Below are 57,671 nucleotides of genomic sequence, written 5' to 3'. Positions count from 1 at the left end.
AATCGCCCGTTGAGCGCCAGGTGAGATAATCAGCGAGGTCGAAGAAGTGGCGCGCCTGTTGATAGATTTTTGGACGGTTCTCCTTCAGCCACAAAATTTTCGGCGTTTCCATCTCCGGCGAGATTTTACCACCGACGTATTGCAGCACCGCGTGGCCCGTAGCGTTAATTTTTTCTGCTTGCCCGGTGGCGCGGTGATCCATCCAGACAATAATATTGCGGTCAGGATCTTCCGAAGGGCCAACCGCCAGCGGTGCGTTATTTTCACCAATCACCACTAGCGAGCAGGTGGCATCGAAGCCGATACCGGCAATCGACGACGGTGCTACACCGGCGCTGGTTACCGCTGTTTTAATGCAGTAGCACACCGCCTGCCAGATCTCGCGGCTTGACTGTTCAACCACGCTTCCGGCGCTGCGGAACAGGGTGATTTCTCGGGTGGCGTGGGCGAGAAGTTCGCCCTGCAGATTGAATACGCCCGCGCGAACGCTGCCCGAACCGACATCCACGCCAATAATGTTTTGAGTATTGCTTTGCATAAAATCCTCTTCAGCAGTCTGGTTGACGGTTAGAGATCCACGCTGTTAGGCAGGATAACAATGTCGCGAACGGTAACGTTTTTCGAGCGGGTCACCATAAACAGCACCGACTCGGCCACTTCGATCGGCTGCATCAGGCTGCCGTTGGCCAGCGCTTCGTCCATTTTGGCTTTTGGCCAGTCGTCCAGCAGTGCGGTTACCACCGGTCCTGGCAGCACGGCACCCACGCGGACGCCGTACTGGGAAACCTGGCGACGGGTGGTGTGGACAAACGCCTGGACGGCAAATTTCGACGCGGTATAGATAGGTTCCCAGATAACCGGCACCACGCCAGCAATAGAGCTGGTGAAAATAATATCCCCGGATTTTTGCGCAATCAGATGCGGGAGGACGCTACGCACGCAGCGGAAAGCGGCATTGGTGTTGAGGTGCAGTACGCGATCCCACACGTCCGGGTCGCCTTCCGCAACCGGCCCGCCGATGTAGGCTCCGGCGTTAGCATGGAAAATATCGAGACGCCCGGTCAGCTTTAAAATACCTTGCAGGATATTATCGACCTGGTCCGCTTGCATCAGATCAACCTGTAGGGCGAAGGCGTTTTCGCCCAGCTCGGCGATAATTTTATTGAGCTTTTCACCTTCACGGTCGATAAGCACGACCTTTGCGCCAGCCCCCAGCAGGGTTTTAGCGCATTCGAGGCCGATACCTGATGCCGCGCCGGTGATGGCGGCAACTTTACCGTTGAGGGAAGTATTCATAGAGGAGACAGAGTGGTTCATTTTATAATCCTCGACAGAGTCTGGTTGGAACTATCGGACGCGAGGGCATCGCGTTCGATGCTTTGAATTAAATATTTTAAGTTATTGAATATAAGCACCATTTTTTCATATTTGCTGGAATATTAACGCTGAATGCGCTAATACTTCGTGGAGTGAAATGGAAGCTCAATCGATGAAGCTCATGTTGCGCTAGCTTCATCGATTGAGCAAGTGGGGAAATTAACGGCGAAATGAATTTGTGACGCAAGTTGGGAAAATGAAGAAAATCACGATTTACGACCTGGCGGAGCTATCCGGCGTGTCGGCGAGCGCGGTAAGCGCCATCCTTAACGGTAACTGGAAAAAGCGCCGCATCAGCGCAAAGCTTGCCGAAAAGGTAACGCGGATTGCCGAAGAGCAGGGCTATGCAATTAACCGCCAGGCCAGCATGCTGCGCAGTAAAAAATCGCACGTCATCGGCATGATTATCCCCAAATACGATAACCGCTATTTCGGGTCGGTCGCCGAGCTTTTTGAAGAGATGGCCCGCGAGCGCGGCCTGCTGCCGATTATTACCTGCACCCGTCGTAGCCCGGAACTGGAAATTGAAGCGGTAAAAGCGATGCTCTCCTGGCAGGTGGATTGGGTGGTAGCGACCGGGGCGACCAACCCGGACAAAATTACCGCTTTATGTCAGCAGGCGGGGGTGCCAACCGTCAACCTTGACCTGCCTGGGTCTATCGCGCCCTCGGTGATTTCGGATAACTACGGTGGCGCGAAAGCGCTGACCCACAAGATCCTGGCTAACAGCGCCCGCCGGCGGGGGGAGCTGGCGCCGCTGACCTTTATCGGTGGGCGTAGTAGCGACCATAACACCAGCGAGCGTTTACGCGGTTTTCACGATGCGCACCGCGAGCTGGGGCTGAACGTGCCGCAGGCGAATATTCTGGCCCCCGGTTATTCAAAGGGAAAAGTCGAGGCCTGCCTGCAAGAGCGGTTTGGCTCGACTGATATTCCTTTGCAGGGGCTGTTCGTCAATTCGACTATTTCGCTGGAAGGGGTGGTGCGATGGCTGTCGCAGGCGGGACTTACCGGTAGCGGTCAGCCGCCAATGGGCTGCTTTGACTGGGACCCGTTTGTTTATCTGCTGGGACACGATATTGATATGGTGCAGCAGGACGTACCGGCGATGCTGGAGGCGGTATTTAGCATTATCGATTCTGGCGATACCAACCAGCAGCGGATTGAGATCCCGCCGCTGTTGATGAGCAGTTGCTGATTCGGCTGTTAACGTTAGCGCGTCAGCAGCCAGCGGGCGGTGTGTTCATCGGTCACCAGGCCGTTGATCCAGCCGCCCTTAAGCGCCGCCAGGATAGCCGGGCGTTTGTATTCGCCACACGCCACCGCGATACGTGGACACTGGTTCTGGCGGATATCGTAGCTGGTGATCATTCTGTTGATTTCGCTGTCGACCACACCGCCTTCGGCATCGATAAAGCGCCCCATGATCTCGCCGATCCCGCCTTGCGCGGTCACCTCATCCATCTGCGCCTGATTGATAAAGCCATCTTTAAATATCGGGCTTTGCGTACCTAATGGTCCAATCCCCACAAAAATAACGTCCGCCTGGCGGGCGACGTCACAAACGCTGCGGAACAGTCGGCTGGTGCACCACATATCGTACTCCTCCTGGGTCTGCGCATAGCGCGGCGCGGGCCACTGATAGTACTTCGCCTTAATTTTGCTGGTCAGCAGCAGAGGGACGTCATCGTAATAGTTACATTGACCATCGGCGTCCATGGCGCTGATGAGCGCGACGCAGCGGGTATTTAAGCTATCGAAGTCGATGCGCTGTAGCGTTTTTTTCAGGGTCAGGCCGGAACCCAGGCCAATGATTTTCTCTTTATCATCCTGTAAATAGCGAGCCATCAGCTGGTAGCAGCCAAATGACACGCTATCCAGCGTACTTTCTTCGCTAAAGGCGGGCACGATATTGCATTCGATAAGTTGGTACTTTTCCTGCAGTAATTGCGCGTAATCGAGGCAGTTTGCTACCGGATGGTGCAAACTAATCGATACGATCCCTTCTTCTTTCGCCGCCGCAATCAGCCGTTGCACCACTGGCCTTGAAGTACCAAGCTGACTGGCGATTTCGCTCTGGTTTTGTCCGGCGATGTAGTACATCCATGCGGCGCGGACCTTCTGATCCAGCCGGATATCATCTTCTTTACTCATGGTTTCCTGCCCTAAGTTTCTGGCCACAGCGAAAAATTCGCCTGGCGAATAACCGCATTCTGGCTGCGGTCGGGATAACTGGCAAGCTTTTGCTCTTTTTTGGTCATTTGTAGTTTTATTGGGTAATTGCTCTTTTGTGATCTATAGCTCTTATTTGGGTCAAATGATCAATTACAGTGACCCCATCAACTCAAGGAGAGCAGAACATGAACAATCAATTCACATGGCTTCACATTGGTCTGGGTTCTTTTCATCGCGCACATCAGGCGTGGTATCTGCATCGTCTGATTGCCTCCGGGGATAAGCGCTGGCACATCGCGGCGGGGAATATTCGCAACGATGCTGAGCAGGTCGTTCAGGCGCTGACGGCGCAGGGTGGGCGCTACGTGCTGGAAACCGTGAGCCCGGAAGGGGAGCGCGAATATGAAGAAATCACCTCCATTCAAAAACTGTTGCCGTGGCAGGCCGGGTTGCAGCCGCTGATTAACGAAGGGGCAAATCCGCAGACTAAAGTTATCGCCTTCACCGTGACGGAAGGGGGGTATTACCTGAACACCAGCCATAAACTGGAAACCAACAACCCCGATTTAATCGCCGACCTTAAGGGCGATTGCAAAACCATTTACGGCACCATCGCGCGGATTCTGGAAAAACGCATGGCGGACAACGCCGGACCTCTCACTCTGCTGAACTGCGATAATGTGCGCCACAACGGCGAGCGTTTCCACGATGGTATGGTTGAGTTTCTGCAGCTCACCGGCAAACAGGCGGTGATCGACTGGATGGCCGCTAATACTACCTGCCCGAACACCATGGTGGACCGCATCACTCCGCGTCCGGCGGCGGATCTGCCTGCGCGCATCAAAGCGCAGACCGGCATTGATGATAAAGCGCCGGTAATGGGTGAGACCTTTATCCAGTGGGTGGTGGAAAACAACTTCCGCGATGAACGCCCGAACCTGGAAGCGGTTGACGTGGAGATGGTTGAGTCGGTTATCCCTTACGAAGAGGCGAAAATCCGCATTCTTAACTCTTCACATAGCTGCATTGCGTGGGCAGGAACGTTAATCGGCCAGCAGTATATTCATGAAAGCACGCTGACCGATTTTATCTATGCCATTGCTGATCGCTACGTCACGGAAGATGTGATCCCATGTCTCGGCGATAACGGCATTGATTTACCGACCTATCGCGATGTGGTGCTCAAGCGCTTTACCAACCCGTACATCCAGGACACTAACCAGCGCGTCGCTGCCGATGGCTTCTCGAAAATTCCGGCAATGATCGCACCAACTCTGCAGGAGTGCTACCAGCGCGGCGTCCGCCCGGAAGCGACCGCCATGCTGCCCGCTCTGTTCTTCGTCTTTATGGAGCAGTGGCACAAGGGAACCCTGCCGTATCAGTACCAGGACGGCATCCTCGACGCTCAGGCGGTGCATGAAATGTTTGAAGCGAGCGATCCGGTAGCGCTTTACGCCCGCGATAAAGCCCTGTTTGGCGCACTGGCCGATAACGCTGACTTCCTGGCGCTGATGCGTGAGAAGGTCGCCGCAGTTTACTCGCTGATTAAATAAGAGGTGGCTATGTATCTGGGTATCGATCTCGGCACATCGGAAGTCAAAGCGCTGGTCATTGATGAAAACAATGAGGTTATCGCCAGCCATAGCGCGCCGCTGAGTATTCAGCGGCCCCATCCGCACTGGTCAGAACAATCGCCGCAATCCTGGTGGGAAGTGACGGAGTACCTGATGACCACGCTGCGGGAAAAATGCGCCCAGCACTGGCCGGCAATCAAAGCCATTGGCCTTTCCGGGCAGATGCACGGCGCAGTGCTGCTGGATGCGGCAGGGGAGGTGATTCGCCCGGCAATTCTGTGGAACGACACCCGCTGCGCTGAGGAGTGCGCAGAGCTGGAAGAGATGGCGCCGGAGCTGCATCAGGTGGCGGGGAATCTGGCAATGCCGGGCTTCACCGCGCCGAAGCTGCTGTGGGTACGCCGTCACGAACCGCAAAACTTTAAACGGACCGCCACGGTGCTGCTGCCGAAAGATTATCTGCGCTACCAGATGACCGGGAAGAAAGTCTCCGATATGTCGGATGCCGCCGGGACGCTGTGGCTGGACGTGGCGAAACGCGACTGGTCCGACTCGTTGCTGGATAAATGCGGGTTGTCGCGCAGCCATATGCCGTCGTTGGTTGAAGGCTGCGAGGTTTCCGCCACGCTCGATCCGCAGGTAGCCGAACGCTGGGGGCTGAACGCTTCGGTGGTGGTTGCCGGTGGCGGCGGTGATAACGCGGTGAGCGCCATTGGCGTCGGTGCGGTCTCGCCGGGGGATGCGTTTATTTCGCTCGGCACATCCGGAGTACTGTTTGTGGTGACCGACGCCTATCGTCCGGCCCCGCAGTCGGCGGTGCACGCGTTCTGCCACGTTCTGCCGAATCTGTGGCATCAGATGAGCGTGATGCTCAGCGCTGCCAGCTGTTTGCAGTGGTTCTGTCGCCTGACCGGCACCACGGAAGTGGCGTTGCTGGAGGAGATTGCCGAATTAAGTGCCGAAGAGAAAGCCAATGCGCCGTTCTTCTTGCCTTATCTCTCCGGAGAACGCACGCCGCATAACGACCCTGAAGCACGCGGTATGTTCTGGGGAATGACCCATTCCAGCCTGCGCGCCCAGCTTGGCTACGCGGTGCTCGAAGGGGTGAGTTTTGGCATTAACGATGGCCTGCGGGTGCTGAAAGAGAGCGGCACGCAGATCGATCAATGTTCGCTGGTTGGCGGTGGCGCCCGCAGCCCGTTCTGGGCGCAACTGCTGGCCGATATTCTCGACATGCCGGTGGTGACCCACAAAGGCGGAGAGACCGGCGGCGCACTGGGCGCGGCACGACTGGCCTGCCTGGCGGCAGGGAAGCCCATCGCCGCCGTGTGTGAAAAACCAGAAGTCTGGCAGACCTGGCAGGCGGACCCGGTTCGTCATCAAACTCTGATGCAACGTTACGTGCAGTTTAACGCTCTGTATTTAAACGACCTGAACTTCCGTCAGCACTAATTTTAAAAACATACCCTAAAAATGGCCCTCCGGTGAACTCCCCGGAGAGGCCTCCTGTACCCTGAAAACGAGGTCATTATGTCCGTAAATAATAAACAGTGGCTCGGTTTACCCCTGAACCTGTTCTGGGGATACATCGCCATCGCCGTGTTTATGACCGGTGACGGTTTCGAACTGGCATTCCTGTCGCATTACATTACAGAGTTAGGATTCTCTCCGGCTCAGGCCTCATTTGCCTTTACCCTTTATGGATTGGCCGCAGCGCTATCAGCGTGGATTTCCGGCGTCGTAGCGGAAATTATCACCCCGCTAAAAACCATGATGATTGGCTTCGTACTGTGGTGCGTATTCCACGTACTGTTCCTGGTTTTCGGCCTTGGACACGCCAACTACCCGCTGATTCTGCTGTTTTACGGCATTCGTGGCTTCGCGTATCCGCTGTTCCTCTACTCGTTTATCGTCGCCATTATCCATAACGTCAAAAGCGACAGCGCCAGTTCGGCCATCGGTTGGTTCTGGGCAGTTTACTCTGTCGGTATCGGCGTTTTCGGCAGCTATATTCCGAGTTTTACCATCCCGCATATCGGCGAGCTGGGGACATTGTGGCTGGCGCTGGCTTTCTGCGTCACCGGTGGGATTATTGCGCTGGTCTCTTTGCGCAATATTCAAACTCCACACCATATGCAAAATTTGACCACTCGTGAGAAGTTTTCCGAGCTGGGACGCGCGGCGACGCTGCTCTATACCAACCGCAATATTATGTTGTCCAGCATGGTGCGTATCATCAATACGCTGTCATTGTTTGGCTTTGCGGTAATCATGCCGATGATGTTTGTCGATGAGCTGGGTTTCACCACTTCTGAATGGTTGCAGGTGTGGGCCGTCTTCTTCTTCACCACCATTTTCTCCAACGTACTGTGGGGGATTTTGGGCGAAAAACTGGGCTGGATGAAAGTGGTTCGCTGGTTCGGCTGCGTCGGTATGGCGCTCTCCAGCTTGGCGTTTTATTACATTCCGCAGCACTTCGGGCATAACTTTGCTATGGCGATGATTCCGGCTATCGCCCTGGGGATCTTTGTCGCCGCTTTCGTTCCGCTGGCTGCCGTATTCCCGGCGCTGGAGCCCAAGCACAAAGGTGCGGCGATTTCGGTGTATAACCTGTCTGCGGGGATGTCGAACTTTCTCGCACCGGCGATTGCGGTGATACTGCTGCCGTTCTTCAGCACTATCGGGGTGGTCATCGCCTATACCACGCTGTACGTGGTGGCCTTTTTCCTTTGTGCGTTTATTCGCGTCGAGCAACCGGGATTTTCCCACAAGGAAGCGCCCGCCAGCGAGCAGGTTGAGTTCTCTTAAGGTGATGTGGCTGGGCTGGTATGTATGATTCATGCCAGCCTTAATGAGGTGGATAATGAGTATTAAAGCAGTTATTTTTGACATGGATGGCGTGATTATTGATTCCGAAACCCTGTGGCAACAGGCGCAAATTGAAGCGCTGGCGCAGTGGGGGGCAACGGTAAGTATCGATGAGTGTGAAACGCTGACCAAAGGTAAACGCCTTGATGACATTGCGCGCACCTGGTGCCGACATTGTCGGCTTGACGTTGCGCCAAAGCAGCTCGAAGCAGCCATATTGCAGCGAATTACCGACCTGATTGCCGCCGAAGGTGAGCCGATGAACGGTGTGCATGAAACGTTGAGCTATTTTCGCCAGCTTGGCTATCACATTGCGCTCGCCACCTCATCATCCCATCAGGTTATTTCCGCAGTACTGCACAAACTCTCCCTTTGGCACTATTTTGACGTGGTTTCCAGCGCGGATGATGAGGAATGCGGCAAACCTCATCCGGCGGTTTACTTGTCAACGCTGCGCAAGCTCAACCTCAACGCCAGTCAATGCCTGGTGATTGAAGATAGCTTTAACGGTTTTAGCGCCGCTCAGGCAGCAAATATCCCCACTATCGTTATCGCCGAAGATTGCCTGCATGGTCGTTTTCAGGCCGCCGCCGGTCGCTATCGGGCGTTACCTGAACTGCTGGAAGCTCTTTCTGTAGAACCAGAGGCGGCGGTATAAGTCAGTAATTTGTGAGCGCAGAAAGTATCAGGATGTACCCGGTCGGTTAATCTTTTTTCTGCGCTCACGCTCCTCTCTTCATCATGCCGATCGGCCTCACATTTCGCTCTTCTTTTGTGAAAACAATCACGTCCTGTCGTGCCAATGCCCAAATTTAATCTCTTGCTTAGCGGTGATTGTCCGAGGCACTGCTGCGTATTTGTGCTTAGATTATATATTGAAACGTTTTTTCAATAATGTGAAACCACTTTGCCGATTTTCGTCTATACCCTAAATAATTCGAGTTGCAGGAAGGCGGCGACGCAGTGAGTCCCCGGGAGCTTACTCCAGTAAGTGACTGGGGTGAGCGAGGAAAGCCAACGCACAAGCAACTTGAAGTATGACGGGTATATAGATCGGGTTTGGCTGCGATAAGGACTGAGAATGAAAATTGAATCTGTAAATGTCACCGTTTTCCAGTATCCCACTCGTCGGGTTTCCGACAGCGCCGGGCACTCCCATCCGGGAGCCGAAAGCATGGCAAAAATGGCGATGCTGACCATTACTGCCGATGATGGCACCCAGGGTTTTTCTTTTGCGCCGCCGGAAGTAGTGCGCCCGTTTGTGGTGAATACCTTCTTTCGTAAGGTGATGGTGGGGCAGGACCCGTTCAACCGTGAACGCATCTGGCAGGATCTTAACCACTGGCAGCGCGGTAGCGCCCATCAGTTGACCGAACGCGCGCTGTCGTTTGTCGAGCAGGCGCTGTGGGATCTAATTGGTCGCAAGCTCAATATGCCGGTTTACAAGCTGCTCGGTGGCTATCGCGACACGGTTCCGGCCTATGGCAGCACCATGTGCGGCGACGATCTGCCTGGCGGACTGTCGACCCCGGATGAGTATGCGTCATTTGCTGAAACGCTGGTGGCCCGTGGCTACAAGGCCATCAAGCTGCATACCTGGATGCCGCCAGTCTCTTTCGCGCCAAATCCGAAGATGGATATCAAAGCCTGTGCGGCGGTGCGTGAAGCGGTGGGGCCGGATATCGACCTGATGATTGACGGCTATCACTGGTACAGCCGGACAGAAGCGCTGTGGATCGGTAAAGAGCTGGAAAAACTGAATTTCGCCTGGTTTGAAGAGCCGATGGAAGAGGATTCGATGTCCTCTTACGCATGGCTGGCGGAAAACCTGTCGATTCCCATCGTCGGGCCGGAGAGCTTTGGCGGCAAGCATCATATGCGCGCCGAATGGGTGAAAGCCGGAGCCTGCGACATCCTGCGCGCCGGATCTAACGGCGTTGGCGGCATTACGCCGACCATGAAGGTTGCTGCGTTGGCGGAGTCGTTCGGTATGGATTGTGAAGTCCACGGCAACGGCGCGGCGAGCCTCGCGGTGGTAGGGGCTATCCGCAACTGCCGCTGGTACGAGCGCGGCCTGCTGCACCCGTTCCTCAATTACGATGAGCCAGCCGCGTATCTCAACAGCATTGTCGACCCGATGGATGACCAGGGATTAGTGCATTTGTCACAACGACCAGGTCTCGGCGAAGACATTAATTTTGCGTATATCGAAGCCAATACCGTTAGCCACGACTGATTAATAAAAACTCCAAAGGCTTAAGGCTTATTGGGTTTGGGCGAACGGATAAAAAATATAAACCAGGCCCTAAATCAGTCGTGTTGCAGCAAGGCGGCAAATCAACGAATCTCCGGGAGCTTACATCAGGTAAGTGACCGGGGTGAGGAGATGAAGCCAACGTAGTTGCGGCGCGAATGATGACGGGCGTGTACCCTACAGGCGATAGATATGAAAAAAACCTCTTTACTGGGAGCGTGCTTACTCGCGCTCGCCGTGTCGATGGGGAGCGGGGCGGCAATAGCGAAAACGCCGCCCGACCAACTGATCATCGGCATGAATATGAACAACCTTCTGACCCTTGACCCGGCAGCGATGACCGGTAACGAAGTGGTCGGGATTGTGGTCAATCTCTATGACTCGCTGGTGGAGCTTGATCCTAAACAGCTAACCAACGTCAGGCCCGCGCTGGCGAAATCCTGGGATATCAGCCCGGATGGTAAAACCCTGACTTTCCATTTGCGCGACGACGTGAAATTTCACTCTGGCAATCCGCTGACCGCCGCCGATGTGGTGTGGTCAATGCGGCGTATTTTGCATCTCAACCTCGCCCAGGCATCGGTGTGGAAATCCTACGGCTTCAGTAAGAAAAATATTGATAACCAGGTGAGCGCCCCGGACGACGTGACGGTACAAATCGTGTTACCGAAAGATAACGACCCGCAGCTGGTGATTTACTCGCTGGCGGCGCTGGGCAACCTCGGCGTGCTTGACAGTAAAACGGTGCAGAGCCACGAGCAGGATAAGGACTGGGGCAATCGCTGGCTCACCACTCATGAAGCCGGTTCCGGGCCGTTTACCCTCGAAACCTGGCAGGCGAAAGATGTCCTGCGCATGAAGCGCAATCCTGACTACTGGCGCGGTGAGGCGAAGATGAGCCGCGTGGTGCTGCGCCACTTCCAGGAGTCGCAAACTCTGCGTCTGATGGTAGCGAAAGGCGATCTCGATATTGCTAACAACATGGCGGTCTCCGATATCAACGCCTTGCGCAGCGACCCTCAACTGACCGTCGATGCAGTGCAGCGTGGGACCATGTACTACGTCGCTATGAGCATGAATGAAGATCATTTTGCCAATCCGAAAGTGCGCGAAGCGGTACGCTATTTGATTGATTACCAGGGTATCAATAAAGCGCTGATGCCGGGCTACGGCGTGCTGCATCAGCGGCCGATCAAAGCCGGCATGCCGTCCACACTGCCTGACCCGGGCTACACGCTCGACGTGGCGCGGGCGAAAAAGCTGCTGGCGGAAGCAGGCTATCCCAACGGATTTGATACCACGCTGCGGGTGCTCTCCGATCAGCCGTTCCTCAATATTGCCATTGCCGTGCAGTCGACGCTGATGCAAGCGGGCATTAACGCCAAAATCATCACCGGCACCGGCAATCAGATCTACGGCGCGATGCGCGAACGTAAATTTGACCTGCTAGTCGGGCGCGGGGGGAGCGGAATGGAACCTCACCCGCACTCCAGCCTGCGTGCGCTGGTCTATAACCCGGATAATAGCGCTGAGGCTCGCCTGACCAACTTCCAGGGCTGGCGTACCGGTTTTTACGACCCGCAGCTGAACTCCATGATTGACCACGCTCTGCTGGAGCGTAACCCGCAGCAACAGGTAGCGAGCTATCAGGCGATTCAGCAACGCTATGACCAGCTGATCCCGGCGTTAATTCCGCTGTCGCAAATGGTCGATTCCGTCGTGGTACGCAACGAGGTGCAGGATTATCAGCCGCACCCCTCCGCCACCACTTTTCTACGTGAAGTCTATAAAACCCGCGAAGGAGAGAAAGGATGAGTACGGCAATCCTTGCGCCTGGCTCCCGCACCCGGCGCTTATCAAAACGACTGCTGCAGGTGGCGATTACGCTGTTCGGCCTGCTGCTGCTGACCTTCACCATTGGGCGCGTGATGCCCATCGACCCGGTACTGGCCATTGTTGGGCCGGATGCCGACCAGAGCACTTACCAGCAGGTTTATCAGCAACTGGGGTTTGACCAGTCGTTGGTCACCCAGTTTGGCATCTATTTTGTCAACTTGTTGCATGGCGATTTGGGCAATGCATTGCTGACCGGGAAACCGGTGGTAGACGACATTATTCGCGTCTTCCCGGCCACCATGGAGCTGGCGACGATGGCGATTATCGTCGGCGCAGGCCTTGGTATTCCGCTGGGCGTGCTGGCGGCGGCGCGGCGTAACAGCCTCTCCGATTATGTGGTGCGTATTATCAGCCTTGCCGGCTATTCAACGCCGATTTTCTGGGTTGGGATGATGGGGCTGCTGGTGTTTTACGCCTGGCTTGGTTGGGTTGGCGGTGCTGGACGGGTAGACCTTGGTCTGGACGGTATTGTGCCACGTCGCACCGGCCTGATGACCATCGATGCGCTGCTGGCAGGTAACAGCCAGGTGTTCTGGAATGCCATAAACCACCTGATTTTACCGGCCTCGCTGCTAGGCTTTCACTCGCTGGCTTATATCAGCCGTATGACCCGCAGTTTTATGCTGGCCCAGCTGTCGCAGGAGTTCATTATTACCGCGCGGGTGAAGGGGCTGACCGAACGTCAGGTTATCTGGAACCATGCGTTTCGTAACATCCTGGTACAACTGCTGACTGTAGTAGCGTTGGCCTACGGCGCGCTGCTGGAAGGCGCAGTACTGATTGAAACGGTCTTCTCCTGGCCGGGCTTTGGCTCCTATCTGACCGGCAGCCTGCTGCTGGGCGATATGAATGCGGTAATGGGCTGCGTGCTGCTGGTGGGGGTTATCTTCGTGATGCTTAACCTGCTCTCCGACATGCTGTATCAATTCTTTGACCCGAGGACAAAATCATGACCGTTTCTCTGGATACGTCGCTTTCGGGCGGGGCGGGCGAAGGCCGCCAGCGGCTGCAACGTGCGGCGACACGAGCTGCCGGATTTATCGGCAAAATGGCGCGCAACCCGCTAACGGCTATCGGCGGCGGGATTATCTTCCTGTTGATCGTCGTGGCAGTGTTTGCGCCGCTGATCGCGCCTTATAACCCGCTGGTACAGGACCTGAACAGCGCATTGGTGGCACCGAACGCCCAGCACTGGTTTGGTACCGATGAGTTTGGCCGCGATATTTTTAGCCGCCTGGTGTACGGCTCGCGTATCACGCTGTATATCGTGCTGCTGGTGTCGGTCACCGTCGGCCCGCTTGGGCTGCTGCTCGGCGTCAGCGCCGGATATTTTGGCGGCAAGGTGGATATGGTGCTGATGCGCGTCACCGATATCTTCATTTCCTTCCCAAGTCTGGTGCTGGCACTGGCGTTCGTCGCCGCCTTAGGCCCGGGGCTGGAGCACGTAGTTATCGCCATTACGCTGACCGCCTGGCCACCGATTGCTCGTCTGGCACGCGCTGAAACGCTGTCACTGCGTCAGGCTGATTTTATCTCCGCCGTGCGTTTGCAAGGCGCGTCTCCGGCTCGCGTACTGTGGCGGCATATTGTCCCGTTGTGCCTGCCTTCGGTCATTATCCGTATCACCATGAATATGGCGGGGATCATTCTGACCGCCGCCGGTCTGGGCTTTCTTGGCCTTGGCGCGCAGCCGCCGGAGCCGGAGTGGGGGGCGATGATCTCCAGCGGGCGCACCTACATGATGGAGTGCTGGTGGGTAGTAACGATTCCGGGGCTGGCGATTCTGATCAACAGCTTAGCGTTCAACTTCTTAGGAGATGGCTTACGTGACATCCTCGATCCTCGCAGCGAATAATGCTCCTCTGCTCGACGTGCGCGACCTGTGCGTCGACTTTGTTAACGGTAGCGCGGTGACCCATGCCGTGCGCGGCGTCTCCTTCCAGTTGGGGCAGGAAAAACTGGCGATTGTTGGCGAGTCCGGCTCGGGTAAATCCACCGTCGGGCGCGCGCTGTTGCAGCTGCATCCGAAAAAGGCCCGCGTCACCGCCAGTCGGATGCAGTTTGGTGACCTTGATTTACTGCATCTCAGCGAGGCGCAAATGCGCGGCGTACGCGGCAAACGCATCTCAATGATTATGCAGGACCCGAAATACTCGCTGAACCCGGTGGTTTGCGTCGGTAATCAGATAGCTGAGGCCTGGCTCACGCACCATCCGGGGCGTAAAGATGAGGCTAAAGAAAAGGCGCTGGAGATGCTGGAGGTGGTGCGAATTCGCCAGCCGGAGCGCGTTTATCAGCTCTATCCGCATGAGATTTCCGGTGGTCAGGGGCAGCGTATCATGATTGCGATGATGCTGATCACCGACCCGGAGCTGGTGATTGCCGATGAGCCGACCTCGGCGCTGGACGTGTCGGTACGCCTGCAGGTGCTGGGCCTGCTGGATGACCTGGTTCAGTCGCGCGGTCTGGGGCTGATTTTCATCAGCCATGATATCAATCTGGTGCGTAGCTTCTGCGACCGGGTGCTGGTGATGTACGCCGGGCGGGTGGTGGAGTCCATTGCCGCTAAAGATCTCGATAACGCCCGTCATCCCTATACCCAAGGCTTGATTAACTCGCTGCCGGATATGCAGCATCGCCGTCCGGTTTTACCGGTATTACAGCGCCAGGCCAGCTGGCTGACGGAATAAGGAGCGCAGAATGATTGAAGTACAAAACCTCAACCTCGCGTTTGGCGAAGGGGAGAAGCGCAATCAGGTACTTTACGACGTCAATTTCCACGTGAAGCCTGGTGAGATCTACGGTCTGGTAGGGGAGTCTGGTTCCGGCAAAACCACGGTACTGAAGTGTCTTGCTGGGCTATTTACCCATTGGCAGGGAGAGCTGACCATTGACGGGAAACGGCTCGAGCATGAGATTAGCCGCGAACGCTGTCGTCAGGTGCAGATGGTGTTTCAGGACCCCTACGGCTCTCTGCACCCGCGGCATACCATCAGCGATATTCTGGAAGAACCGCTGCAGATCCATAACATTAACGATCGCGACCGGCGGATTAATACGCTACTGGACAAGGTCGGCCTGAACCGCGCCTTTCGCGAACGTTATCCGCACCAGCTCTCCGGTGGTCAGCGCCAGCGGGTGGCGATTGCCAGAGCGCTAATTCTTGAACCTCAGGTGCTGCTGCTGGATGAGCCAACCTCAGCGTTGGATGTGTCAGTGCAGGCGGAGATCCTCAATCTTCTGGCGGAATTGCAGAAAGAAGCTAAGCTGACTTACCTGATGGTGACCCACGATCTGGGCGTCATCGCCCACTTATGCCAGAAGGTCGCGGTGATGCAGTACGGTAAGATCCTCGAAACTTTGACCGTGGATGCGCTGGTGAATGGCGAGGCGCAAACGGCCTATACGCAGATGTTGGTCAATGCCAGCCAACAATATACGCGTGAAATGGCACGAGAAGTGGCAGCGTACTAGTCTATACGGCGCATTCTCTCGTGAGGTGCGCTATTTTTTATATAAAGCAGTGAAGGAAAATGTATTTATAGCTATAAATGTTGTATTTTAGTGTAAAGATGGTGCTTAGATCTAAAACAGAAATATATACTGCATCTAGCCAATTCATATGAAATTATAATTCATATGAATGATTAAAGATAAAATAAATCACTGTTTACTGCCGTGTTTTCCAGATATCAAACAATGTAAACTCAGTTAATCCTTCTATATAGTAAGGAAAAACTGTGTGTTGCATCTCCAGATCTTCTCCGTAATAGAGTAAACTCGCTGGCGAATAATCCTAAGATGTCGTCTACGTAAGGCGAGTTATCACAATTACAGCTTGGTTTTCATGCCGCTCTCATCCAAATGGTTACAATACTCAGGGAACAGGATGGAAAAAATATATACCATCAACGGAAAAATTAATTTTATTCCTCAGCGTAGCGTTTTGTCACTTATTGCTGATGATACGAAGAATGTATCATTAAATATTCCCGTTAGCCGTTGCCTGATGCTCCTTATTCAGCAGCATGGCGCAACGGTTGCCCGTGAAACCTTTTTTCAGGAAGTATGGATAAAGCATGGCTCACAAGTGACCAGCAATGGTTTTTATCAAAATATTTCTTTATTACGTCGAGCCTTTAAGGAACTGGGTGTTGACGAAGAAATTATTGTGACGGTGCCCAGAGTCGGCGTCAGGCTGGAAGCAACATTATCCGTTATTGAATCCCAACCGGCTGAGTCCGATGCCGCGCCGATTACAGAATCCATCGTAGAGCCCGTGGCAGAGGAGGTCGCTGCTGCGAAGTTTGCAGAAAAAAAGCAGTTACGGCTACGGCGTCCCGCCTTATGGGGCATCGCAGCATTACTGAGCTGTCTGGTCGTTGGGATTGTTACCTGGCAAGCTGAATTCAAATCTTATTTGCAAAACTATTTGCCCATTAATGTAAAATATTCGCAACAATGTCACTTCTTTGCCAATAACGATGTGGTTGAGCACAAGCGACATGAACAATTCATTAACCGAAAGGAATTTGAATGTGAAAAATACCCTTGGGTCTATTTGACACTCTATCCCGGACAGGCCCGCGTCTCGGTGATAAGCTGCCGTCAGCAATTTAGTCAATGGCGTGATAATCAATGCCTCACCAATTATTATATTAAGGAGATGCTGAATGCACCGGGGTGAAATTAAATGGTTAATAGTAATCATTTTTATCTGTGTACTAACGGCATTAGCAATAAAATCCTGGCAATATTGGCAACGAGATCATTTCCAGTGTAGCGGTGAGCTGAGTTTATTTAACTCGGGTTTTCAGGGAGATATTTCTGTACGCTACATATTTGATGATGAGCGCGGTCTGGCGATCGTCCGTGGTGAAATTACGCCGCCGCAGGGTAAGCCGTTCACTATCAATCAGAATATCTGGTTTAGCTTTACCCGAGATGGTCAGCACTACTTCCTGCGTTCCGAAACGGTCTCCGCCAGTATCGGTAAGCTTGAGGAAGAAGAGCAGATCAAATCCATTCTGCCGACCTTCTTCATCCAGCCGCAGGTGCCGTTTTATCTGAATATCCAGCGCTTGAACGAACGTACCCGGCTGCTGTATACCAGCCGGGCACCCTCTTTGCTATGCGAGTCTTGAATTAACGTAACAGCACGCAATCGGGCGGCAGTCGGCAGCGTAGCGCTGCCGGCAAAATTTCCATGCGGAAGGTTTTGCCGCTCAGCGGCTCGCCATCAAGGTTAAATGTCATCTCGTGGGGGGCGGTTATCTCAAACCATGAGGAGACGCCATCGATGATATTCGGCGAGGTTTCCGGGTTTGCCAGGGTACTGAACAGCGCCGGGATCAGCTCTTCGCCGGTAAAAATGCGCAGATGCAGCAGGCCGTCGTTGATTAACGCCTCCGGGCAAAGTTGCTGGCCGCCACCGGCCTGACGTCCGTTACCGATACCTATCACCAGCGCGTCACCCTGCCAGTGAAAATTCTCACCGCGGATTTCACAGCGGTCTGGCTTAAGGGTATCCATGCGCATCAGGCCGTGGATCAGATAGGAGACGCCACCGAGGGCGGCTTTCAGTTTCTCCGGCGTTTCAGTGGTAATACGAGTGCCGAAACCGCCGGTAGCCATATTAATAAATCCGCTCTGGTCGTTGACTCGCGCAATATCGATAGCCACATCGCGCCCGACAATCGCCAGTTTCAGGGCGCTGGCCAGATCCTGAGGAATGCCGACGCTGGTGGCAAAGTCGTTCGCCGTACCCAACGGTAAAATCCCTAACGCCATCTTGCCATCGCGCTCGACCAATGCCGTGGCGACCTCGTTGATGGTGCCATCGCCACCGCCAGCAATGACCGTCTCTATGCCCAGCTCGAGGGCTTCATCGACAAAGCGCACGGCATCACCTTTTTCCCAGGTGACACGGACGTGAATGTCGATACCTTCGTCGCGCAACAGTTTAACCGCTTCGCGCAGCTGCGGTTCATTGGCACCTTTGCCATTCAGGATCAGTAAGCTGGCTGGAAATGTTGACATCATCAAGGGGACCTTTATTGCACAGTAATGCATAAAGTGTACCGCATGCAGGAAGCGAAGGCCGGGGAGATAAATAAAAAATAAGCCCGCGTAAGGGAGATTACGCAGGCTAAGGAGGTGGTTCCTGGTACAGCTAGCATTTATGGGTTATGTTTTTCAGCGAAATGGATGATATCTGCTTTGAACGAAACGGTATGTGATCCGTTTCTAATATCTTTACATCGCGAAAAAATAACCCAATTTATACCCTAAATAATTCGAGTTGCAGGAAGGCGGCAAGTGACCGGGGCGAACGAATGCGGCCAACGCACATGCAACTTGAAGTATGACGGGTATAACTAGTTACTGTGCGGACTTCTGGTCGTCTGGCCAGCAAAATTGCGCATCAGCAGTGCATACTGCAGGACCATATCTTCCGGAACAGGCAACCATACTGTGTGACCATCGCCCGGCGCGACCGGCATGATTTCGCCCTTGCCGTTTTCCATATGCTCAAGCGTAAAGTTGACGTTGCCCTGCGGGGTCATCAGCTCAAGGCTGTCGCCGACGGAGAATTTATTCTTCACCGCCACTGCGGCGAGCTGGCCGTTGCGCTCGCCGGTAAATTCACCGACAAACTGCTGGCGCTCGGAGATGGAGTAGCCATATTCGTAATTCTGGTAATCTTCATGAGTATGGCGACGCAGGAAGCCTTCGGTGTAGCCACGGTGAGCGAGGTTTTCCAGGGTTTCCAGCAGATTGGTATCGAACGGTTTGCCCGCCGCCGCATCGTCAATGGCTTTGCGGTAAACCTGGGCGGTACGCGCACAGTAGTAATGCGATTTGGTGCGTCCTTCGATTTTCAGCGAGTGGACGCCCATTTGGGTCAGACGCTCAACGTGGGCAACCGCGCGCAGATCTTTTGAGTTCATGATGTAGGTGCCGTGCTCGTCTTCAAAGGCGGTCATGTACTCGCCCGGACGTTTAGCTTCTTCAATCATAAAGACCTGGTTGGTCGGTGCGCCAATACCCAGCGTCGGTTCGACGTTCTGCACCGGGATCGGCTCATGCTTATGCACGATATTGCCAACGTCGTCTTCTTTGCCTTCCTGAACGTTATATTCCCAACGGCAGGCATTGGTGCAGGTGCCCTGGTTAGGGTCACGTTTGTTGATATAGCCGGAGAGCAGGCAGCGGCCGGAGTAGGCCATACACAGCGCACCGTGAACGAAAATTTCGATTTCCATTTCCGGCACCTGGCTGCGAATTTCGGCGATTTCATCTAGCGACAGTTCGCGGGAGAGGATCACGCGGGTGAGCCCCATTTGCTGCCAGAATTTGACCGTCGCCCAGTTAACGGCGTTAGCCTGTACTGACAGGTGAATTGCCATCTCGGGGAAGTTTTCCCGCACCAGCATGATTAAACCCGGGTCTGACATAATCAGCGCATCCGGACCCATTTCCACTACCGGCTTCAGATCGCGAATAAACGTTTTCAGCTTGGCGTTATGCGGTGCAATGTTGACGACCACATAGAATTTTTTGCCCAGCGCATGGGCTTCGTTGATGCCGAGCTGCAGGTTTTCGTGATTGAATTCGTTATTGCGTACGCGCAAGGAGTAACGCGGTTGGCCCGCATAAACTGCATCTGCGCCGTAAGCGAAAGCGTAACGCATATTTTTCAGCGTTCCCGCCGGGGAAAGGAGTTCCGGTTTAAACATGATTTTCTCGTTCTGATGACAGGTCAGATTCGCCGCACCCGGTGCGGCGAGTTGGGGAGTGCCCCCACATTAAGGGCGGGCATTGTAGCGCTGTGGGGGAGGGGAGTAAACCGTCCGGCTTAATCAACGCGCAGATAGTGCCCATCAGCGTTGACGTTCATACCAAAACCGCAGTTCATGGGAGTATCGGTGCTGGCGTCGATGGCTTCGGAAGAAAACGTCAGCGCAATATCACAACGGATATAGTCTCCTTCCCGAAGCGCCACGACTCCTTTGCCATTTTCAAGCAATATCGATTCGGAAAATTCGCCAATATTGGGGCCAACGTAGACCCCCATCATACCGAAATAATAACCCTGAAAATCAACTTGAAAGCGCGATGGCTGGGGCAACGTTTTTATGGTCAGTACGCTCCAGGAGGCGCGCCCGGAATAGTTCCAATATTCACCCGCAGCGGAAGCTGGAGGCGGCAGAGCCGCCAGCCTATCTTTAATAAGCCCCAGATTGTAAATCGACTTGCTATCGTCCGGTCTTATCATCAGCCAGGCGCGGGCTTTACGCCATTGACCTTCGCGCATCCAGGTCAACGCCACGTTGTTGTAAGCCGTGGCGATGGCGCTGTCGTCAAGGGTGCAGCTTTCGCTCCACGCGGCCTGCTGTTCAAAAGCGTTGCGGGCTTTGGCGTAGTTTTTCGCTTTGTAGAACTGCTCGCCCTGATTGGCCCAAGCCGGGATTTTTGCACAATCAGCCTCGATCTGCTGCTCGGTGATTTCTGCTCTGGCGGCGGCGCAGAGCAGAAGCAGAGCGCAAAAAGGTAAATATTTTCTTTTTATTATCATTCCATTACACCATCGAGTTCACTTGACCCGGCAGCTCTGAATCCGGGATGCGGACGGTATACCAGGCGAAACGAAAGCGTTTCCAGAAGCTGGAAAAATGGAGGTGGTCCAGACAGTCCATGACTATTTCATTATCCGGGTATAGCGTGAAAGCGAAATGCGCCCAGCGTGCGCTTAGCTTCATGTTAAACAGCACTGGATCGTGTTTATTACCGTGCAGGCGCGATAGCGTCACCATTGCTTGCAATGTACCGTTATTGGCCTCTTGGCGCACCAGCTCCAGATGTTCATGCGCCAGCGTAATATCCTTCACTTCGAAAATGTTCAGCAGGAATAGTCCCCATGCCTGTTCATGACCGAACTGATGCGCCAGATAGAGATTGCCGAGCAGTTCTTTTTCATAAGCGGAACGTTTTTCGGCATCGGATTCTTGTTTGCTCAGGCGCTGGTTGCAGATACCGATACTGAAATGAATATTCTGTAGGTCGTTTTCATATTCGGTATATCCTCCATTGATGATGAGTGGATACGGTTCGCTGTCCCGTTGTTTTATTTTTTCATGCAGGATCGCCGCAGCGTGCTGAAAATAGTCTAGCGCGATGGCAGGATCGTAAGGCAGCAGGCCGTTGTTCTCTTTATTGTTGTGTTCGAGGCCGAGTAGGTTTAGCGCAGCGGGAATATTTCTCTGCGCGCCCAGTTCTGCCAGTGGTACGAAATGTTCCGGGAGCTGGAACCAGCGAAAATTATTAATTGCCGCTCGCCAGTTATAGTTGTATCGAATATCAGCTACGCTATTGAGCCAGGCGATGCCTTGCGCCTCGTCTTTTTCAAAACCAAATAATCCAGCGTACTGGAAGTAGCCGCGACGGATTTTGGGTACGGTGAATTCTGTCTGCAGTGCATTCTGGCAGAGAAAGTTATAAATCCACCAGGTATCAGGAAAATCGTGCAGAGCGAACTTTATCGCTTCATCGGTGAAGTAATTGCTGAGCTTAATTTTTTCCATGATCGAACGTTGAAGTGTTCGCCAGAGCGCATCGTTATCGTCCAGATCGCTATAACAAGTCAGCAACCACGACAGTGCGTTGTGGCGAGATTCCTTGATATGCGCCCGTTGCGCGATCTCTACAGCTTTGGCGATAATACGTTCCTGTTCTGCCGGGGAGTCAACCTCTTTGATGCGCAGATCGCGGTGGTCGTCCCACCAGATTAATAGCTCCAGATGCTCACGCTCCGCGGCAGAAAGATGATCGCATACGCTTGATTCCAGAAATTCGCGGATCTCCTCATGCGATCCTCCCCAGCGCGGCATACGAAACGGAATATATTCATCCAGCGTGTAGAATGCCGTCGGGAAGATAGCCAGGCAGGCGGTGAGCCAATATGTTTGCCCCGCATCGTCGTCGCACTCCGGCAGTACGGCCGGGCGCGGTAGAATTGGGCATATCGCGTCGGCAAACGACAGCCCGGAATGGGCCATCAACGCTTCCACTTCCTGTGGTGAATGGCGATGGTATTCGGCAAGATCTTCCATCAGCGGCTGTCCGCCGACTTCCGCTCCCAGAAGGAACTCAACCAGCCAGTCGGGCTGGCCGAAGACCTTTGAGTTGGTGCTGGTCAAGGAAGCCGCCATCCACTGGCGCGGGTCGCAGCCGATAGCATTCAGCGCGGCAATGACCATTCGCTCGTTGCAGGCGGCGGCGCAGATCCACATCGCGCGGGTGGTTTCTTTTGCCCAGCCGTAGCTGCGGTAGAGCCACGCACGGTGATTCCAGTATTGCGCTTCGGCGAGCCAGGCGTGAGTGGCGCGGGGGCGGGCGCGCTGCCAGTTTTTGATCAGCGCCAGGCCCTCCGGCCCGGCTTCAACCAGCGCATCCATATCGTAAAAATGGTTGTCCATTTGATTCCAGGCTAAGAAATAGCGCTTTTCCGCTTCGCGGCTGGTAAAGCTCTCCGTCAGCGCCTGGTTGTAAAGCGTATCCAGTTCGTCATAGCGCGCTTCGCGTAGCAGGCCGGGGATATCGGCGATATACCACTCGCGTTGACCATCATTGAGGGAATCTTTGTGGTTACACATCTCAAACATGGCGTTGAGGAGTTGGTCATCCTGTTCCATAAGTAGTCCTTTTAAATTGGCTCGAAAATTTTGAATTTATTCCACGGCAGCTGTCGCCAGCGGCTGAAGGGGTCTTTCAGATAATGAGTAACTTCCTGTAAATCACGTCCTGAGATTGACGCGGGAGTATCATGTAGTGTTAACCAGACCTGACGAGCGCGAACGTAGGCGGTGGCGTAATCTTCCCATGAGTCAAAACAGTCCTGTGCGCGCTGGGCATTAAGCAACAACACCAACCAGGCCTGATTTTCGTCGCACCAGCCGAGTCCGGCGATACAGCGGGTCAGAAAGGCGGTGCGCATACAGTCGAAGGCCAGCGCGTCGCGGACCTGACCCTGGACCGCCAGGTGGTGGTAAAACGTGCGCGGTGAGTTGCCGATGCCAGCCAGCCAGCGGCGCAAGATATCTTCGACCTTTTGCCGCAACGCCTCCTCATTAATGTTTTCTTTCAGGCCCAGCTCTTTTTTCAGCTGTTGCGCCAGATGCTGGCGTTTGTCATCGTCAAGTTTAAAGACCAGATCAACGCCTTTGGTCGGCAGCCCGTTGCGCCGGGCAAGGATGTCGGCTAATGCCAGTGCCCACTGCCGCCGTCGGGTATCGCGACGCAGGTCCTTCAGGCGATCCTTTTCTTTCTCCTCGGCAATGCGGGCGGCAACCAGCGGTTTGTTCTTTTTGTAGTTGCGCCAGCTAAAGAATATTGTGGCAACAATGAGAGCGATCCAGAACATTAGCGAGCCTCCCCAGTAACAGGAAGGTAGCGCGTGGTTTGCAGCGTCAGGCTCTCTATCTCGAAAGGTTCACTACTGGTATTTTTCCCGGCTAGCGTCGGGTGCCATTCATACTGTGGGAAGAGCATTTCCGCCGCGGTCGCGACTGTGGGGTCGATAACCTGAAGATAGCGCAGCGCTTTTGGGGCGCTGTGCAGCAGCAGCCACTGTAAAGCAACCGGAGGCGTGGGGAAGTGTTCCATTAAATGAAAATTGTCATGCAGCACGTTAAGCAGAAAGTTGAAATCATGGATATCGGTAATAAATTTCCAGCCCTGATGTTCCGGCGTGTCCTCATAAACAATACCCATGCCTTCACAATCGGCGTGGCGCCCAGATTGCGGGGCAAGATGGCACAACAGAGATAAAACGTCGGCGGCATATTTCTTGATCGGGTGTCGGTTCTGTTTACCTTTAATCTGCTCAATGCTCAGACCGTCGTTATTTACCAACAGGCTTATCGTCACGTGGGGAATATGGTTGTTGTCACGCAGGCTGAACAGGCGTAGTTTCCCTTGTTCAATTTGCCGGGCGTAGTGTTCGCCGTAGCCGCCAGCGAGCGCGCCTTTATCGTCAAACTGCCCGACGCAGTGCTGCATATGCCAGGATTCATACGCCATTTCACTGCGCAGGGCAGGGCTGGCCGCATTGAATTCAACGAGTTCTCCGCTATCGATCGTCAATACCAGTTTTAATGCCTCAGGGGTGGTGGGATACCAACCCTGCTGGCGCAAGCGCTGCATTTTTTGGTGTTCTGCCTTGCGCATTTCCAGCGCAGTGAAGCAATTGATGCGCTGGCGTTTTGCCTCCAATCGCGTGCCTTCCTGACGCGAGAGGAATTCCAGTAAATCTCTTTCCATCGCCAGCAGTTGCGGATGCTGCGGATTTAGATAGTAGAAGGCTTCATCGCCGCCGAGCTTTAGTATTAGCCAGTCGGGGATTTCAGTATCGGCCCCGCAGTAAATGGCGTAGTCGGCGGCGGAGCGGACGCGATAAACGTTGGGGAACGAGCCGATGGCCCAGCGATAAAAATGGTTACTTAGCCAGCGTTGAATACTTTCGCCATCGCCGCGCTGCTGGCTGCGGGAAATAATGGCGGCCTTTACATTGGGTGAGTTGATTATATTTCGCGGTTTATATTTTTTATTAATATCACTCATGGCATTCCTTGCGCAGTTGAGTATTAGAGAATATCCGTACGGAATATATCATGTCGCCGGATGATTTCTTATTCTTGAGGGGATTCTCAGATTATGGTGTGGGGGAAGGTGGATATTTCCCGGAGGCGATGCTGCGCATCTGTCCGGGCTACCGGCCCGCAGATGGCGGCGAGCCGGGGAAATGTTGAGCAGATGACTCACTACGCCAGGCGGCAGGCATCGGCTTCCCAGCGATAGCCTACGCCGTAGACGGCGCGGATAAACGACTGCTCGGCGTCCAGCGACTCCAGCTTGCGTCGTAGGTTCTTGATATGGCTATCGATGGTTCGGTCGGTGACCACGCGGTAATCATCGTACAGATGATTCAGCAGCTGTTCGCGTGAAAAGACCTTACCGGGCTCCTGGGAAAGGGTTTTCAGCAGACGGAACTCGGCGGGCGTGAGATCCAGCAGTTTATCGCGCCAGGAGGCCTGGAAGCGGCCTTCGTCAACGATCAGCGGGCTTTGCGCATCCAGCGCCTGCAGATCGCGCTGTGGCTTGCAGCGGCGAAGAATAGTCTTCACGCGAGCGACCACTTCACGCGGGCTGTAGGGCTTACAGATATAGTCGTCGGCACCGATTTCCAGCCCGAGCAAACGGTCGATCTCTTCGATTTTCGCCGTCACCATCACCACCGGAACTTCGGAGAAGCGGCGGATTTCGCGGCATAGCGTAAGCCCGTCGGTGCCTGGCAGCATCAAATCCAGTAGGATCAGATGCGGCGGCGTCTGGCGCACGTACGGTAGAACCTGGTCGCCGTGATTGATTAGCGTCGGCGCATAGCCCGCCGCCTGGAGATAATCGATCAGCAACTGGCCCAGCTTGGGCTCATCTTCCACGATCAAAATGCGTGGTGTGTTTTCATCAACAGGTAATTCAGTCATACGTCTCTCGATAAATTACGTTCCAGAGGTAACTCTACTTTAATGCTAACCCCGCCCAAAGGCGAATGACCGGCACGCAAAGTGCCACCATGGGCAGCCACAATGTTAAGGCAAATTGCTAGTCCTAAACCAGAGCCGCCGCTGGCACGATTGCGCGAACCTTCGGTACGGTAAAAGCGCTCAACCAGCCGCTCCAGCTGTTCGTCGGTGACGCCCGGAGCGCTATCGGCAAAGTCGAGAACCAGCATATGGCCGCTCTGGCTGGCGCGGATCTGCAGGCTGCCGCCGCTATCGGTGTAGCGCAGGCTGTTTTCCAGCAGGTTATTGAAAAGCTGCATCAGGCGATCCCGGTCGCCAAAAATCGTCGCGCTTTCCGGCAACGAAACGCTAATTGACAGTCCGCGGCTGGCGAAGCGTTCGCGAAACGCGCCAGCGGCGACTTCCAGCAGATTGATGATATCCACCGAGGTTTTCTGGTAGGACAGCGCGCCTTCATCGGACATCGATAGCTGGTGCAAATCATCGACCAGTTTGGTCAGGGTCGCAACCTCGGCCTGTAGGGAAGTGATGGAGTCCGGGGTGAACTTCCTGATGCCGTCCTGAATCGCTTCCAGCTCACCGCGCAGCACTGCCAGCGGCGTGCGCAGTTCGTGGGAAATATCGGCCATCAGGTCCCGGCGCATCTGCTGGTTGCGCTCAAGGGTGCTGGCTAGCTGGTTAAAGTCCCGTGCCAGACGTCCCAGCTCATCGCTGCTGGTGGCGGTGACGCGGGTTGAGAAATCTCCGGCAGCCAGGCGATGCGTGCCCTCAACCAGTCGTTTGACCGGCGCAAGCAGGCCACGCGCCAGCGGGAAGGTGGCGAGCGCCGCCAGCAGCGTAGCGAGGGCGACAATCAGCCAACTGGTGCGTTTTTGTTGGCGGTCAAAGTTGATATCGGTGTTGCGCGTCAGACGTTCAACCGGCGACGCAATCACTGCGCCGACCTCCACGCCGTTAACCACAATGCTGCGGCGGGTACCGTCTTTTGGCACGCGTTCACGCGGACCAACCAGAACGCGCCCTTTTTGATCGACCACCCAGAACATGGTGCGCCAGCCGTGCGGAGGAATATCGGGACCAGGACCGCGATCGCCACGATCATCTCGGGGACCGTCGAGCGGTCGATCTGGCGCGGCGTCCGGCGGCATATCCTCGGGAATCGGGCCGGGTCCTGGTTCATCCATGGGACCGTGCCCCATACCGCGACCCTGCGGCGAGCGGTCGTCGTTGTCGCGCTCAAAGGTTTTCAGCAACTGGAATATAAACCGGTCGTTGTTACGCAGGAATTTCCAACTGCCATGCTGAGCGTACTGCTCGCTCAGGGCATCGCCGAGCATGGTCAGCCGCTGCTCGTTTCCGCGCTTAATATAGTCGATAAACCCGCGTTCAAAGCTGATGCGTACCGCCCAGTGCATGCTGATCAGCAGCACGATGCAGGTGGCAAGAATCGCGATAAATAACTTGCCGGTAATGCCGGGACGCCAGAACTTCAAGATTCACTCCTTTTGCGACGACCAATCACGGTGTTGGTGGTGGTGTCGTCCGGTACGCGGGAAAAAATCAGCGCGGGCAGCGCGATAACCACCGCCATGCTTAAGTAGGTGTAAAGAAAGACCTGATGAGTGGTCGCCGCGTCGGCGCTGATATGCTGCTGACCGTAGAGACCCAGCAGCATGCCGGCGATTGTGACGCCAATACTCATCGATAACTGCATGACCATTGACAACATACTGTTGCCGCTGCTGGCGAGGTCATCGGGCAGGTCTTTCAGGGTCAGCGTATTCATTGACGAAAAGCGGCTGGAGTTGATCATCCCCTGCAGAAACAGCACCACCGGCAGCAGCCAGTACCAGCCTGCCAGAGCCACCGCCATAAACAGCAGGCTGACCAGCGCCAGGCCGATGGTTGAGACCACCAGCACCCGGCGATAGCCGAAGCGGTTGACCACCTGTACCACGATACGCTTCATGCCCATGCTGCCGAGCACCATTGGGATCATCATCAGACCGGCGTGGAACGGTGTAAAACCGAGGCCAATCTGCAAAAATACCGGCGTCATAAACGGCAGCATGCCGCTGCCGATGCGCCCGGCGAAGCTGCCGCCAAGTCCGAGCGAGAAGGTGCGATTGCTGAACAGTTTCAGGCTAAACAGCGCGTTGCGATTACCGCGCGCATGCCACAGATAGAACAGAATGGACGCAACGCCGACTGCGACCAGCGTCGCCAGCCATAGCGGAGAGATACCAAGCCCTTTTTTACCATCAAGCGCCAGGGTCAGCGTGGCCATTCCCGCCGCCAGCAGAATAAAGCCGAAGATATCAAAACGTCGGGTTTGCAGGGTGTAGTTGGGCATCAGGCATAGCGTGGCGATGGCGCCGACAATGCCGACCGGAATGTTGATCAGGAAGATCCAGTGCCAGGAAGCGTATTCTACCAGGATGCCGCCGAGCGCCGGACCGAGCAGCGGGCCAACCTGGCCGGGCAAGGTGACGAAGGTCATCGCCGCCATATATTGGCTTCGCGGGACGATTTTCATCACCGTCAGACGACCAACGGGAACCATCATCGCGCCGCCGACACCTTGCAATACGCGGGCGAGTATCAACTGATCGAGCGTCGCAGCCTGAGCGCAGAACAGGGAACCGACGGTAAACAGAATAATGGCGCTAAAGAAGATATTGCGTACCCCGACTCGATCTGCCAGCCAGCCACTGGCGGGCAGCATCACCGCCACCGTTAGCACATAGGAGACGATCACCATATGCATATGCAGCGGACTCTCCCCAAGGCTTTTCGCCATTGAGGGGAGGGCGGTGTTGACGATAGTGGTATCCAGCGCCTGCATAAAGAAGCCGAAGGCCACTATCCATAGCTGCCAGCGTACGCTGGCGGGGAGATCTGTCATGTTATTCGCTTACCGGTTGATGGAGTTTTCGCGAAAAACGCAACCGCAGACGGTCGAAGAACAGATAGACCACCGGCGTGGTGTACAGGGTCAACAGTTGACTCATCACCAGACCGCCGACGATGGTAATCCCCAGCGGCTGGCGCAGCTCGGAGCCATCACCACTGGAGATAACCAGCGGCAGCGCGCCGAACAGCGCTGCCAGGGTGGTCATCATTATCGGGCGAAAACGTAACAGGCAAGCCTGGAAGATGGCTTCTTCCGGCGGCAGGTTGCCGTTACGCTGCGCCTCAAGGGCAAAATCGACCATCATGATGGCGTTTTTCTTCACGATGCCAATTAATAGCATAATCCCGATTAGCGCGATTAGGCTGAACGGGGCATCGAAAAGCTCAAGCGCCAGCAGCGCGCCGACGCCAGCGGAAGGGATGGTCGAAAGGATAGTCAGCGGGTGAACGTAGCTCTCATAGAGGATCCCCAGCACGATATAGACCGTGGCGATAGCCGCCAGAATCAGGATCACCTGGGAGTTCATCGTTTCCTGGAACACCTGCGCGGTCCCGGCGAACGACCCGCGCACGCTGGACGGCACGCCAAGCTGGGTCATTGCCCGGTTAATGGCATCGCTGGCTTCTGACAGCGACTTACCGGTCGGCAGGTTGAAAGAGATGGTCGAGGCCGCCGACAGCCCTTGATGGTTCACCGATAGCGGGGCGTTGGCCGGTTGCCATTTGGCGAAATAAGAGAGCGGGATCGGCTTATCTTCGCTGTTGATTACAAACATCTTATCCAGCGCGCTGACGTCCTGGGTGTAAACCGGGTCAACCTGCATCACCACTTTATACTGGTTCAGCGGCTGGTAAATGGTTGAGATCTGCCGTTGACCAAAGGCATTGTTCAGCAGGTTGTTGGCATCCTGCACGCTGATACCGAGCCTCGACATGGTGTCGCGATCGTAAACCAGGTCCATCTCAGCGCCGTTATCCTGCTGGTCCGAGTTAACGTCCGCCAGTTCCGGCAGTGCCGCCAGCGCTTTGCGAATCTTTGGCTCCCACTCGCGCAGCGCCGCAAGATCGTCCGACAGCAGGGTGTACTGGTAGCTGGCATTAGCCTGACGTCCGCCTACGCGAATATCCTGTACCGCCATCAGGAACAGGTTGGCCCCCGGCTCTTTCGCCAGTTTTTTACGCAGCCGGTCAATAATTTGCTGTGCCGTTTCGTGGCGTTCATCGCGAGATTTCAGGGTGATAAACATCATCCCGCTGTTGACTCGTGAGCCGCCGGTAAAGCCAGTGACGTTATCCACCGCCGGGTCTTCACGAATGATCTTCATAAAGTCCTGCAGCTTGCCGCGCATTGCCTGGAACGAAATGCTCTGGTCGGCCTGAATGCCGCCCATCAGTACCCCGGTGTCTTGCTCCGGGAAGAAGGTCTTGGGAATCGAGATATAGAGCCAGATGCTCAGCGCGATGGTGCCGAGCAGCACCAGGCCGGTTAAGCGGCTGTGCTTCAGCACCCATTTCAGCGACTTGCCGTAGCCACCCTGAATCGCTACCAGCAGACGACCAAAACCACGCTTGCGCGTTGGCTCGTTGGGCTTGCCGCTTTTCAGCAGCCAGCCGCACATCATCGGCGTCAGGGTCAGCGATACTGCCAACGAAATGCCGATCGCCACCGACAGGGTGACGGCAAATTCACGCAGCAATCTTCCCGGCAGGCCGCCCATCAGCAGTAGCGGCAGGAAGACAGCGACTAACGATATGCTCATCGACAGCACGGTGAAACCCACCTCCCGGCTTCCCTGTAGCGCGGCCTGAAGCGGTTTCATACCCGCTTCAAGATGGCGGGAGATGTTCTCCAGCACCACGATAGCGTCATCGACCACAAAGCCGGTGGCGATGGTCAGCGCCATTAGCGACAGGTTATTCAGGCTGAAGCCGCACAGATACATGGCCGCAAAGGTGCCAATCAGCGAGACCGGAACCGCCACCGCCGGGATCAGCGTCGCGCGGCCCGAACGCAGGAACAGGAACACCACGAGGATCACCAGCGCCACCGAGATCACCAGCGTTTGTTCGACCTCTTCCAGCGAGGCGCGGATGGTTGGCGACCGGTCCTGGGCGATTTGCAGGTCGATAGATGCCGGGATCGTGCGCTGCAGATCCGGCAGGCGGGCGCGAATGCTGTCCACCGTTTCAATGATATTGGCTTCCGGCAGCTTGCGGATCATCAGCAGAATTGCCGGTTTAGCGTTGGTCATCCCGGCGTTGCGCACATCCTGCACCGAGTCGGTGACGTTAGCCACGTCGCCGAGGCGCACCGCCGCACCGTTGTTGTAGTGCACAATAATTGGCTGATATTCGGCGGCGGTTTTCAGCTCGTCGTTGGTTTCCACCTGCCAGCGATGGCTATGATCTTCCAGCGCCCCCTGTGGTTTACGCACGTTGGCGTTGCTGATGGCGGTACGCACCGCATCCAGCGATACGCCCTGGTTAAACAGCGCCTGCGGGTTGAGATCAACGCGCACGGCGGGCAGGGAACTGCCGCCGACGTCAACGTCGCCCACGCCGTCGATCTGGGCAATAGTCTGCGCCAGCTGGGTGGAGGCGAAATCGTACAGCTCACCCTGGGAGTAGGTATCCGAGGTGAGGGTGAGGATCATGATCGGCGCGTCGGATGGGTTAGCTTTGCGGTAGGTCGGGCGGCTCGGCATACCGCTCGGCAGCAGGCTTTGCGCGGCGTTAATCGCCGCCTGTACGTCGCGCGCTGCGCCGTTGATATCGCGATCGAAGTTGAACTCCATAATAATTCGCGTGCTGCCAAGCGAACTGGAGGAGGTCATCTCGTTTACCCCGGCAATCCGCCCCAGGGAACGCTCCAGCGGCGTCGCCACCGAAGAGGCCATGGTTTCTGGCGAGGCACCGGGCAGCGAGGCGCTGATCATAATGACCGGAAAATCCACCTGCGGCAGCGGCGCGACCGGCAGCAGGCGGAAACCGAGGATGCCGCACAGGGTGATAGCGAGCGAGATCAGAATCGTCGCCACCGGGCGATAAATGAAGAGGGCGAAAAACTTCACTTACGCCTCCTCCTCACGCCGTGGGAACCGGCTCTTCATATACAGTGACAGGCGGTCGAACAGCAGATAGATGACCGGAGTAGTGAACAGGGTCAGCACCTGGCTGAGCATCAAACCGCCCACCATGCCAATCCCCAGCGGACGACGCAACTCCGCGCCGACGCCGGTACTCAACATCAGCGGCAGCGCGCCGAGCAGGGCGGCAAGGGTGGTCATCAGGATGGGACGAAAACGCAACAGACAGGCCTGATAAATCGCCTCGCGCGGCGGCATGCCCTGTTCGCGTTCGGCGGCCAGCGCGAAGTCGATCATCATGATGGCGTTTTTCTTCACGATACCGATAAGTAGAATGATGCCGATAATGGCGATAACATCCAGCTCGCTCCCGGCCAACCACAGCGCCAGCAGCGCGCCAATACCTGCCGTTGGCAGCGTAGACAGAATGGTGATTGGATGAATAAAGCTCTCATACAGCACGCCGAGCACGATATACATCGCCACCACTGCGGCAACTACCAGCCAGACGGTGCTGCCGAGCGCCGACTGGAAGGCCAGAGAACTGCCCTGGAACTGGGTACGAATATCGCTCGGGAACTCCAGCGCCTGCTCAGCGCCAAGAATCGCCTCGACCGCATCGCCCAGCGAATAGTTGTTCGGTACGTTAAATGAGATCGTCGTGACCGGGAACTGATCGAGATGGTTAATCGACAGCGGGGCAAAGCGCTGCTCCACTTTGGCGATTGCGGTAAGCGGCACGATCCCGCCGTCGCTGCTGGTCAGGCGGATGTTATCCAGCGCCGCCAGGCCCGGCGTCGCCTGGGTATCATGCTCCAGCACCACGCGGTACTGGTTTGCCTGGGTATAAATAGTGGAAATCAGGCGCTGACCGAAAGCGTTGTACAGCGCGTTATCAATATCGGACATGCTGATGCCGAGACGGCTGGCGCTATCGCGATCAACGTTGATATACGCCGCCAGGCCTTTATCCTGCCAGTCGCTACTAACGTCGGAGAGCTGCGGCAATGCCTGCAGGCGGGTCAGAAGCTGCGGTACCCAGTTGCTTAGCGCATCAAGCGAGTTGGCCTGGAGCGTGAACTGGTACTGGGTGCGGCTGACGGTAGTGTCAATCGTCAGGTCCTGGGTTGGCTGAAGATAAAGTTCGATACCGGGAATGCCGTCCACCGCGTTTTGCAGGCGGGCGATGACCGTTTGTACGCGATCGTCACGCTCGTCCAGCGGCTTAAGATTGATTTGCAGGCGGGCACTGTTCAGCGCCGGGTTGGTGCCGTCCACCCCGACGTAGGACGTCAGGCTTTCTACCGCCGGATCTTTAAGAATGACCGCGGAAACCTGCTGCTGGCGCTCGGCCATGCTGGCAAACGATACCGACTGCGGGGCCTGTAGCGTGCCCTGGATAATACCGTTGTCCTGCGTTGGGAAGAATCCTTTCGGAATAAACACCCATAACATGATTGACAGCGCCAGCGTGCTAAGGGCCACGCTCAGCGTCAGCCACGGATGGTTCAGCACCCGGCTCAGCCAGCGACCATAGACGGCGATCACCCGTTCAAAGAAGCGTTCGCTGGCGCGGGAGAAGCGGTTTTGCTTACGCAGCGACTCGTGGCTTAACATGCGGGCGCACATCATCGGCGTCAGGGTCAGCGACACCACTGCCGAGATGAGGATCGCCACCGCCAGGGTGACGGCGAACTCGCGGAACAGGCGACCGACGATATCGCCCATAAATAGCAGCGGGATCAGCACCGCGATCAGCGAGAAGGTCAGGGAGATAATGGTAAAGCCGATCTCACCTGCGCCTTTCAGGGCAGCGGTCAGCGGTTTTTCGCCTTTCTCGATATAGCGCGAGATGTTTTCAATCACCACGATGGCGTCATCGACCACAAACCCGGTGGCGATGGTCAGGGCCATCAGCGTCAGGTTGTTAATTGAGAAGTCGAGGAACACCATCACCGCGAAAGTACCGACCAGCGACAGCGGCACGGCGATGCCGGGAATAATCGTTGCCGGAACGTTGCGCAGAAACACGTAGATAATCATCACCACCAGAGCGATGGCCAGCATCAGTTCGAACTGGGTGTCGCTGACCGAGGCGCGAATATTGGTGGTACGGTCGGAAAGTACCTGTACTTTGACTGATTTCGGCAGGCTTTCGGTCAACTGCGGCAGCATCTGGCGAATGCTGTCGGCGGTAGAGATAATATTGGCCCCCGGCTGGCGCTGGACGTTCATCACGATCGCCCGCTGATTGTTGGCCCATGCCCCGAGCCAGCTGTTTTCCGCGCCCTGTTCAACTGTCGCGACGTCGCCGAGGCGAATCGGCGCGCCGTTCTGATACGCGATAATCAGGCGGCGGTAATCCTCTGCCGATTGCATCTGATCGTTGGCGGAAAGCGTAACCGCCCGCGACGGGCCGTCCAGGCTACCCTTCGCCGAGTTAACGTTGGCGCTGGTAATCGCGGTGCGAATGGTTTCGCTGGTCAGTCCGAGGGCGGCAATGGCCTGAGCGTTCAGCTTCACGCGCACTGCAGGGCGCTGACCGCCCGCCAGGGTCACCAGACCAACGCCGGAAACCTGGGAGATTTTCTGCGCCACGCGGGTTTCCACCATATCTTCGACCTGAGTCATCGGAATCGCGGAAGAGGTGACCGCGAGGGTCATAATCGGCGGGTCGGCGGGGTTAACTTTGCTGTAGACCGGCGGGTTGGGTAGATCTGACGGCAGCAGGTTAGTGGCGGCGTTGATGGCCGCCTGTACTTCCTGCTCGGCAACGTCCAGCGGCAGCGTAAGCTGGAACTGCAGCGTGACCACCGATGCGCCGCCCGAACTCTGGGACGACATTTGCTTGAGGCCGGACATCTGGCCAAACTGGCGCTCCAGCGGGGCGGTAATCGACGAGGTCACGACGTCCGGGCTGGCGCCGGGATAGAGCGTCACCACCTGAATCGTCGGGTAATCCACTTCCGGCAGCGCCGAAACGGGCAGGAAACGATAGCCGATAATCCCGGCCAGCATAATGGCCACCATTAACAGCGTCGTCGCTACCGGGCGCATGATAAACAGACGGGAAGGACCACCCGTACTGCTCGGCGGTAACACTTGCATCAGGAGCGCGCTCCTTTTTTACCGTATTCACGACTGGTGGCTTTCGCCGGTTCAGCTGCGGTGGTGGCGTCGTGAGCTTCTACAACTTCAACCTTCGCGCCTTCCGTCAGGCGGTCGATGCCGTCGGTCACCACGCGATCGCCTGCGGAAAGTCCGGCGTTAATCACCACTTTCAGGCTGTCCTGAATCCCTGGCGTCACCGTATGTTTGCTGACTTTGTTTTCGTCGTTCAGCACCCAGACGAAATGGCCTTCGTTGCCCATTTGCAGGGCTGCGGTCGGAATAACCACCGCGTTTTGCTCGGTATCCACCAGCATCCGGGCGTTGACGAACTGATTCGGGAACAGGGCGTCGTCCTGATTATTAAAGCGTGCTTTAAGCTTGATAGTACCGGTGGTGGCGTCAATCTGGTTATCGAGGCTCAGCAGAGAACCTTCGCTGATTTTCTGTTTGTTGGTACGGTCCCAGGCTTCGACGACCAGTTTTTTGCCTGCCTTTTGCGCCTGAACCACCGTGGCTATCTGGTTTTCAGGAAGAGTAAAGACCAGGTCGATAGGGTGAGTTTGCGTTAGCACCACAATCCCGGTGGTATCGCCGCTGGAGATCTGGTTGCCGATATCCACCTGCTTTAAGCCTACCCGGCCATCAATCGGCGCGGTGATCCGGCTCCAGTTCAGCTGCAGCTGGGCGCTGGCGACGGCGGCCTCATCGGCTTTGATGGTGCCCTGGGTTTCACTGACCAGCGATTGCTGAGTATCCAGTTCCTGGCGTGATACCAGATTAGTTTTGACCAACTGCTGATAGCGCGCCAGGTCGCGGCGGGCGTTAGCCAGGGTCGCCTGATCCTTTGCCAGCTGGCCCTGAGCCTGGGCGAGGGCGACTTTAAACTGGCTGGGGTCGATTTCGGCGAGCAGGTCGCCCGCCTTTACCTGCTGGCCTTCGGTGAAGTGGATAGCCAAAAGCTGACCGTCGACGCGGCTGCGGACGGTGACGGTGTTCGCTGCCGTTACCGTACCAAGGCCGGAGAGATAGCGTGGGACCGATTCGCTGGTAGCCGTTGCCGCCTGCACCGGCGCAAGGGCTGCACCAAAACGACCGTGACGTGGCCCACCAGGCCCTGGACCCTGCTGGCCAGGGCCTGCTGCCGTTACAGAGGTACTGTTTGCCGCTTCGCGACCTTGCCAAAACCAGTACGCGGCGCCCGCGACGATTGCGACTACCAGCACGGCTACCCAACGGCTTTTATTGCTACCTTTCATTAATTTGCTATCTCATCCTGAAACGTTTCACGGAATGATACTAGTTTAGTCAGTGAACGCTGCTTAAAAATGGAGGAATTATGAAAAGACTGTTGAGATATGTCTGGATAAAACGCTTTTTGCTGAGAGGCTTACGGTGAATATTTACGCGTAATTTACGCTTATCGATTTTTACTCACCGATCTTGTGAACGCCGATATTTATTTATTGGTATCCGTTGTTTCTTGATACCAACAGCGGATTGCGTCGAATCTGAACTGATATACAGCGTGAATACACAGCCTGGAGTGATGATTCAGCCTGATTGGCGGTCGTATCTGTTTAATAATCAAATCCACTCAGTGTCTTGTCTTAATCAAAGCGACCCATACCAGAAGGTTCTTTATGCATTTTACCCAAGCTATCGCCCGTCTTCCGGCCGCTACCTGCGGTGCAGGACAAACTACTGCCCAACTGGGCGCGCCGGATATTGCCAATACCACTCGCCAGTTTCTCGCCTATGTAGAAACCCTGTTGCAACTTGGCCTGAAGGTCACCGTACTCCCTGCTGCGGCAGATTATCCGGATGCGCACTTTGTTGAAGATACCGCGGTGGTGATGCCGGAACTGGCGGTGATTACCCATCCTGGCGCACCGAGCCGCCAGGGTGAAGTTGACACCATCGCGCCGGTGCTGGCGGGCTTTCGGCCGCTGGTGCAGATGAGCGAGCGGGGGCATATGGACGGCGGCGATGTGCTGCTGGTCGACAAACAGTTTTTTATCGGCCTGACGGCGCGTACCGATGAGCAAGGCATTCGCGAGTTTGCCGCCGCCGTTGAGCCACACGGCTATCAGGTCACGGCGATTGAAGTCAGCGCCGGGCTGCATCTGAAATCGATAGTCAACTATGTTGGTCGTAACACGCTGCTGCTGACGGAAGGCTACGTTAACCATCCGGCGTTTAGCGGCTTTAACAGCATCGTTATCCCGGAAGAAGAGTCCTACGCCGGTAATACGCTGTGGATCAACGATACCTTAATTACGCCGCAGGGTTACCCCCATACCCTGGGCGAAATCAGCAAGCTGGGAATGCCCATTGTGCAACTCGACACCAGCGAATTTAAGAAAATGGATGGCGGGCTGACCTGCCTCTCACTGCGTTTTTAATCACCGCGCCGACACCGGGGAAACCGAAATGAAAACACGCCTTGCCGCATTACTGGCTTGTATGGCGCTCAGCGCGCCGCTGGCCGCCCAGCAGTTTGACACCATCAGCTTTGGCGTCGATGGCGGCTATCCGCCTTTTGACGTCCTGGCCCCCAGCGGTGAAATTACCGGTTTTGATATCGATATCGCTAATGCGCTCTGTACGCAGCTAAAAGCCAAATGCGTTTTTGTTAAGCAGCCGTTCGAAAGCATGATCGCTGCGCTGAATGCGCATAAATTCGATGCCATTATCGCCTCGCTCAATATTACCGATGAGCGCAAAAAGGAAGTGGATTTCACCGATCGCTACTATCGCAGCGCGGCGCAGCTGGTTGCGCGTAAAGGTAGCCCGCTGCTGCCGGAAGTTGCCAGCCTGAAAGGCAAGACCGTCGGCGTACAGACAGGCTCCACTCATGAAGCTTTTGCTAAGGCCAACTGGGCCAATCATGGCGTGAAAATCGTTGGTTATGCAAACCAGGATAACGTCTATCTCGACCTGCTTTCCGGGCGTATCGACGCCGCTTTGCAGGACAATATCCAGGCGGCGACCGGCTTTATTGATACCCCGCGCGGGCAAAAATTTGCTTTTGCCGGCCCGGTTATTCAGGACGGCGGCATCTCTTCCGATGTTGGGATTGCGGTGAATAAAGATAATCCGGCGCTGCGTGACGCGCTAAATGGCGCTATCAAGGCCATCCGCGCTGATGGTACCTACGATGCTATCCAGAAAAAGTACTTTAGCTTTGATATTTATGGCAAATAAGTCGTGAAGGCGAGGGCGCAGGCAATGGCTTGCGCCGCTTTACGACATCCGCGGAAGGCTGAATATGGTCGCAGACTATTTACCCCTGTTGTTACGCGGCGCGGCGCTTTCGCTGTGCGTGATGCTCTCTTCATTACTGGTGGCTCTGCTGCTGGGGCTGATTAACTCGCTGGTGAAACTCTTTGGCCCGCCGTGGCTGCGCCTGTTTTCCACCGGTTACACCACGCTGGTGCGCGGTATTCCGGAACTGGTCATTATGCTGCTGCTGTTCTTCGGCGGCGAGATGCTGGTCAATCTACTGCTGAGTTTAGTGGGGCTGGGGCCAGTGCGCTTCAACACCTTTATTTCCGGCGTGCTGGCCATTGGTTTTGTCTTCGGCGCTTATTACACCGAGACCTTTCGCGGCGCGTTCCTTACCGTGGATAGCGGGCAAACCGAAGCGGCGCAGGCCTATGGTATGCGCCCGTGGACGGTATTTCGTCGGGTGATGCTACCGCAGATGCTGAGCTTCGCGATTCCGGGTATCAACAATAACTGGCTGGGGCTGATGAAAGCGTCGGCGCTGGTGTCGATCCTCGGTCTGGAGGATATGGTATGGCTGGCTGAACAGGCCGGTCGCGCCACGCAAAAACCGTTTCTGTTCTATTTCCTGGTTTCGCTGATTTATATGGTGATCACCGCGCTTTCCAGCTGGCTGTTCAGTCGTCTGGCTAAACGCTACGCGCTGCGCTCTTCAACGGCGGGGGCGGCACTATGAATCTGCAAACCTTTATCGATGCGATTCCCAGCTATTTATGGAGCGATGGTAACGGTGCCGCAAGCGGGCTGGCGGTGACGGCGGAGCTGTTTTTGCTGTCAATTATTCCAGGCATGGTGCTGGCGATACTGATGGCGGTGGGGCAGGTTTACGGTCCACGGGCGCTGGCGTTGCCCGTTCGCGGTTTTACTTACTTTTTCCGCAGTACGCCGCTTTATCTGCAATTGATGCTGATCTACTACGGCCTGTCGCAGTTCGATATAGTGCAGACGGGCTGGATGAACGACCAGCCGTTCTGGCTGCTGTTCCGCGATGCCACCTTCTGCGCCACGTTAGCGCTGGTACTGAATACCTCAGCCTACGTCGCTGAGCTGCTGGCGGGAATGATGCTAACTTTCCCGCGCCAGGAATGGGTCGCCGGCGAGGCCTACGGTATGAGGAAATGGCAAATTGTTCGCCGCCTCGTTCTGCCTGCCACCCTGCGACGCGGGATCCCGGCGCTAAATAATGAAATGGTCTTTTTACTGCATGCCACATCGTTGGCCAGCACCGTGACATTGCTGGATATCACCGGCGTGGCGCGCGCGTTCTACGCCATGACCTATTCGCCGTTTATTCCGTTTCTGATGGCCGCCGCGCTGTATCTGCTGTGCACTTTTATGCTGATATTCACCTTTTCACGCGCTGAACGGCGCTGGCTGGCGTTTATCCGTCGCGGCTAATCAGGAGCGCTTAATGGACTGGAGTTCGGTCAGGGTAACGATTTTATCAACATGAAACTTTTTACTGGTCAGCCAGCTATCCGCCAGCTGGCAGTAGTGTGCCATGCTGCGACAGCCAATCCGTACCAGGAAGTCAAAGCTGCCGCTGACCAGCCAGCAGTCCAGCACTTCGGGCGTCTGGCGCATCTCCTGTTCAAACACCGGCTGCGAGCGTCCGTGGTCAGCCAGCGCGATTTGCGCTTGTACCACAAAAGCGTGCTCCGGCTCAGGCAATTCAATGATGGCGCTGTAGCCGCGAATGATCCCATCGCGCTCAAGGCCGCGTACGCGTTCCAGGCAGGGGCGCGCGGTGAGGTTTACCTGCTCCGAGAGCTTCTGATAAGAGATGCGGCCATCCCGGCGCAGGATTTCAAGGATCTTGTGATCGATACGGTCAAGCCGGGTTTTCTTTTCCACAACCAGGACGTCCAATGAAAATTAAACACTATACATTACCTGAACATGCCCTCAGTGGGCAGCGGCAATTAAGCCATTTTCATTTCGGCGAACCCGGTACAGGAGAGAAAGTCTATCTGCAGGCGGGACTGCACGCTGATGAAATTCCGGGCATGCTGGTTGCGCATTATCTTAAAAGATTACTCAGCCAGGCGGAACGGCGCGGCGAGCTGCGCGGCGAAATCATTCTCGTGCCGGTGGCGAACCCGCCGGGGCTGGCGCAGGTACTGCTGAACAGCGGTATTGGTCGTTTTGATCTGGCGAGTGGGCGCAACTTTAACCGCGATTTTCCCGACCTCGCTGCTCTGGCGCACCAGCACTTAGACACCGAGCCCCCTGTTTCGCGCTCTGAATATCTAAAACAGGTGCGCGTGGCGATGCAGTATGCGCTGGCGACGCTTCCTGCTGGTAGCGAGGTTCAGGCACTGCGTCATCATTTACTGAGTCTCGCCTGTGATGCTGACCTGGTGCTGGATCTGCACTGCGACGACCAGGCCATTTTGCATCTCTATGCCGATCCGGCCTGGCGAAACGAAGCCAGCGTTCTGGCGGCTTTTCTCGGCATTGGCGCCGTGCTGTTGTCGCAGGAGAGCGGAGGCAACTCGTTTGATGAGGCCTGCGGCCTGCCGTGGCAGCGTCTGGCAGCGCTTAATCCGTTATGGCGCAAGCAGCAGCCCGGCTGCATGGCGGTGACCGTAGAGCTGCGCGGCCAGCAGGATGTGAATCATGCCACCGCCTGCGACGACGCCGAACGTATTTATCGCTATTTGCAATACCGCGGCGTGCTGGCAGGCGCCAGGCCCGAGGTGCCGCAGCAGAAAACGGTGATGCTGCCTTTTGAGGCCGGAGAGATTATTACCGCCCCGGCGACCGGCATTCTGGTCCAGCTAAAACAGCCCGGCGAGTGGGTGAGTCGCGATGACGTCGTGGCGGAAATCATCGATCCGCTGACTGATATGGTCAAAGCGGTACGGCCTAAAGCGGGCGGCCTGATCTATGCCAGCCGTCGTGCGCCGTTTGTGACCCTGGGAGCGGAAGTGATGAAAATCGCCGGTGAGCAGCCGTTCAGCGGCGGAGGCGGGCTGGCGATGTAAGCGATAACGTTATCTATCCCTGGCGGTTATCGATGACCTGAAGTTAACCGCCGTTAGCGTATTCTTCCCTGATACTCTATCAGCATCTGTTTTATTGATTCCTGATGAATTTTTACCCTCAATCAAAAAGAAACTGGCAATAAAGTGTGATGTCTCACGCTAAAAACTTCATTCTCATTGAATAAATTGTGATTTATTTCGCAGTAATAGTCTTTAAGTCCTCTCTTTGATAAATGTGATCTTGATCCACCGAATATGGAAAAAAAGGAATAATGACCATTGGATTGTGTCATTAATTGACTTTGCTTAAAAAAATGTCGCTGCTAGTATCGATGATAGTAAGAATGATACAGGTTGGTGCTGGGGCATAATATTGTTGCAATAATTATTTCTGATGGGGTAATTGCCGTGATGTTATTTACTGTTAGACAACGTAAAATTTTTGAGATGCTTTGGGTGATCAGAGATTATGTCACAGTAAAGGATATTGCTGATGAGGTGTCTTATTCAGAAAAAACGGTAAGAAGCGATCTGGATGTTATCAGAAATGAAGTTGTTAATCATAATGTCGGTCGGCTGCTGGCTAAAACTAATAAAGGATTTTTCCTCGAAATGGAAAAAACGGCTTACGAAAAAATAGCCACGACCTTTGTTGAGAATAAAATTGATGAACGTATAAAAAACCGTATGTGCCGCATGCTAATGGTTTTGCTGGTACAGCCGGTGGTGTCCGCCCAGGAGTTGGCAGATTGTGTTTATTTAGATAAAGGCGCGATAAAAAAATATCTGCTCGAAGTTGAGTCCTGGCTCCTGCCTTTTGGCATTGAACTTTGCAAATCCAACGCAACCTATAAATTATCCTGCACTGAGGTAGTTAGGCGTAAGTTATTTTGGTATTTATTTATTGAACTAAAGCGTTGCCAGAAAAAAGCATTCGCAGAGCGTCTTTATTCATCTACACATGCTCTCAGTAAAAAATATTTTGATGGCGCCGATTATCTTACGCTCAAAATGATGTTTTCCAGAGAAATGCAATATTTTGAACCGATTATGCGAGCGATTGAAGAATTGGAGCAACAATATAATGTCTCTTATACCTATGACTCCTGCGTATGGTTAATATTTTCCTTCGTGCTTGTTATGCATCGCCAGAAGATGGCTAAAGATTACCTGACTGTTTCTGCATCGGAAGCCTGGGATGTAGGTCCTGAGCAAGAAATGGCGCATTACCTTTGCCAGCAGTTACATACTTCAACCAGGATTGTATTTTCAGCTGATGATGTACGATATACGACACTTGTTTTACTCGCCAGCGAGTTAAATGACGTTAATAATGAGAGCGTCAGAGTTCAGGTTTGTGCTTCGCCACGGCATCTTGAGGAAACTATTCAGGAGTTTATTTTATCGTTAAGTCATGTGGTCAGTCGCGGGTTGCTGAGAGATAAACAATTATTATGGCGCTTGATTTTACTCATTAGACCGATGGTCTATCGTAACATCCTTGGTATAAATCGGGCTGAAGCCGGTGCTTCTCAGTCATTGATTAGGCAGGTCAAATTTTCTTACCTTGATTTATATCTTGAAGTTGAGCTTTGCAGTTTGCTATATGAGCAACGTTATCAACTAACCTTGAATGAACAAGAAATTAGCCTGATTACCTTATGTATTAAAAATGCACAAAGTTTAGCGTTTAAAAAAATTAGAATCGCTATTGTCTGTAATTATGGTATCGGCATTTCTCAATTTGTCGCGCAAAAAATACAGCGGGCAATAACTCAGGTTGAAATTGTTGGTATTTTTTCGTTAAGAGAGCTAGACCAACTGGATAATAATTACTGCGACCTGGTTGTGAGTACAGTGCCCCTACAGCGTCGTAAAGAGGCTGTTATCCACGTCAATGATGTATTGTTACCTTATGATCTTTCTCTGATTAAAGAAACCGTTAAGAAGATGCAAAAAAGTAAGATGCTGCAAACGCTACAGAAAAAAACGGACGGTAAAGTAAAAAGTTATCATCAGTATATCTTGCCTGAGATGCTATTCGTCGTTTCAGAAATTAAACATAACAATGCGGTGCTGGAATATGTTTGCCAGCAAGCGGCGGCTACAGGCTGTTGTGATGAACTTTATTTATCCTCTGTGTTAGAGAGAGAAAAAGTTTCCCCAACAGAAATTGCTCCTGGCGTTGTTCTTACTCACGGCGATCCGGGTCTGGTGAAGGTGAATTTTATCTCATTAACGTTACTACGCGAACCCGTCGACTGGGGAGGAGAGCAGGGGGTGGATGTTGTCTTTATGGTTGGTTTTAAAAGATCGTCTGATGGCAAAATTGATGGAAGTATTGCCGGTTTTTACACCATGCTAGCTGCGATGGTGGAAAATGATAGGCTAATGAAATCACTGCGTAACTGTACTTCTGAGCAAGAACTATATCGGTTTTTAATCGATGAGAACAAGTATGAGGATGTAATATGAAAATGTGCGAATTTATTATTGAAAGTGATGAAGGGTTGCATGCCAGACCCGCAGCGGACTTTGTTGATAAATCTATTTCTTATCTGAGTAAAATTACCTTTGAAAAAGATGGCGAGATTTTTAACGCAAAAAGTTTTACCTCCGTACTGAGTATGGGGGCGTGTAAAAACGACAAAATTATTATCAAGGTAGAGGGAGAGGATGAAGAACAGGCGATCGATGAACTCACTGCCTTTTTTTATACATTAAATTAATGCGGTTATACTATGTCAGATATCAGGATGTAATAAGGACAATAATTTTTATGATGCTTTCAGATGTTATCAATAAAAACGCCCTGCAAATTAATATGCCAGCGACCGATAAACGGCAAGCGCTCGAATCATTAATTGACCTGCTGTATAAGGATGGTGCAGTTAACGATCCACACGCTTTTATTCAGGATGTTTACCAACGTGAAGGTGAAGGTAAAACGGGAATTGGCGGCTTTATTGCTATACCTCATGGTAAATCAGATTTTGTTAACAATACCTGTATCGCTATTGGTTTATTAAAAAAACCAATTGAATGGGAGTCCCTGGACGGTAATAGAGTAAAGGTTATAATTCTTTTTGCCGTAAATAAAAAAGATAAAAATGATTATTTCGTTAAAATGATGTCACAAGTAGCTCGCATGTTAGGAAAGGAGGAAACTTGCGAGAAATTACTCTCAGCAGCGTCGACGGACGAACTGGTGTCTGCCTTTGAATAATCTGGAGTATACAATGAATATTGTTGGAATTACCGCCTGTACTGCAGGCATTGCCCACACTTATATCGCTAAAGAAAAACTAATTCAGGCTGCCTTGAGTCTGGGGCATAACATCAAAGTAGAAACTCAGGGGTCTATTGGTGTTGATGATAAACTTAGTCCTGAGGATATCGCTAATGCGGACATTGTTATTTTTGCGACCGATATTGGGATTGGCGGGTTAGAGCGTTTTAAGGATAAACATGTGGTCGAAGTACCTATTGCTACCGTAGTCAAATCACCTAAATCTTTGATTCAAAAAATACAAGAAAAAATGCAAAAATAATTAACCCTAAATATGAGGGCGATAGTATGTCTTACAGTATCGGTTTCAAGAAGCATATGTTGACCGGCGTTTCCTACATGATTCCTGTGGTTGTCGCAGCAGGGCTTTGTATGGCGATTGCAAAAATATTTGGCGGTGCATTTGTTGCCAATGCGACGCAAACGTTGCCCTGGTTTATCAACCAGCTTGGCGTGGTTGCAATGGGGCTCGTTGTCCCGGTTCTTACTGCCGGCATTGCCTATTCCATTGCCGATCGCCCGGGTATTACCCCTGGGCTGATTCTGGGGTTTGTGGCCATTGAAATTAAAGCCGGGTTCCTGGGAGGAATGTTGGCCGGGTTCCTGGTGGGTTACGTCATACTGGCGATTCGTCGCTACTTAAAGCTTCCCTCCAGTATGCAGGGGCTGATGCCGGTACTCTTTATCCCCTTGCTTTCAACCCTGATTATTGGCCTGGCGTTTTATCTATTTCTGGGACGTCCGGTTGCCATCGCTCAGGCGGCGGTCATTGACTGGATGGGGGGACTTATGGGCGGATCGAGGATGGTACTCGGGGGGATAATTGGTGCGATGATGGGGTTTGATCTTGGAGGGCCGGTAAATAAATCCGCATCTCTTTTCTCAAATGCCATGCTGGCTCAGGGGATTTATGGCCCGGAAGCGGCGAAAATTGTCGCGGGTATGGTTCCTCCCATCGGTGTTGCGATTTCCGTGTTTATTTCTCGGCGTAAACGCTATTCTCAGGGAGAAATTGAAGCAGCGAAAGCCGCGTTTCCTCTCGGATTATGCTTTATCACTGAAGGCGTCCTGCCGTTTGCTGCTGCCGATCCGCTGCGGGTCATTCCTGCCTGTATGGCCGGTTCCGCCACAGCCGCCTCGCTAACGATGCTGTGGAACGTTACCAGCACAGTTCCTCACGGTGGGATCTTTGTTATTCCCATCATGGGACACCCATGGGGATTTGTCGCTGCGTTAATCATCGGCAGCCTGATTACTGCCGCAGTATTAACCATCCTCAAACCAGTATTAAAAGCATCCGATCAGCAAGATGGCGATGAAGAGGAGCCAGAAGTTGACGATTTTGAGATTAGCATTAAATAGTACATCGCTTACTCAAGATTATTCTAATAGTTGAGGTCCGGTATGTATATTTTGAATGGCATTGCAGCGTCGCCAGGAATCGCTTTTTGTCAGATTCAGGTGGTACGTAATAATCACAGGTATGCTGAATATTCTGATGCCAGGGAACCCTCCTGTGAGTGGGGCCGCTTTTTAACTGCATTACAGAATTGCATTGAAAGTATGGCTAAATTTCATCAGCAAGCACGACAGCAATACACTGATGATATGGCTAAGGTTTATAAAGCTTATCTGTTAATGTTGCAGGATGAAGATTATATTGCAAATATCCGGGAGAACATTTTCTCTTATTTGTGCGCTGAGCTGGCGGTTATCAATGAAACAGAGAGGTTGGTTGGGTGCTTATTAAAGTCTAAGTCGATCTATTTGAATCAGCGAGTTGAGGATATTCGCGCAATAGAAAAAATGCTGCTGGACTGCCTGGCGAATAAAATTATTGTTGAGCTTTCCGATTGTCCGCAAAAAATGATTATTGTTGCGGATGAGCTGACGCCAGCGGATACCATTGTCTATAACCCTGAGCAGCTGCAGGGATTTATCACTTGCCGCGGAGGGGTGACTTCTCACTCGGTGATTCTGGCAAAAGAGCTGGGGATCCCTGCCATTGTTGGTGTCACGATGGATCTCGACAGCCTGGTAGACGGTCAGCCAGCAATCGTTGATGGCGACAGTGGGGTTATCTATGTTGATCCTGATGAGCAGTGTATCGCTCGGTATCAACAGCTCATTACACAATTAGCGCAGCGCAAAGAGACACTAAGGCGTTTTGTTATCGATGCTGCCCATACGCCAGAGAAGATTGCAGTGTGCGCCAATATTACGGCCCTTAGCGAAGCTCAGAAAGCTCTCGAACAGTATGCCGATGGTATTGGACTGGTCAGAACCGAATTTTTGTATATGAATCGAGATCGGTTTCCGGATGAGGATGAACAGTTTCATTTTTATCAATCGCTGGCCCTGCTTATGGCACAAAAGGAGATTGTCATTCGTACCCTGGATATCGGCGGGGACAAGCAGGCGGATTACATTGGTATTCCTGCGGAGGAGAATCCATTTCTTGGCTATCGAGCTGTTCGCTACTGTCTGGATAATAAAGATATTTTCAAACAACAGCTGCGAGCTATTATTCGTGCCTCGGCGTTTGGCCGGATTAAAATATTAATTCCGATGATTGCCACGCTGGAAGAGCTTTGGGAAACAAAGGCGCTGATAGCTGATATTAAGCAGTCATTAAGTATGCAGCAAATTGCATATGACGAAAATATACCTGTCGGCATAATGATTGAGACACCTGCTGCTGCCATGCTTGCTGATGTTTTTGCCAGCCGCTGCGATTTTTTCAGTATCGGTAGTAACGATCTTACGCAATACATCACCGCCAGCGATCGAAATAACAGCAAAGTCCAGCACTTATATCAGCCGCATCATCCTGCGGTGTTGCGTGCGATTAAGCAAGTTATTGATGCTGCAAAAAAACACCTGATTCCTGTTCACGTGTGTGGCGAAATAGCTTCAAATAAAAATATGTTACCTTTCCTGATTGCTGCCGGTGTTGATGAACTCAGCGTCACGCCATTAAGCGTTCCGCAAGTGAAATATACGGTAGCGAAAATGGCAACGGTGAAATGTGAATCATGGCTGAAATCACTCTTGTCAACATATGAAATGGAAAAAATAGAGTCATTGCTCTCCGGAATGGCTAAAGAAATAGACGTACTAGAATTTTAGTCGTTAGTTAAAGAGTTCATCTGTTATTTCAGATAGTTAGATCTGGAAGGGATGATTGTTGTGTAAAATCACTTTCTATGCAGAGGTATAAAATATGTATGTCACAATGAAAACTATTTTAGATGATGCTAATCGCCATTATTATGGCGTTATTTCCGCCAGCGTTATTAATCTTGAGTTAGTCCGTGGGGCGATTCGGGCAGCACAAGAGGAGAATGCACCGATCATTATTAATATAGGTCAGGGGCAAATGAGTAAGCACGGTGATGGTGAAATTATCTCTAAGATTGTACGGACTCTGGCAGCGCGTGCAACCGTACCGGTAGCGCTGAATCTTGATCACGGTAAAGATTATGAGCGTATTACCCACGCTTTTCGCCATCAGTTTTCATCCATTATGATTGATGCCTCCGAATATCCGATGGAAGAGAATATTCGGCGCACCAAAGATGTCGTAACTTTATGCCACTCGCAAAATGTGACGGTTGAAGGCGAGATCGGTTTTATTGGTCAGGCCGCCAATGCGGATGATGAAAAATTTGACCTCTATACTCGCGTTGAAGATGCTGTCCATTTCTTTGAGGCTACCGGAGTTGATGCGCTGGCGATAGCCGTGGGGACTGCGCATGGTAAATACCCGGCCAATCGTGCACCTAAAATCGATTTTGATCGTATCAGCCAAATTAAACAAGCTACTCAGAAACCGCTGGTGCTTCATGGAGGGTCTGATTCCGGGGAAGAAAATATCCGCCAGGCCGTTATTTGCGGCATTAATAAAATTAACGTTTGTACCGACACGTTCGTCAGCTGCAAAGAGGGCTTGAGAACAATGCTGCAAGAGACGCCGGATATTGATTTCATGTCTATGATGATCAATATGGAAAATCAGGCTAAAGAAACGCTACAAAACTATATTCGTATTTCTGGCTCCAGCGGTAAAGCGAGTCACTTTAGATAAATTATCACAACCTTAAACACCGGGTTTTATAGCAAACGACTTAGCTTGCGCGCAGGCGCCAGGGGATTCGTACGCCCGCGCGCGGCCGGGAGGAAAAATAATGCAATATTCGGTAAAAATTGGACAGTATGATGGAGCTGGCCTGCAGTGCATGGTTGAAAGCGCTGACTGGTTTGTCGGAATAAAAAACTGGAAACCCGAAAATGATATCCAGTATATCGATACGCTAGAACGCCATTTATTAACTGACGAGGTTTTCATTTTGTTAGATGGGAAATGTACTCTGCTGGTTATTGATGAAAATGATAGCGCAAAATTTCATTTTCAATATATTTCAATGGAACCTTATAAGGTGTACTGCATCCCGAAAGGTGCCTGGCACAATACGATTACCTGGCCAGGCGTCAAGCTGGCGTTGATCGAAAATCGTAACACCAGCGTGGAGAACAGCGAGTTTATGCTGTTAAGCCGCGCTATGCGCGAGCAAATAATCTCTGCGCTGGCATCACCTGTTAGCTAAGACATCAACGGAGTTCTCCGCAAGCGCGAGCGATGCTCTGACAGGCTGAGTCCAGCAGGGCATCATCCAGCGCGTAAGCCAGACGCAGATACCCTGGTGCGCCAAATGCCGTCCCGGGTAGAGTGGCAACATGAGCTTCGGTTAACAGGTAATCGGCAACCGCAACGTCATCATTGAGCTGAACGCCTGCGGGGGTTGATTTACCGATAAGGCCGGAACAATTTGCGAAGATATAAAATGCGGCCTGCGGCGCGCTGGCGCTTAGCCCATCGACCTGGTCTATCATCGCCATCACTCGATCGCGGCGCCTGACGAGGATGGCCTGCCACTGCGGCAGAAAATCGGCGGGTTGGGTCAGCGCGGCAACGCCCGCAGCTTGCGCGAGCGAACAAGGATTGGAGGTGCTTTGCGATTGAAGAATCGTCATTGCAGAAATTAACCAGGCAGGCCCGGCGGCATAGCCCAGGCGCCAGCCGGTCATGGAAAACCCTTTGGAGAGACCATTCACCGTCAAGATACGCTCACGCAGCGCTGGCGCAACCTGAGCCAGCGTGCAGAAAGGTGCGCCGTCGTAGCGCAGCGCCTCATAAATATCGTCCGCCAGAATCAGTACCTGCGGTGCGGCCTGCAGTATTTTCGCCAGCGCTTGCAGCTCCTCGCGGCTATACAGCGCACCCGTTGGATTGGATGGGGAGTTGAGGATAAGCCAGCGGGTACGCGGAGTAATGGCTGCGGCCAGAGACTGCGGCGTCAGCTTCCAGCCATTTTGTTCCTGGGTTGCAACGATGACGGACTCGCCATCCGCCAGCGCTACCATATCGGGATAGGAAACCCAGTAAGGTGCGGGAATAATAGCTTCCAGACCGCTGCTCAGCGTGGCCTGTAGCGCATTAAAAATCAGCTGCTTAGCACCTGTGCCGGCAATAATCTCCTGAGAGGTGAAGCGCAGGTCATTGTCACGGGTGAATTTATCAATAATGGCGGCTTTAAGGGCGGCGGTGCCGCCGACCGCGGTGTACTTTGTTTCACCTTGACGGATAGCATCGATACCCGCCTGGCCAATCGCCGCAGGCGTAGCAAAGTCCAGTTCACCGAGGCCAAGACTAATAATGTCGATTTTCTGCTGCTGCAGGGTACGGACCCGGTCGGCGATGGCCGCCGTCGGCGACGGGCGAACTCGCCGCATACGCGGCGCGAGAAATTGTGCTGACATAGTGCTCTCTTTGGTTAGACGCCGCATTTCATCGCGCGGCGTATTCGTTTGTTTCAGGGGATTCAGGCCGGTAGCGAGACGCCGCTGCGGGCATCGGCGGCGAGTCGCTGAAGCTCCGCCTGGGTTTCGGCAATCACCTCCGGGGTAACATCGACTAGCGGTGAACGTACATGTCCGCCGTTGAAGCCGCGCAGATTCATTGCTGCCTTCACCAGCTGCGGCTGGCCATGGCGACGCGCAAGAGCACGGAAGCCGTACCATAGGCGGTGCAGCTCTCTGGCGGCGATGGCATCGCCTCGCTCCAGCGCGCGGAAACTGGCTAATACCAGCTCAGGCAGCGCACCGCTGTTGGTCGTGCTTATCCCATCGAAACCGCACATCATTGGGCCTAAAAATGCCAGGTCTGAAGCGCAGAACAGGCGCAGACGCCCGGACAACCGGTTGGCGATTTGGTCAATAACGGTTGGACTCAGGTCGCCTTGTTTGATGCCTACAACCTGCGGAATATCTGCCAACTGCTCCAGAAGCGCAGGAGGGAGGGTAATGCCGATACCCGGCGCGTTGTAGACCAGAATCCCGGTTTTAGATAACGGCGCCATTTGCTGGAAAAAATTCACGATTTGCGTATCGGTGACTTCGGAAACAAAAGGCGGCGTAACCATCGGCAGGCCGCCGAGATCGCCTGCCAGCGTGGTTAATTCACGGACTACCCGGGCATCGGAGCCTGCGCTGCACAGCATCACCGGAACGCGATCGCCGACAACCTGCATCACGTGACGGAAAATGGTTGCTCGCTCCTCAGGGCTCAGCGCCGGGAATTCGCCGTAGGTTCCGCCTATCAGGACGCCGTCATAGCCGAGGTCAATGACGCGCTCGATATTGGCGGCCAGACCGGCGAAATCAATCTCTCCCTGTTCGGTAAAAGGGGTCACGGTAATATTGAAGATCCCGCGTAGTCTTTCACGGCATTCAATCCTGTCTTTCATCTCTCTCTCCTTAACTGGTCATGCCACGACGGCATGACGATGGTCTGGTGGTTGGTGACCGGCGGCTGCCTGTCGATGGTGCAAATGCGCACGATAAGTGCGCATCATTTGTGCATTTATGTTGCAACGGCTTATAGATGACTCAGCTGGCTGAGCGGGCGAATGACGACGCCAGCGGCGGTCAGACGTTCGCGCAGCGTGCGGGCGATGGCCACGCCCTGCGGGTTATCGCCATGGACGCATAGGGTATGAACGGGCATTGGGATTTTGACCCCGCTAATGGTACGAATCGCTTGTTCTTCAATCATTTGTAGCGCACGACTGGCGGCGCGTTCGGGGTCGTGGATGATGGCGTCCGGCAAATGTCGCGGCAGGGTCAATCCGTTTTCGCCGTAGCTGCGGTCGGCGAACACTTCACAGGCGACGCGCAGCCCGGCCTTGCGCGCCGCGCGTTCTGTCGCATTGTGCGGCGTAGTGACCAGCACCAGCTGGCGGTCCACGGCGAGAATAGCGCTGACGATGGCTTCCGATAAGGCATCGTCGGTGAAGGCCTGGGTAGCCATTGCGCCGTGTAGCTTGACGTGGGTCATCATATGACCGCAGACCCGCGCCATGGCCTGCATGGCGCCCAGTTGGTACACCACCATTTTGCCAACGTCCGCTGGGCTATCACCGGTAATCGTGCGTCTGCCAAACCCCCAAAGATCAAGAAACCCCGGATGGGCCCCGACGTCCAGCCCGCGCGCTCTGGCATGGGCGATGGTGCGGTGCATCACCAGCGCATCGCCGGCGTGAAAACCACAGGCGACGTTGGCGGAGGTCACCAGATCCAGCATGGCTTCATCGTCGCCAACGCTGAATTGACCAAAACTTTCACCCAGATCTGAATTCAGGTCCACTTCTTGCATGATTACTCCTCGAGACAGTTGGTATACCAAATGCATGCAATGAGAATGCCAAAGGGTAAAAGCCAAAATGACGTCGCTGGCGAATGTGCCGATGAGCGAATGTTTAACCAGGAGAGAGTGAGCAGATGAAACCATCGATCAAAGCAGGCTGTCTGACATTGGGCCTGTTGACCATGAGCTATAGCCTGTCCGCCAGCGCGGATGAGCTCTATTTTGCTAGCTGGGGCGGAGCCTATCAGGATGCGATTCGTGAAGCCTGGCTGAAGCCCTTCAATAAAGAAACCGGTATTGATGTCGTGGAGGATACCGACCCGCAGGTCAGTAAACTAAAAGCCATGCAGGATACCGATACTGTGTCATGGGATGTGGTGACGGAGAATAGCTCGCGCCTGGCTCGCGGCATTAAGCTCGGGGTGTTTGAAAAGATCACCCCGGAAATGGTTAATCAGCAGCATGTTATCCCCGGCGCGCGTAATGATTACGGCGTCCCGTCTGAGATTTTCTCCACCCTGATAGGCTTCTCAAGCAAGGTCTTCCCGGAGGGGAAACCGCAGCCGAAAACCTTCGCTGATTTTTGGGATGTGAAGAAATTCCCCGGTAAACGCACCTTGCAGGATGAACCGGCTACGGTTATCGAAGCCGCGCTCATTGCCGATGGCGTCAAGCCGGAAGATGTCTATAAAACGCTCAGCACCCCGGAGGGGGTCGATCGGGCGATGAACCAGATTAAGAAAATCAAACCCTATGTGGCGAAATGGTGGAAGAGCGGCGCGGAACCGGTGCAGGCGCTCTCCAGCGGTGAAGTGGTGATGGCTTTAGGCTGGAACGGCCGCTTCCAGTCGGGAATTGACTCTGGCGTGCCGATCAAAATGTCATGGGATGATTCTGTCGCGCAGGTTGGCTACTTTGCGCTGGTCAAAGGGGCCCACAACCGCGACGCGGCGCTGAAGCTACTCAACTATATTATTTCGCCGCAGCATCAGGCTGAGTTCAGTAAGTACATCGCCTATGGCCCGACCACCAGCGAGGCGATGCAATACATCGACAAAGCACGTCAGGAACGTTTGCCGTCCACCCCGGAACGATTGCAGCACACTCTGTTTATGGATGCCGGATGGTGGGACAAAAATGGCCCGGCCATCATTGAGCGCTACAACCAGGTGCGTGCGCAATAACGGCGCGCGAAACATAAGTTGATTCAGTGAGTCACTGGGCGGACGGGGTACCTCTGACGGTGCTTCGTCCAGAACGGAGTGTGTTATGGTGGCAACGATATTGACCGACAACCTTACCCCATCCCGGCGGATCCGATGGCCCGGGCTGGCCCTCGTGGCGACGCTACCGTTGCTGCTTTTTTTACTCCTGTTTTTTGTCTGGCCGATTGCCGGACTGCTTAAACAAGGTTTCCTGGCACAGGGGCACTTTAGTCTCGAAAACTATCTCCACCTGTGGGATACGCCCATTTATCGCATCGTGCTGGAAAATACCTTTGTTATCGCCATGGCGGTGACGATCGGCTGCATTGTGATGAGCTACCCGCTGGCCTGGCTGATGGCCTCGGTGCGTCCGGCGATGGCGAAGCTGCTGTTCTTTGCCGTTCTGCTTCCGTTCTGGTCCAGCGCTCTGGTGCGCACCTCGGCGTGGATAGCATTGTTGCAGCAAAACGGCCCGCTGAATAATCTGTTGATGACCCTGCAAATTACTTCACAGCCGGTGGCATTTCTCTATAACTTTACCGGCGTGCTGATTGGTATGGTTCATGTTTTGATGCCCTTCGTGGTGCTGCCGCTTTACGCCTCATTCCGTTCGCTGGACAGCTCATTGCTGCAGGCGGCGCAAAGTTTAGGCGCGGATTCGCTAAGCGTATTTACCCGCATCATCCTGCCGCTGACGCGTCCAGGCGTTGTCGCGGGTGCGGTCATCGTATTTATGAACGCCGTCGGTTACTACATCACGCCGTCGCTGATGGGCGGACCGGCACAGCGCATGGTTGCGGAGCTTATTTCGCATAATATTACCGATGAGCTGAACTGGGGGATCGCCGCCGCGCTGGCCTGCGTATTGCTGATCACCACGCTGGTCGCGCTATGGCTGTTTAATCGCCTGTTTGGTCTCGATAAGCTGATGGGGGGTTCCAGCGGTAAAGGGAGCCAGTCAGTTGTCGTGACGCAGCGCAGCGGCGGTGGGCGTATTAGCGCAGGCGCAGGCGTGCTGGTGGCGTTATTTCTTATCCTGCCGATTGTTGTCGTTATTCCAATGAGTTTCGGTACCGCCAGCTTCCCTACGTTTCCCCCTGCTGAATACGGCGTACGCTGGTACGTGAACTTTTTTACCGACCGTAAATGGATGCTGGCGCTGGGCGAGAGCGTGCGGATTGGGCTGATTGTCACTATTTTATCGATGGTGCTGGGGGCGACCGCCGCGATGGGGATCCATAAACTCCGTTCGCCGCGCAAAAGCTGGTTGGAAACGTTGTTTATCGTTCCCATGTCGGTGCCAGCCATTATTACTGCCGTCTCGCTTTATTATTTGTGCGGACCATTAGGACTGATCAACAACTCGGTGGCGCTGATCCTCGGCCATACCGTTCTGGCTACCCCTTATACCTTTATTACGCTACGTGCAGCGCTCAAGGGATTTGATCCCAGCCTTGAGCTGGCAGCCTATAGCCTCGGGGCCAAACCCTGGCAGATGTTTCGCCGCGTGATGTTGCCGCTTCTGCTCCCCGGCATGATTGGCGGGGCAGTGTTTGCCTTCGTAACCTCATTTGACGACGTTGTGATGTCGCTATTTCTCACCACTATCCGTAATCGAACCTTGCCGAAACTGATGTATGAAGGACTGGCGTTCGATTTTGACCCGACGGTGATTTCGGCTTCCTGCGTACTGATCGCGGCGACGGCGGGGATCCTGATTTTGCAGAGCCTGGTAAAACGTAATGGAGGCAAACATGCGTCAAATGCAGGGTAAAGATGTCACTCTTAACGCCATTCGCAAAACCTACGGTTCCACGGTCGCGCTGCCGCGTATCGATCTTCAGGTGGCGCGCGGCGAGTTCTGTACGCTACTGGGGGCTTCCGGCTCCGGGAAAACGACGCTGCTGAAAGTGATTGCCGGGTTTGAACGCCCTGATAGCGGCAGCGTTCAGATTGCTGGTAAGGATGTGACTCGCGAGCCAATTTCCGACCGCAACATCGGCATGGTGTTCCAGAACTATGCGCTTTTTCCGCATATGTCCGTATTTGAGAACGTCGCCTTTCCATTACGTATGCGCCGCCTGGCGAAGGTCGATATTGAACGGCGGGTTGGTGAGGCGCTGGCGCTGGTCAGTCTTGACACGTTTCGTAAACGCCTGCCCGGAGAACTCTCCGGTGGCCAGCAGCAGCGCGCCGCGTTGGCCAGGGCGCTGGTGTTCAATCCGGATATTTTGCTGATGGATGAACCGCTTGGCGCGCTGGATAAAAATTTGCGTCAGTCGATTCAGATTCAGATTAAGCAGTTGCATCAGGAACTGGGCCTGACGGTGGTCTTTGTCACTCACGATCAGGAAGAAGCGATGAATCTCTCCGATCGGATAATCATTATGGATAAAGGGGAGATTGTTGGCGATGGTTCTCCGCAGACCCTTTATCGCCAGCCTGATAGCCGCTTTGTCGCCGGTTTTCTCGGCGAGTGTAATTTCATTCCCGGCGAGCGTGACGGTACGCTGGGCATCCGGCCCGAGCATATGCTGGTTGGCCGCGCCAGCGAGAAGGCGGCCCGACGCTATCAGGGCAACATTGTGATGGCCACCTTTTGCGGTCTGCACTGGAAGCTATTGATTGAGTATCAGGGGCAGATGGTGGTGGCCTACGCGCCGGTCGATCTCCCGCCTGAGGATCGCCATTCTGGCCAGACCATCAGCTTTGGCTTTCAGCCGGAACTGGCGATGACCTTCAGGGAGTCCGCGTGAACGGTTTTCCACGTTTTATCGCGGTGGGCGAACTGGCCCTATTAGTTGAATTCGGCGACCGTATCGACAACCAGCTGAATGCCCGGGTACTGGCGCTGGCGGCAGCGTTGAACGGTACGACCGGCGTGAGCGAAATTATTCCCACCTATCGCTCCCTGACCGTGGTGTTTGACCCATTAACGGTGACCTGTATTGAGCTTTGTGAACGCGTGACGCTTCTGCTTAATCAGCTTCCTGCTACACATTTAGCGCGTCGCCGCTGGCGCGTGCCGGTGTGCTATGGCGGCGAGTATGGCGAAGATTTGCCTGCGCTGGCGCAGGGACATGGGCTCAGCCCGGAGCAGGTGATTGATATACACAGCAGCGCGCGTTATCGGGTTTATATGGTGGGCTTTATGCCGGGATTTGCCTATCTCGGTGGTCTGCCTGAATTGCTGCATACCCCGCGTCGTTCATCGCCGCGTGCGATGACGCCGGCGTCCAGTATCAATATCGGCGGCCAGCAGACGGCAATCAGCTCGGTAGCAGGCCCCAGCGGTTGGCACCTTATTGGCCGGACACCCTGGCGTTCATTTGATCCGCTACGGCAAAGACCATTTTTGTTTCAGGCCGGGGATGAAGTTGGCTTTATGCCCATTACTCCGGCGGAATTCGCCCGTCTGAGCGACAAGTGCCGAGCAGCGGATTGGTACCCTGAGCCGGAGGTAGCGTGATGCGCTGGCTGGAAGTTATCTCTCCAGGATTATTGACCACCGTGCAGGATGAGGGGCGTCGTGGTTTTGCGCATTTGGGCGTACCGGCATCCGGGCCGATGGACATGATTGCGTTTCGATTAGCGAATGCCGTCGTTGGAAACGGACCGGAATGCGCGGCGCTGGAATTAACCGCGCTTGGTGGGCGATACCGGGTGATGGGTGGCGAATGCATCCTGTGCCTCGGCGGGGCAGTCGATGCACAGGCTGATGGTCGGGTGCTGGAGCCCTGGGTTGGTCATCGGCTGGCGGAGGGCAGCGAACTGGTCGTTGGGCGCATACAGCACGGGCTGCGCGCCTATCTGGCTTTGGCTGGCGGTATCGATGTGGAGCCTATTTTGGGCAGCCGCGCTACGCTGACCCGGGCGTCGCTTGGTGGTCTGAATGGGCGAGCGGTGGCAAAAGGCGATCGCTTGCCTCTGGCGGAAAAAACCGTTGTCGGACGTCGCCGCTGTTTGCACGCGTATCTGACATCGTTGTACAGCAACGGCCCGCTATCGGTGGTCATGGGGCCGCAGCAGGGGGCTTTTACCGAAGCCTCGCTGCTCACGTTTTTGCATGGGCGCTATCGAGTTAGCGCCCATGCGGACCGGATGGGGTACCGGATGGTGGGCCCGGCGCTGGCGCATTTGTACGGGGCCGATATGGTTTCCGATGCGGTGGTGCCCGGGAGCATTCAGGTTCCTGGTAATGGTCAGCCGATTATTGCGTTGCACGATCGTCAGACCACGGGAGGGTATCCAAAAATTGCCACCTTAATTGGGGCAGATCTGCCGCGCGTTGGGCAACTGCGGCCGGGGCAGAGCGTGGCGTTTCGTGCGATTACCGTATCGGAAGGCGTTGCGCGCTGGCGGC

50 protein-coding genes (2 of these 50 cut by a window edge) are annotated in these 57,671 nt (G+C 54.2%); 31 read left to right on the top strand and 19 right to left on the bottom strand.

Annotated elements, in window-relative coordinates; genetic code table 11:
* Positions 1-538: the start of an FGGY-family carbohydrate kinase gene (locus QVF11_RS01880; protein ID WP_112213139.1), read on the bottom strand. Its footprint begins 1,070 nt before the window's first position; 538 of the gene's 1,608 nt are visible here — the first part of the coding sequence; the start codon lies at positions 536-538; its stop codon lies beyond the left edge, outside the window.
* Positions 539-567: 29 nt separating this feature from the next.
* A complete protein-coding gene (locus QVF11_RS01875; RefSeq protein ID WP_287855069.1) occupies positions 568-1,317 on the bottom strand; it encodes an SDR family oxidoreductase in 750 nt (249 codons plus the stop codon).
* A gap of 256 nt (positions 1,318-1,573) precedes the next feature.
* Here QVF11_RS01875 and QVF11_RS01870 point away from each other — a divergent pair, with 256 nt between their 5' ends.
* The gene (locus QVF11_RS01870) at positions 1,574-2,575 is read left to right on the top strand and encodes a LacI family DNA-binding transcriptional regulator (protein ID WP_287855067.1); all 1,002 of its coding nucleotides are present in this window, start codon (positions 1,574-1,576) and stop codon (positions 2,573-2,575) included.
* A 14-nt stretch (positions 2,576-2,589) separates the two neighbouring features.
* Here QVF11_RS01870 and QVF11_RS01865 read toward each other — a convergent pair whose 3' ends face one another.
* Positions 2,590-3,531 carry a sugar-binding transcriptional regulator gene (locus QVF11_RS01865; RefSeq protein WP_112213141.1) on the bottom strand — a complete coding sequence of 314 codons (942 nt, stop codon included), beginning with the start codon at positions 3,529-3,531 and terminating at the stop codon, positions 2,590-2,592.
* A 206-nt stretch (positions 3,532-3,737) separates the two neighbouring features.
* Here QVF11_RS01865 and dalD point away from each other — a divergent pair, with 206 nt between their 5' ends.
* The 12 genes from dalD (at position 3,738) to QVF11_RS01805 (ending at position 17,288) form a co-directional block, all read left to right on the top strand.
* Positions 3,738-5,105, top strand: coding sequence for a D-arabinitol 4-dehydrogenase (gene dalD / locus QVF11_RS01860; protein ID WP_287855066.1), 1,368 nt, complete (start codon positions 3,738-3,740; stop codon positions 5,103-5,105).
* 9 nt (positions 5,106-5,114) lie between these two features.
* Positions 5,115-6,578: a xylulokinase gene (xylB, locus tag QVF11_RS01855; RefSeq protein ID WP_287855064.1), complete on the top strand. Its 1,464-nt coding sequence runs from the start codon at positions 5,115-5,117 to the stop codon at positions 6,576-6,578.
* Between the two features lie 78 nt (positions 6,579-6,656).
* A complete protein-coding gene (gene dalT, locus QVF11_RS01850) occupies positions 6,657-7,934 on the top strand; it encodes a D-arabinitol transporter (protein ID WP_287855062.1) in 1,278 nt (425 codons plus the stop codon).
* 55 nt (positions 7,935-7,989) lie between these two features.
* On the top strand, positions 7,990-8,652 hold the full coding sequence (locus QVF11_RS01845) for an HAD family hydrolase (protein WP_287855061.1): 663 nt from the start codon (positions 7,990-7,992) through the stop codon (positions 8,650-8,652).
* 423 nt (positions 8,653-9,075) lie between these two features.
* Positions 9,076-10,230: a mandelate racemase family protein gene (locus QVF11_RS01840; protein WP_112213147.1), complete on the top strand. Its 1,155-nt coding sequence runs from the start codon at positions 9,076-9,078 to the stop codon at positions 10,228-10,230.
* Positions 10,231-10,440: 210 nt separating this feature from the next.
* Positions 10,441-12,063: an ABC transporter substrate-binding protein gene (locus QVF11_RS01835; RefSeq protein ID WP_112213148.1), complete on the top strand. Its 1,623-nt coding sequence runs from the start codon at positions 10,441-10,443 to the stop codon at positions 12,061-12,063.
* Entirely contained in the window at positions 12,060-13,097 is a 1,038-nt protein-coding gene (locus QVF11_RS01830; protein WP_287855059.1) for an ABC transporter permease, read from the top strand. Before QVF11_RS01835 ends, QVF11_RS01830 begins: the two co-directional genes overlap by 4 nt.
* Positions 13,094-13,999, top strand: a complete 906-nt coding sequence (locus QVF11_RS01825; RefSeq protein WP_112213150.1) for an ABC transporter permease — start codon at positions 13,094-13,096, stop codon at positions 13,997-13,999. Before QVF11_RS01830 ends, QVF11_RS01825 begins: the two co-directional genes overlap by 4 nt.
* On the top strand, positions 13,971-14,834 hold the full coding sequence (locus QVF11_RS01820) for an ABC transporter ATP-binding protein (RefSeq protein WP_112213151.1): 864 nt from the start codon (positions 13,971-13,973) through the stop codon (positions 14,832-14,834). Before QVF11_RS01825 ends, QVF11_RS01820 begins: the two co-directional genes overlap by 29 nt.
* A gap of 10 nt (positions 14,835-14,844) precedes the next feature.
* A complete protein-coding gene (locus QVF11_RS01815; protein ID WP_112213152.1) occupies positions 14,845-15,618 on the top strand; it encodes an ABC transporter ATP-binding protein in 774 nt (257 codons plus the stop codon).
* A gap of 415 nt (positions 15,619-16,033) precedes the next feature.
* The gene (locus tag QVF11_RS01810; RefSeq protein ID WP_112213153.1) at positions 16,034-16,831 is read left to right on the top strand and encodes a winged helix-turn-helix domain-containing protein; all 798 of its coding nucleotides are present in this window, start codon (positions 16,034-16,036) and stop codon (positions 16,829-16,831) included.
* Positions 16,818-17,288 carry a hypothetical protein gene (locus QVF11_RS01805; RefSeq protein WP_112213154.1) on the top strand — a complete coding sequence of 157 codons (471 nt, stop codon included), beginning with the start codon at positions 16,818-16,820 and terminating at the stop codon, positions 17,286-17,288. Before QVF11_RS01810 ends, QVF11_RS01805 begins: the two co-directional genes overlap by 14 nt.
* Position 17,289: 1 nt before the next feature.
* On the opposite strand, the gene yegS is transcribed toward QVF11_RS01805, so the two are convergent.
* From yegS to QVF11_RS01745, 12 genes are all read right to left on the bottom strand, one after another.
* Complete coding sequence (gene yegS, locus QVF11_RS01800) at positions 17,290-18,186, bottom strand: lipid kinase YegS (RefSeq protein ID WP_287855055.1); 897 nt, start codon at positions 18,184-18,186, stop codon at positions 17,290-17,292.
* A 335-nt stretch (positions 18,187-18,521) separates the two neighbouring features.
* Complete coding sequence (trhP, locus tag QVF11_RS01795; RefSeq protein ID WP_112213156.1) at positions 18,522-19,883, bottom strand: prephenate-dependent tRNA uridine(34) hydroxylase TrhP; 1,362 nt, start codon at positions 19,881-19,883, stop codon at positions 18,522-18,524.
* Between the two features lie 119 nt (positions 19,884-20,002).
* Entirely contained in the window at positions 20,003-20,722 is a 720-nt protein-coding gene (locus QVF11_RS01790; RefSeq protein ID WP_287855054.1) for a tetratricopeptide repeat protein, read from the bottom strand.
* Positions 20,723-20,726: 4 nt separating this feature from the next.
* A complete protein-coding gene (locus tag QVF11_RS01785) occupies positions 20,727-22,838 on the bottom strand; it encodes a DUF4034 domain-containing protein (RefSeq protein WP_287855052.1) in 2,112 nt (703 codons plus the stop codon).
* Positions 22,839-22,849: 11 nt separating this feature from the next.
* Positions 22,850-23,566 carry a DUF1266 domain-containing protein gene (locus QVF11_RS01780; protein WP_287855050.1) on the bottom strand — a complete coding sequence of 239 codons (717 nt, stop codon included), beginning with the start codon at positions 23,564-23,566 and terminating at the stop codon, positions 22,850-22,852.
* Entirely contained in the window at positions 23,566-24,765 is a 1,200-nt protein-coding gene (locus tag QVF11_RS01775) for a cytoplasmic protein (protein WP_287855049.1), read from the bottom strand. Before QVF11_RS01775 ends, QVF11_RS01780 begins: the two co-directional genes overlap by 1 nt.
* Positions 24,766-24,965: 200 nt before the next feature.
* Positions 24,966-25,688 (bottom strand): envelope stress response regulator BaeR, encoded by a 723-nt coding sequence (gene baeR / locus QVF11_RS01770; RefSeq protein WP_112213159.1) that lies wholly within the window; start codon positions 25,686-25,688, stop codon positions 24,966-24,968.
* A complete protein-coding gene (gene baeS, locus QVF11_RS01765) occupies positions 25,685-27,220 on the bottom strand; it encodes an envelope stress sensor histidine kinase BaeS (RefSeq protein ID WP_287855047.1) in 1,536 nt (511 codons plus the stop codon). The genes baeR and baeS overlap by 4 nt, the downstream gene beginning before the upstream one ends.
* Positions 27,217-28,632, bottom strand: coding sequence for an MFS transporter (gene mdtD / locus QVF11_RS01760; RefSeq protein ID WP_110275533.1), 1,416 nt, complete (start codon positions 28,630-28,632; stop codon positions 27,217-27,219). Before mdtD ends, baeS begins: the two co-directional genes overlap by 4 nt.
* 1 nt (position 28,633) lies before the next feature.
* The gene (gene mdtC / locus QVF11_RS01755; protein ID WP_287855045.1) at positions 28,634-31,711 is read right to left on the bottom strand and encodes a multidrug efflux RND transporter permease subunit MdtC; all 3,078 of its coding nucleotides are present in this window, start codon (positions 31,709-31,711) and stop codon (positions 28,634-28,636) included.
* Positions 31,712-34,834, bottom strand: a complete 3,123-nt coding sequence (locus QVF11_RS01750; RefSeq protein ID WP_287855043.1) for an MdtB/MuxB family multidrug efflux RND transporter permease subunit — start codon at positions 34,832-34,834, stop codon at positions 31,712-31,714.
* Complete coding sequence (locus tag QVF11_RS01745) at positions 34,834-36,093, bottom strand: MdtA/MuxA family multidrug efflux RND transporter periplasmic adaptor subunit (RefSeq protein WP_112213162.1); 1,260 nt, start codon at positions 36,091-36,093, stop codon at positions 34,834-34,836. Before QVF11_RS01745 ends, QVF11_RS01750 begins: the two co-directional genes overlap by 1 nt.
* 384 nt (positions 36,094-36,477) lie before the next feature.
* Between QVF11_RS01745 and QVF11_RS01740 the strand changes: the two genes are divergently transcribed.
* From QVF11_RS01740 to QVF11_RS01725, 4 genes are all read left to right on the top strand, one after another.
* Positions 36,478-37,239 (top strand): dimethylarginine dimethylaminohydrolase family protein, encoded by a 762-nt coding sequence (locus QVF11_RS01740; RefSeq protein WP_112213163.1) that lies wholly within the window; start codon positions 36,478-36,480, stop codon positions 37,237-37,239.
* A 28-nt stretch (positions 37,240-37,267) separates the two neighbouring features.
* The gene (locus QVF11_RS01735) at positions 37,268-38,041 is read left to right on the top strand and encodes an ABC transporter substrate-binding protein (RefSeq protein WP_110275528.1); all 774 of its coding nucleotides are present in this window, start codon (positions 37,268-37,270) and stop codon (positions 38,039-38,041) included.
* Positions 38,042-38,105: 64 nt separating this feature from the next.
* Positions 38,106-38,798, top strand: coding sequence for an ABC transporter permease (locus QVF11_RS01730; protein ID WP_139536533.1), 693 nt, complete (start codon positions 38,106-38,108; stop codon positions 38,796-38,798).
* Positions 38,795-39,520 carry an ABC transporter permease gene (locus QVF11_RS01725; protein WP_139536532.1) on the top strand — a complete coding sequence of 242 codons (726 nt, stop codon included), beginning with the start codon at positions 38,795-38,797 and terminating at the stop codon, positions 39,518-39,520. The genes QVF11_RS01730 and QVF11_RS01725 overlap by 4 nt, the downstream gene beginning before the upstream one ends.
* Here the strand turns inward: QVF11_RS01725 and QVF11_RS01720 are convergent, their stop codons facing one another.
* Positions 39,521-39,976 (bottom strand): Lrp/AsnC family transcriptional regulator, encoded by a 456-nt coding sequence (locus tag QVF11_RS01720; RefSeq protein WP_110275571.1) that lies wholly within the window; start codon positions 39,974-39,976, stop codon positions 39,521-39,523. It abuts the gene before it with no gap.
* Positions 39,977-39,990: 14 nt separating this feature from the next.
* Here QVF11_RS01720 and QVF11_RS01715 point away from each other — a divergent pair, with 14 nt between their 5' ends.
* From QVF11_RS01715 to QVF11_RS01675, 9 genes are all read left to right on the top strand, one after another.
* Entirely contained in the window at positions 39,991-41,109 is a 1,119-nt protein-coding gene (locus tag QVF11_RS01715; RefSeq protein ID WP_287855039.1) for a succinylglutamate desuccinylase/aspartoacylase family protein, read from the top strand.
* A gap of 357 nt (positions 41,110-41,466) precedes the next feature.
* Positions 41,467-43,584 (top strand): BglG family transcription antiterminator, encoded by a 2,118-nt coding sequence (locus QVF11_RS01710; RefSeq protein WP_287855037.1) that lies wholly within the window; start codon positions 41,467-41,469, stop codon positions 43,582-43,584.
* On the top strand, positions 43,581-43,838 hold the full coding sequence (locus tag QVF11_RS01705; RefSeq protein WP_110275523.1) for an HPr family phosphocarrier protein: 258 nt from the start codon (positions 43,581-43,583) through the stop codon (positions 43,836-43,838). Before QVF11_RS01710 ends, QVF11_RS01705 begins: the two co-directional genes overlap by 4 nt.
* A gap of 50 nt (positions 43,839-43,888) precedes the next feature.
* Positions 43,889-44,335, top strand: a complete 447-nt coding sequence (locus QVF11_RS01700; protein ID WP_110275522.1) for a PTS sugar transporter subunit IIA — start codon at positions 43,889-43,891, stop codon at positions 44,333-44,335.
* A 13-nt stretch (positions 44,336-44,348) separates the two neighbouring features.
* Positions 44,349-44,660, top strand: a complete 312-nt coding sequence (locus QVF11_RS01695) for a PTS fructose transporter subunit IIB (RefSeq protein ID WP_110275521.1) — start codon at positions 44,349-44,351, stop codon at positions 44,658-44,660.
* Positions 44,661-44,686: 26 nt separating this feature from the next.
* Positions 44,687-45,760: a PTS fructose transporter subunit IIC gene (locus QVF11_RS01690; RefSeq protein WP_110275520.1), complete on the top strand. Its 1,074-nt coding sequence runs from the start codon at positions 44,687-44,689 to the stop codon at positions 45,758-45,760.
* Positions 45,761-45,802: 42 nt separating this feature from the next.
* A complete protein-coding gene (gene ptsP / locus QVF11_RS01685) occupies positions 45,803-47,527 on the top strand; it encodes a phosphoenolpyruvate--protein phosphotransferase (RefSeq protein WP_287855031.1) in 1,725 nt (574 codons plus the stop codon).
* Positions 47,528-47,633: 106 nt separating this feature from the next.
* On the top strand, positions 47,634-48,485 hold the full coding sequence (locus QVF11_RS01680; RefSeq protein WP_208431170.1) for a class II fructose-bisphosphate aldolase: 852 nt from the start codon (positions 47,634-47,636) through the stop codon (positions 48,483-48,485).
* 100 nt (positions 48,486-48,585) lie between these two features.
* Positions 48,586-49,005 carry a cupin domain-containing protein gene (locus QVF11_RS01675; RefSeq protein ID WP_110275517.1) on the top strand — a complete coding sequence of 140 codons (420 nt, stop codon included), beginning with the start codon at positions 48,586-48,588 and terminating at the stop codon, positions 49,003-49,005.
* A gap of 4 nt (positions 49,006-49,009) precedes the next feature.
* Here the strand turns inward: QVF11_RS01675 and QVF11_RS01670 are convergent, their stop codons facing one another.
* The 3 genes from QVF11_RS01670 to QVF11_RS01660 all read right to left on the bottom strand — a co-directional run bounded on the left by QVF11_RS01670 (position 49,010) and on the right by QVF11_RS01660 (position 52,112).
* Entirely contained in the window at positions 49,010-50,218 is a 1,209-nt protein-coding gene (locus QVF11_RS01670) for a pyridoxal phosphate-dependent aminotransferase (protein ID WP_287855028.1), read from the bottom strand.
* A 62-nt stretch (positions 50,219-50,280) separates the two neighbouring features.
* Positions 50,281-51,204 carry a dihydrodipicolinate synthase family protein gene (locus QVF11_RS01665; protein WP_139536526.1) on the bottom strand — a complete coding sequence of 308 codons (924 nt, stop codon included), beginning with the start codon at positions 51,202-51,204 and terminating at the stop codon, positions 50,281-50,283.
* 131 nt (positions 51,205-51,335) lie between these two features.
* Positions 51,336-52,112 carry a LamB/YcsF family protein gene (locus QVF11_RS01660; RefSeq protein ID WP_287855027.1) on the bottom strand — a complete coding sequence of 259 codons (777 nt, stop codon included), beginning with the start codon at positions 52,110-52,112 and terminating at the stop codon, positions 51,336-51,338.
* Positions 52,113-52,237: 125 nt separating this feature from the next.
* Between QVF11_RS01660 and QVF11_RS01655 the strand changes: the two genes are divergently transcribed.
* The 5 genes from QVF11_RS01655 to QVF11_RS01635 form a co-directional block, all read left to right on the top strand.
* Positions 52,238-53,287, top strand: a complete 1,050-nt coding sequence (locus QVF11_RS01655) for an ABC transporter substrate-binding protein (RefSeq protein WP_112213171.1) — start codon at positions 52,238-52,240, stop codon at positions 53,285-53,287.
* A gap of 85 nt (positions 53,288-53,372) precedes the next feature.
* A complete protein-coding gene (locus tag QVF11_RS01650; RefSeq protein ID WP_142512933.1) occupies positions 53,373-55,082 on the top strand; it encodes an ABC transporter permease subunit in 1,710 nt (569 codons plus the stop codon).
* Complete coding sequence (locus QVF11_RS01645) at positions 55,063-56,064, top strand: ABC transporter ATP-binding protein (RefSeq protein ID WP_112213173.1); 1,002 nt, start codon at positions 55,063-55,065, stop codon at positions 56,062-56,064. The genes QVF11_RS01650 and QVF11_RS01645 overlap by 20 nt, the downstream gene beginning before the upstream one ends.
* A complete protein-coding gene (pxpB, locus tag QVF11_RS01640) occupies positions 56,061-56,777 on the top strand; it encodes a 5-oxoprolinase subunit PxpB (protein WP_287855024.1) in 717 nt (238 codons plus the stop codon). Before QVF11_RS01645 ends, pxpB begins: the two co-directional genes overlap by 4 nt.
* A protein-coding gene (locus tag QVF11_RS01635) for a 5-oxoprolinase subunit C family protein (protein ID WP_287855073.1) crosses the window boundary here: on the top strand, positions 56,777-57,671 show its 5' portion. The gene runs 65 nt beyond the window's last position; only the first 895 of its 960 coding nucleotides appear in the window; the start codon lies at positions 56,777-56,779; the stop codon falls past the right edge of the window. Before pxpB ends, QVF11_RS01635 begins: the two co-directional genes overlap by 1 nt.

Origin of the sequence: Klebsiella sp. (assembly GCF_027492335.1) — a bacterium.
GTDB lineage: Bacteria > Pseudomonadota > Gammaproteobacteria > Enterobacterales > Enterobacteriaceae > Klebsiella > Klebsiella huaxiensis.
This window is presented reverse-complemented; position numbering and strand designations above follow the sequence as displayed.

Coding starts and splice junctions, on each gene's coding strand:
- QVF11_RS01780 (WP_287855050.1), bottom strand. CDS start 23,566: ATGTTCTGGATCGCTCTCATTGTTGCCACAATATTCTTTAGCTGGCGC.
- QVF11_RS01845 (WP_287855061.1), top strand. CDS start 7,990: ATGAGTATTAAAGCAGTTATTTTTGACATGGATGGCGTGATTATTGAT.
- QVF11_RS01680 (WP_208431170.1), top strand. CDS start 47,634: ATGAAAACTATTTTAGATGATGCTAATCGCCATTATTATGGCGTTATT.
- QVF11_RS01695 (WP_110275521.1), top strand. CDS start 44,349: ATGAATATTGTTGGAATTACCGCCTGTACTGCAGGCATTGCCCACACT.
- QVF11_RS01825 (WP_112213150.1), top strand. CDS start 13,094: ATGACCGTTTCTCTGGATACGTCGCTTTCGGGCGGGGCGGGCGAAGGC.
- dalD (WP_287855066.1), top strand. CDS start 3,738: ATGAACAATCAATTCACATGGCTTCACATTGGTCTGGGTTCTTTTCAT.
- QVF11_RS01730 (WP_139536533.1), top strand. CDS start 38,106: ATGGTCGCAGACTATTTACCCCTGTTGTTACGCGGCGCGGCGCTTTCG.
- dalT (WP_287855062.1), top strand. CDS start 6,657: ATGTCCGTAAATAATAAACAGTGGCTCGGTTTACCCCTGAACCTGTTC.
- QVF11_RS01805 (WP_112213154.1), top strand. CDS start 16,818: ATGCACCGGGGTGAAATTAAATGGTTAATAGTAATCATTTTTATCTGT.
- QVF11_RS01775 (WP_287855049.1), bottom strand. CDS start 24,765: ATGAGTGATATTAATAAAAAATATAAACCGCGAAATATAATCAACTCA.
- QVF11_RS01715 (WP_287855039.1), top strand. CDS start 39,991: ATGAAAATTAAACACTATACATTACCTGAACATGCCCTCAGTGGGCAG.
- QVF11_RS01655 (WP_112213171.1), top strand. CDS start 52,238: ATGAAACCATCGATCAAAGCAGGCTGTCTGACATTGGGCCTGTTGACC.
- QVF11_RS01665 (WP_139536526.1), bottom strand. CDS start 51,204: ATGAAAGACAGGATTGAATGCCGTGAAAGACTACGCGGGATCTTCAAT.
- baeR (WP_112213159.1), bottom strand. CDS start 25,688: ATGACTGAATTACCTGTTGATGAAAACACACCACGCATTTTGATCGTG.
- QVF11_RS01690 (WP_110275520.1), top strand. CDS start 44,687: ATGTCTTACAGTATCGGTTTCAAGAAGCATATGTTGACCGGCGTTTCC.
- QVF11_RS01865 (WP_112213141.1), bottom strand. CDS start 3,531: ATGAGTAAAGAAGATGATATCCGGCTGGATCAGAAGGTCCGCGCCGCA.
- QVF11_RS01835 (WP_112213148.1), top strand. CDS start 10,441: ATGAAAAAAACCTCTTTACTGGGAGCGTGCTTACTCGCGCTCGCCGTG.
- ptsP (WP_287855031.1), top strand. CDS start 45,803: ATGTATATTTTGAATGGCATTGCAGCGTCGCCAGGAATCGCTTTTTGT.
- QVF11_RS01650 (WP_142512933.1), top strand. CDS start 53,373: ATGGTGGCAACGATATTGACCGACAACCTTACCCCATCCCGGCGGATC.
- QVF11_RS01870 (WP_287855067.1), top strand. CDS start 1,574: ATGAAGAAAATCACGATTTACGACCTGGCGGAGCTATCCGGCGTGTCG.
- QVF11_RS01670 (WP_287855028.1), bottom strand. CDS start 50,218: ATGTCAGCACAATTTCTCGCGCCGCGTATGCGGCGAGTTCGCCCGTCG.
- QVF11_RS01725 (WP_139536532.1), top strand. CDS start 38,795: ATGAATCTGCAAACCTTTATCGATGCGATTCCCAGCTATTTATGGAGC.
- QVF11_RS01750 (WP_287855043.1), bottom strand. CDS start 34,834: ATGCAAGTGTTACCGCCGAGCAGTACGGGTGGTCCTTCCCGTCTGTTT.
- QVF11_RS01735 (WP_110275528.1), top strand. CDS start 37,268: ATGAAAACACGCCTTGCCGCATTACTGGCTTGTATGGCGCTCAGCGCG.
- QVF11_RS01700 (WP_110275522.1), top strand. CDS start 43,889: ATGATGCTTTCAGATGTTATCAATAAAAACGCCCTGCAAATTAATATG.
- QVF11_RS01790 (WP_287855054.1), bottom strand. CDS start 20,722: ATGATAATAAAAAGAAAATATTTACCTTTTTGCGCTCTGCTTCTGCTC.
- QVF11_RS01810 (WP_112213153.1), top strand. CDS start 16,034: ATGGAAAAAATATATACCATCAACGGAAAAATTAATTTTATTCCTCAG.
- QVF11_RS01675 (WP_110275517.1), top strand. CDS start 48,586: ATGCAATATTCGGTAAAAATTGGACAGTATGATGGAGCTGGCCTGCAG.
- xylB (WP_287855064.1), top strand. CDS start 5,115: ATGTATCTGGGTATCGATCTCGGCACATCGGAAGTCAAAGCGCTGGTC.
- QVF11_RS01705 (WP_110275523.1), top strand. CDS start 43,581: ATGAAAATGTGCGAATTTATTATTGAAAGTGATGAAGGGTTGCATGCC.
- QVF11_RS01660 (WP_287855027.1), bottom strand. CDS start 52,112: ATGCAAGAAGTGGACCTGAATTCAGATCTGGGTGAAAGTTTTGGTCAA.
- QVF11_RS01645 (WP_112213173.1), top strand. CDS start 55,063: ATGCGTCAAATGCAGGGTAAAGATGTCACTCTTAACGCCATTCGCAAA.
- QVF11_RS01745 (WP_112213162.1), bottom strand. CDS start 36,093: ATGAAAGGTAGCAATAAAAGCCGTTGGGTAGCCGTGCTGGTAGTCGCA.
- mdtD (WP_110275533.1), bottom strand. CDS start 28,632: ATGACAGATCTCCCCGCCAGCGTACGCTGGCAGCTATGGATAGTGGCC.
- trhP (WP_112213156.1), bottom strand. CDS start 19,883: ATGTTTAAACCGGAACTCCTTTCCCCGGCGGGAACGCTGAAAAATATG.
- QVF11_RS01740 (WP_112213163.1), top strand. CDS start 36,478: ATGCATTTTACCCAAGCTATCGCCCGTCTTCCGGCCGCTACCTGCGGT.
- QVF11_RS01815 (WP_112213152.1), top strand. CDS start 14,845: ATGATTGAAGTACAAAACCTCAACCTCGCGTTTGGCGAAGGGGAGAAG.
- QVF11_RS01875 (WP_287855069.1), bottom strand. CDS start 1,317: ATGAACCACTCTGTCTCCTCTATGAATACTTCCCTCAACGGTAAAGTT.
- yegS (WP_287855055.1), bottom strand. CDS start 18,186: ATGATGTCAACATTTCCAGCCAGCTTACTGATCCTGAATGGCAAAGGT.
- QVF11_RS01830 (WP_287855059.1), top strand. CDS start 12,060: ATGAGTACGGCAATCCTTGCGCCTGGCTCCCGCACCCGGCGCTTATCA.
- QVF11_RS01840 (WP_112213147.1), top strand. CDS start 9,076: ATGAAAATTGAATCTGTAAATGTCACCGTTTTCCAGTATCCCACTCGT.
- QVF11_RS01785 (WP_287855052.1), bottom strand. CDS start 22,838: ATGGAACAGGATGACCAACTCCTCAACGCCATGTTTGAGATGTGTAAC.